This window comes from Phaeovulum sp. W22_SRMD_FR3, assembly GCF_052113705.1.
Taxonomy (GTDB): domain Bacteria; phylum Pseudomonadota; class Alphaproteobacteria; order Rhodobacterales; family Rhodobacteraceae; genus JBGQOG01.
Genome location: NZ_JBGQOG010000001.1, coordinates 278154 through 334101, shown reverse-complemented (window position 1 = coordinate 334101; position 55948 = coordinate 278154). Strand labels below are relative to the sequence as shown.

Sequence of the window (55948 nt, the reverse complement as noted above, 5' to 3'; positions counted from 1 at the left end):
GATGAGCGAAGAGAGAGCCATGGGCGGAGCTTTGCCGGGCGGATTGGTGCCGGGCCTGCATTTTCTGGCCACGCCGATCGGCGCCGCCCGCGATATCACCCTGCGCGCGCTCGACATTCTGGGCAAAGCGGATCTGATTGCCGCGGAGGACACGCGAACCCTCCGGCATTTGATGGAAATTCATGGGGTGCCGCTGAACGGCCGTGCGGTCATCCCCTATCATGACCATAACGGCGAGGCGCAGCGTCCGCGGATCCTGCGTGCGCTGGAAGAGGGCAAGAGCGTCGCCTATGCCTCCGAGGCCGGAACGCCCTTGGTGGCCGACCCCGGCTATCAACTCGGCCGAACGGCGATTGATGCCGGATTTCCGGTCTTTTCCGCGCCGGGCCCCTCGGCGGTGCTGGCGGCATTGACGGTTTCAGGGCTGCCCTCCGACCGGTTCTTGTTCGCAGGCTTCCCCCCCAGCACAGGCTCGGCACGCCGCAAATGGTTGGCCGAATTCGGCGCGGTCCCTGCAACGCTGATCTTTTATGAATCCCCCAAGCGTCTTAAGGATTTGTTAACTGATTTGGTGAACATTCTAGGAACGGAGCGACAGGCGGCCGTGTGCCGGGAACTGACGAAGAAATTCGAAGAAGTGCAGCGCAACAGCTTGGGTGCACTGGCGGAGCATTACGCCGATCTCGCCGTGAAGGGAGAGATTGTGGTGGTGATTGACCGCCCGCGTGGCCGCGTGGCGGGACCTGAAGACATAGATGCAGAGCTTCGTGCCAGATTGGGTCGAATGACGACCAAGGATGCGGTGGCAGAAGTGGCCGATATGCTGAGCCTCCCGCGGCGCGAAATCTATCAGGCGGCGCTGAAGATCGAGCAGGAAAGCTAACCAGAGGTGGCAGGTATGTGCCACGCAGCGGAGGGCGGAAAATGGGCGGAGCGCTGGCATATCATGGCGGTCTGGCCGCCGAATCACAGGTGGCGGCGCATTATCAGCGGCAGGGGCGCAGTATTGCGGCCCGCCGCTGGCGCGGCGGGGGCGGCGAGATTGATCTGATCGCCCGGGATGGGGCGACGGTCATTTTTATCGAAGTGAAGAAAGCCAGCAGCCATGCGCGCGCCGCAGAACGATTGTCGCGCCGACAGATGGACCGCATCTATGCCTCCGCGAGCGCGTTTATCGGGGGAGAACCGGCTGGGCAGCTGACCGAGGTCCGTTTTGACGTGGCACTTGTCGATGGTTTTGGGAAGATTGAAATTCTCGAGAATGCCTTCGATCAGGGGTGAACCCGTGCTGCAGCCGCGGCCTGTGCTGCAGTGGCGGGGCGGCTGTGCACCGGCCTGCGCCCGCGGGTGATTGCATCCGTCCCTTTGCTGGGTCATCAAAGGCGGATCAATCACAGGGAGGCACGCATGGGCCTGAAAGTTGCCATCCAGATGGATCCGATCGCAGCGATCAATATTGACGCTGACAGCACCTTCCGTTTGGCGGAAGAAGCACAGGCTCGGGGGCACGAGCTGTTTTACTATACGCCGGACAAGCTTGCCTATCGCGAGGGTCATATTCTGGCCCGGGGATGGCCCTTGGTGGTGCGCCGCGCGAAGGGCGATCATTTCGCGCTGGGCGATGAGACTGAAATCGATCTGGCCGACTGGGATGTCGTCTTGCTGCGGCAGGATCCGCCGTTCGACATGGGCTATATCACCACCACGCATTTGCTCGAGCGAATTCACCCGGGCACCCTGGTGGTGAATGATCCATTCTGGGTGCGCAATTCTCCGGAAAAGCTCCTGGTGCTGAACTTTCCGGATCTGACTCCGCCGACCTTGGTCGCGCGGGATTTGGCCACCATCCGTGCCTTCAAGGCCGTACATGGCGATATCATTCTGAAACCGCTCTACGGCAATGGCGGCGCCGGGGTGTTCCGGCTGGACCCGAATGACCGCAACCTCGCCTCGCTGCATGAGCTGTTTTCGGGGATCAACCGCGAGCCTTTGATCGCGCAGAAATTCGTGCCGGATGTCTCCAAGGGTGACAAGCGCATCATTCTGGTGAACGGCGAGCCGGTGGGCGCGATCAACCGGGTGCCGGCCGCGGGTGAGACGCGCTCGAACATGCATGTCGGCGGGCGGCCTGAGAAAATCGGCCTGACGCCGCGCGATCTGGAGATTTGCGCCACCATCGGGCCGGTTCTGCGCGAGAAGGGGCAGATTTTCGTTGGCATCGATGTGATCGGCGACTGGCTGACCGAGATCAACGTGACCTCGCCCACCGGCATCCAGGAACTGGAGCGGTTTGACGGGGTGAATATTGCCGAGAAAATCTGGCAGGTGATCGAGGCCAAGCGCGGTCTCTGAAGCATGGGCTGCGCGGATCAAGCCGCGCAGTCCGTGGCCGGGTTTCATCTCGGTTCCGGGCCGTTTTGGTGGCGGCGGGACGGCGTGTTGGCGCCGCAGGCCAAAATTTGCGGCGCGGTGTTTCTGGTGGCGGTGGCGCGGGCCGGGCCTCAGCGCCCGATCTTGGCGCTGAGACGAAAACTCAGCGCCTCGGCGATATGCGGCATGCGCACGATATCCGAGGCATCAAGATCAGCAATCGTGCGCGCGACGCGCAAAATGCGGTGATAGGCGCGGGCCGAGAGGCCGAATCGCTCAGCGGCCTGCAGGAGCAGGGCGCGGCCTTCTGCATCGGGGGCCGCCACCGCTTCCAAAAGCGCGCCATCCGCATCGGCATTGACCCGGACCTGGGGCTTGTGCGCATAACGCGCCGCTTGCAGCGCCCGCGCCGCGGCAACGCGCTGGGCCACCTCGGCAGAGCGCTCGCCCGTCGGCGGACGGTCAAGGTCGGACCAGGAGACCGGGGGCACTTCGATGCGCAGATCAATCCGGTCAAGCAGCGGGCCAGAGATCTTGCCCAGATAATCCTCGCCGCAGACCGGCACCCGGGCGCAGGCGCGGGCGGGGTCCGAGAGATAGCCGCAGCGGCAGGGATTGGCCGCCGCCACCAGCAAGAACCGGCAGGGATAGCGCAGATGCGCATTCGCCCGCGCCACCATCACGGTCCCCGTCTCCAAGGGTTGCCGCAGGGTTTCCAGCACCGCGCGGTCATATTCCGGCAGCTCATCCAGAAACAGCACGCCGTTATGTGCGAGGCTTACTGCCCCCGGCTTCGCGCCGCGCCCGCCGCCGATGATGGCCACCTGCGAGGCGGTGTGATGCGGGTCGCAAAACGGGCTTTGGCGCGAAATACCCCCGGCGGGCAACAGCCCCTTCAGCGATTGGATCATCGAGGTTTCCAGCGCCTCGGATGCCGAGAGCGGTGGCAGGATCGAGGGCAGGCATTTGGCCAGCATGGATTTTCCGGAACCGGGTGGCCCCACCATCAACAGGTGATGCCGCCCGGCGGCGGCAATCTCGAGGGCCCGTTTGGCGCGCTCTTGTCCTTTGACCGCGGCCAGATCGGGCAGGTCGGCGGCGGCGTCGATCACGGTGCCGGGGGTGGCGCGGGGCAGGGGGCTGCGACCGGTGAAATGCGCAATCACTTCGGCCAGCGTGGCGGGGGCATGGACGGTGCCTGCGCCCACCCAGGCCGCCTCCGCGCCACAGGGCGCCGGACAGATCAGCGTCTTTTCCTCTGCGGCAGCCGTGACAGCGGCGGGCAGCACACCCGCCACCGCCACCAGACGCCCGTCGAGCGACAGCTCGCCCATGGCCAGACAGGTGGCAATATCCTCGCGCGGGAGGATGCCCAATTCCGCGAGAAGCGCCAGCGCAATGGGCAGGTCGAAATGCGGCCCCTCTTTCGGCAGATCGGCAGGCGAAAGGTTGACCGTCAGCTTTTTCGACGGCAGCGCGATGGCGAGCGCCCCGAGCGCCGCCCGGACCCGCTCGCGCGCCTCAGACACCGCTTTGTCGGGCAGGCCGACGATGCTGAACCCCGGCAGACCGGTGCTGCTGGCACATTGCACCTCGACCAGACGCGCATCGACCCCCTCAAACGCCACCGTATAGGCCTGCGCCACCATGCTCCGCCCCCTCCCCGAGACTCAACCGTGGCGGGAACGGTAGCATGGATTTTCGGCAATCACGCTTTTTCGGCCACCATCGCCATGAAGGCGGGCCAGACCTCGGGGTCGGCCATGGTCTTGTCACGGCAGAACGGGTTGCAAAAGCCCCAGACGCGGCCTTGCATCTCAAAGAAATCGGTCACCGGTTTGCCGGAATAGGGGCAAAGGGCATTGACCGAGGGGCCCGCGCTGACCCGTGCCGAGATGGGGGCCGGGCCGGGCCAGGGGCGCTGCGGCCAGGGGCGGGCATAGGCCGCCTGATCCACATGCTCGGCCCAGCCCATCGCCCGCCAGCGGCGGAAGGAGGGATCGGCGAGGGTGGTGGCGACATAGGCCTCCGAGACCGCACTGACGGCGAGCGCATGTCCGGCGATCCTTGCCGCCACTGGCGCAAAGAAGGCATCGGCGATGGTCCAGCTGCCAAAGAGCCAGGGGCCTGCCGCGCCAAATTCGGCCCGCGCTGCCTGCCAGATCTGATCGATCCGCGCCACATCGGCCAGCACCGCCTCGGTCGGGGCGCAGTCCGCGTAACTGAGTTTCAGGTTCATCGCGCAATGGCTGCGCAGGGCGCTGAAACCAGCGTGCATTTCCGACACCATGTAGCGGGCCTGCGCGCGGGCCTCCGGATCCTGCGGCCAAAGCCCTGCTTCGGGGTGTCGCTCGGCCAGGGTCTCGGCAATCGCCAGCGTCTCGCCCACCACCCGGCCCGAGGGCAGCCGCAGTGCCGGGACCAGCCGCGCGGGGGCGAAATCGGCCAGCACCTGCGCGAAATCCGGGGCATAGAGCCGTGCCAGATGAGTTTTCACCGGAATCGCCGGATGGTCGAACAAAAGCCAGCCGCGAAGGGACCAACTGGAATAGCTGCGGTCTCCGATGGCGAGGTGATAGTCCATGCTGACTCCTTGGTGTGTTTTGCGCAGCTTAGCGCGGGCGGCATCGCGTGGCGAATGCACAGTTGTGGGCAGAACCATCGCGATTTTTGATGAAAACTGCACTTTTGCGTGAACCAAAAGACAGGCTGCTGCGTATGTGTCACGATGGAAGCGCAGAATGCGGCTGACGGGCCTGCGGCGTGCAGGCAATACCCTGGGAGGGCACGATGGCTCTGGACGGTATGACCGACGACACCCTGCCCCGGCGCGCGATGCGGGCCGAATTGCTGGATGCCGAAACTGAGATAGCTCTGGCGCGCGCCTGGCGCGATCACCGCGATGAGGCGGCGCTTCACCGGCTGGTGACGGCCTATATGCGGCTGGCGATTTCGATGGCCTCGAAATTCCGCCGCTACGGCGCGCCAATGAACGATCTGATTCAGGAGGCGGGGCTGGGCCTGATGAAGGCCGCCGACAAGTTCGACCCCGACCGGGGCGTGCGGTTTTCGACCTATGCCGTCTGGTGGATCAAGGCGAGCATTCAGGATTTCGTCATGCGCAACTGGTCGATGGTGCGCACCGGCTCGACCTCGTCGCAAAAGGCGTTGTTTTTCAACATGCGGCGGGTGCAGGCGCAGATCGAGCGCGAGGCTTCGGCTTTGGGCGAGCATCTGGACGGGCATCAGCTGCGCGCCCGCATCGCCACCGAGGTTGGCGTGCCGCTGGCGGATGTCGAGCTGATGGAGGGGCGGCTGGCGGGCTCGGACTACTCGCTGAACGCCACGCAGGGCGCGGATGCAGAGGGGCGCGAATGGATCGAGGCGCTGGAGGATGACGGCCCGCTGACCGAAGAGCGGGTGGCCGAGGCGCACGACAGCGCGCTGTTGCATCTCTGGCTGGAGAGGGCTTTAGCGGGCCTGTCTGCGCGCGAACGGCACATCGTGACCGAGCGCAAGTTGCGTGACGACCCGCGCACGCTGGAAAGCCTCGGAGCCGAGCTGGGCCTGTCGAAAGAGCGGGTGCGGCAGCTGGAGGCGCAGGCCTTTGGCAAGATGCGCCGCCGGTTGGAGACGGAAAACCCGGAAGTGCTGCAGCTTTTGATGTGAGGCATCGGCGGTCGGGCCGCTTTGACGCATCAATGCGCCGCGCCGGCGGATGCCCGATACCGGCTTTGACCGGGGGTGGGGTTGCGCCTGCGCCCCCTTTGGCTTGCCCTGCCCCCGGCCTGCGCCTAATGATGCGGGCAACCGGGGAGGCAAAGATGCTGACAGGCAAGAAAATCCTTCTGATCATCGGCGGCGGCATCGCGGCCTATAAGGCGCTGGATCTGATCCGCCGCGCGCGGGATGCGGGCGCGGAGGTGGTGCCGGTGATGACCCGCGCGGCGGAGGAATTCGTGACACCGCTCTCGGTCTCGGCTTTGGCGGGGACCAAGGTTTACCGCGATCTTTTTGATCTGACGGATGAGGCCGAGATGGGCCATATCCAGCTGTCGCGCGCGGCGGACCTTTTGGTGGTGGTGCCCGCGACGGCGGATCTGATGGCGAAAATGGCGGGGGGGCAGGCGAATGATCTGGCCTCGACGCTGCTCTTGGCCACGGACAAGCGGGTGCTGCTGGCGCCTGCAATGAATGTGCGGATGTGGACGCATCCGGCGACGCAGCGCAATCTGGCGACCCTGCGGGGCGACGGCGTGCTGACGGTGGGGCCGGGCGATGGCGTCATGGCCTGTGGCGAGTTCGGGCCGGGCCGGATGGCGGAAGTGCCGGAGATTCTGGCCGCAATTGGCGCGGCACTGGGCGCCGGGCCTTTGGCGGGCAAACATGTGCTGGTCACCTCAGGGCCGACGCATGAACCGATTGATCCGGTGCGCTACATTGCCAACCGCTCGTCCGGGGCGCAGGGTACGGCACTGGCCGCGGCTTTGCGCGATCTCGGCGCGCGGGTGAGTTTCGTGACCGGTCCGGCCTCGGTGCCGCCGCCCGCGGGGGTGGAGGTGATCCGGGTTGAGACCGCGCGCGAGATGCAGGCGGCCGTAACGGCGGCACTGCCTGCGGATGCGGCGGTTTTTGCGGCGGCGGTGGCCGATTGGCAGGTGCTGAACGCCGGGGCGCAAAAGCTGAAAAAAGATGGCTCAGGCCGCGCGCCTGCGCTGGAATTCGGCGAAAACCCCGACATTCTGGCGGGGGTGTCGCGGATGACCACCGGGCGGCCCGCGCTGGTGGTGGGTTTTGCCGCCGAGACTGAGACGGTCGTGGAGCATGCAACGGCGAAACGTGCCCGCAAGGGCTGTGACTGGATCGTGGCGAATGACGTGAGCCCGGCGACCGGGATCATGGGCGGGGCGGAGAATGCGGTCACGCTGATCACCGGGGCCGGGGCCGAAAGCTGGCCGCGCATGGGCAAGGATGCCGTGGCGCGGCAATTGGCGGCGCGGATTGCGGCGGCGCTGAACGGCTGAACGGGCTACGGGTGGCGGGTTTAGAAGCCTCCGGCGGGGATATTTGAGATCAGGCAAAGGGGAAGCGATGCGTCCGATCCTGAAGGTTTTGCGCGAAGATTGGGCGGATGCGACGGTGGCGCTGCCCGCCTATGAGACCCAAGGGGCGGCGGGGGCGGATATCCGCGCCAATCTGCGGCCCGAGGATCGCGCTTCGGGGCTGGTGCTGGCGCCGATGGCACGGGTGATCGTGCCGACCGGGCTGCGCGTGGCGATCCCTGACGGGTTTGAGATGCAGATACGGCCCCGCTCTGGCCTCGCGCTGAAGCATGGGATCAGCCTGCCCAACACGCCCGGCACCATCGACAGCGATTACCGGGGGCCGCTGGGGGTCTTGTTGATCAACTATGGTGCCGAGCCGTTTTGCGTCGTGCATGGCGAGCGGATCGCGCAGCTGGTGATCGCGCCCGTGGTGCAGGCGGGGTTCACGCTGGTCGCGGATCTGGACGCGACCGCGCGGGGGCAGGGCGGCTTCGGCTCGACCGGGCGGGGCTGACGGATGCTGGTGATCTGGGTCCTTGTCGTGCTGGTGGGCTTTGGCTGGGCGCTGAAACTGCCCCGGCGCGGGATTGGCGCGATGGTGGCGGGGCTCTGGCTGGCGGTGGTGCTGGTGCATCTGGCGCTGCCGGTCGGGCATCCTCTGGCGGTGGCGCTGGGCGGCAGCCGGGCGGGCTGGATCGGGCTGGGTGTGGTGGCGGTGCTGGTGGCGGGGTATCGCGCGGGGTTGAAGCGGCTGCATGCACGGGCGCGGCCTGTGGCGGAGGCTGCACCGGCGCGGCCCGGCAGTTTTTCGGCGACCGAGCTTGACCGCTACGCCCGCCATATCGTTTTGCGCGAAATCGGCGGGCCGGGGCAGAAAAAACTGAAGAATGCCAAAGTGCTGGTGGTGGGTGCCGGGGGGCTTGGCGCGCCCGCGCTCTTGTATCTCGCGGCGGCGGGGGTAGGGCGGATTGGCGTGGTGGATGATGACATCGTCTCCAATTCCAACCTGCAGCGGCAGGTGATCCACACCGATGCCCGCATTGACATGCCCAAGGTCTTCTCGGCCGAGGCGCAGATGAAAGCGCTCAATCCCTTCATCGAGGTGCGCCCCTACAACCGGCGGCTGACAGCCGAGGATGCGGCGGCGCTCTTTGCCGAGTATGACGTGGTGCTGGATGGCTGCGATAATTTCGCCACCCGGCGGATGATCAATGCGGCCTGCGTCGCGGCGAAAAAGCCGCTGATTTCCGGCGCGATTGCGCAATGGGAGGGGCAGCTGTCGCTGTTTGATCCGGCGCATGGCGCGCCCTGCTACCACTGTCTTTTCCCCGAGGATCCGGCCCCCGGCCTTGCCCCGCCCTGCGCAGAGGCGGGGGTGGTCGGCGCTTTGCCGGGGGTGATCGGTTCCATGATGGCGCTCGAGGCGATCAAGCTGATCACCGGCGCGGGCGAGACGTTGCGCGGGCGGCTGATGATCTATGATGCGCTCTGGGGCGAGACGCGGCAGATCGGGCTGAAACGCCGCGAGGATTGCGCGGTGTGCGGGACGGGTCACGCCAACTGAGGGCGGCGGGCTGCGTATAATTGGCGCGCGGGGCCGCTCGGCTCTGGCACTTGCTGAAGCGGGGGCATAGATTCGGGCCAAAGGAGACCCCTGATGACCAATGCGCTTTTGACCGACTGGACCGGCCCCTTTGCTCTGCCGCCCTTTGCCGAGATCACCGATGCGGATTTCGCCCCCGCCTTTGACGCAGGCCTGAGTGTCGCGCGGGCGGCGGTGGCGGCGATTGCCGAGGACCCGGCCGCACCGACCTTCGCCAATACGATCGAGGCGATGGAGGGAGCGGAGGCGCTGCTCGACCGGGTCTCGGGGGTGTTTTACAATCTCGCGGGCGCGGACAGCACCCCCGCGCGTGAGGCATTGCAGCGCGATCTGGCGCCGAAGTTGTCGGCGTTCTCCTCTGAAATCATCATGAATGCCGCGCTGTTTGAGCGGGTTGAGACCCTCTGGCGCATGCGCGACACGCTGGGGCTGACCCCGGAACAGGCGCGGGTCCTGAAACTCTACCGGCAGATGTTCGTGCGGGCGGGGGCGGCGCTGGCGGGGCCGGACCGCGCGCGGATGTCGGCGGTGAAATCGCAGCTGGCGGTGCTCTCGACGCAGTTCAGCCAAAATGTGCTGGCCGATGAACGCGGCTGGTTCATGCCGCTGGAGGCCGCGGATCTTGAGGGCCTGCCGGATTTCGTGGTGGCAGGCGCCAAGGCCGCCGCGGAAGAGCGCGGGCAGCCGGGCCATGTGCTGACGCTGAACCGCTCGCTGATCGTGCCCTTCCTGCAATTCTCGCCGCGCCGTGATCTGCGGGCACGGGCCTATGCGGCCTGGGTCGCGCGCGGGGCGAATGGCGGCGAGACCGACAACCGCGGCGTGGCCACCGAGATTTTGAAGCTGCGGCAGGAGCGGGCGCAGCTTTTGGGCTATCCGAGCTTTGCCGCCTACAAGCTGGAACCCGAAATGGCGGGCACCCCCGACCGGGTGCGCGAATTGCTGATGCGGGTCTGGGCTCCGGCCAAGGCGCGGGCCGAGGCGGATGCGGCGATCCTGACCCGGATGATGCATGAGGACGGGGTGAATGGTGATCTCGAGCCCTGGGACTGGCGCTATTATTCCGAAAAGCGGCGGCTGGCCGAGCATGACCTCGATGAGGCGGCGCTGAAACCCTATCTCTCGCTCGAGGCGATGCTGGGGGCGATGTTCGACTGCGCCACCAGGCTGTTTGGGCTGGAGTTCAAACCGCTGGACGTGGTGGCCTATCACCCGGATGTCCGGGTCTGGGAGGTCACCCGCAACGGGCAGCATGTGGCGGTATTCCTCGGCGATTATTTCGCCCGCGCCTCCAAGCGCTCGGGCGCCTGGTGTTCGGCCTTCCGTAGCCAGAAAAAGCTGGGCGGGGCGACGGCGCCGGTGGTGGTGAATGTCTGCAACTTTGCCAAGGGCGATCCGGCGCTCTTGGGCTGGGATGATGCGCGGACCCTGTTCCATGAATTCGGCCATGCCCTGCATCAGATGCTGTCGGATGTGACCTATCAGTTCATCTCTGGTACCTCGGTCGCACGGGACTTTGTGGAACTGCCGAGCCAGCTTTACGAGCATTGGCTGGAGGTGCCCGAGGTGCTGGCCAAACACGCCCGGCATGTGGAAACCGGCGCGCCGATGCCCGCCGATTTGCAGGCGCGGCTTTTGGCGGCCTCCACCTATGATCAGGGCTTTGCCACGGTGGAATATGTCGCCTCCGCTCTTGTCGATCTGGCTTTCCATGCCGGGGCGGCGCCGGCCGATCCGATGGCGATGCAGGCGCGGGTGCTTGATGATCTGGGGATGCCGCAGGCGATCACCATGCGCCATGCCACGCCGCATTTCGCGCATATCTTCTCGGGCGACGGCTATTCCGCGGGCTATTACAGCTACATGTGGTCCGAGGTGATGGATGCCGATGCTTTCGCGGCCTTTGAAGAGGCGGGCAATCCGTTCGACCCGGCAACCGCCGCGCGGCTGGAGGAGTTCATCCTCTCGGCGGGTGGGTCGCGCCCGGCTGAAGAGCTCTACACCGCCTTCCGGGGTCGGATGCCGGGGGTGGAGGCTTTGCTGAAGGGGCGTGGGCTGCTGGACGCGGCCTGAGCGGTTCCAGGCGGGTCGCGCCTGCTGAGCGAGGATGCCTCCGGCGGGGATATTTCAGACGAAGCAATGGGGGAGGGTTGCGCCTTCCCCTTTTGACATATCCCAGCGCCTTGACTTTGCCTGATTGAAAATATCCCCCGCGGAGCGTTCCTGCGCGGCAAGGCGAGACCGGCCGGGCTGCCTCAGTCGCGCGCCACATCCTTGTGGATGATCACATCGGTCTGCGGATAGGTGGTCAGGATCTTGCGCCGGAGCGCCGCGCCGATGTCATGCGCCTCGCGCAGGGTCTGGGTGCCATCGAGCTCAATATGCAGGTTCACAAAGATCCGGCTGCCCGCCATGCGGGTCTTGAGGTCATGATAGCCATGCACGCCGGGCCAGTTGCGGGCGAGGTCGGCGATGCCGTCGATCACTTCGGGGTCGGCGGCGCGGTCCATCAGCGCGTCCCAGGCGCCTTTGCCGATCTTCCAGGCGCCGAGTGCCATGATCGCGGCGGCCACCAAGGCCACCATCGAATCGATGCGGCCAATGCCGAAGCGGGTGGAGGCCCAGAGGGCGACAATCGCCCCCATCGACGGCAGCAGGTCACCCACATAATGCAGGCTGTCCGCCGCCACCACCTTGTTGCCGGTGCGTGCCGCGACATAGCGCTGCCAGACGACCAGTGCCAGCGTCAGGACAATCGAGATCACCATGACCTGAATGCCCGTGGCCTCATCGGCGAGCGGGGCAGGCCCGTCCTGAAGCAGCCGGTCCACCGCCTGCCAGCCGACGGCGATCGCCGCGCCGGTGATGAACAGGGATTGCGCGAGGGCCGCCAGATCCTCGGCCGAGGTATGACCGAAGGCATGGTCTTCATCCGCCGGGCGGGCTGCGTAGTAGATCGCCAGCAGGCCGCCGCAGGAGACCAGAAAATCCAGTGCACTGTCGGCCAGGGATGCTGCGATGGACAGCGAGCCGGTCTGATGCAGCGCCCAGAGTTTCAGCCCGACGAGGATTGTGGCCACACAGACGGAGGCGATCCCCGCCATCAGGTTCAGTTTCATCTGCTCGTGCATCTGACGCTCCCGCGCTGGCCGCCCGTGGGGACCTGATATCATAAAACCCGGCGATGCCACAGGCCGACGCAGCCACACAAGGTGGTCGCGGTGACGAAGCTGACAATCTCAGGCTGTCGCCCGTAAGGGCCGGAGGGGCGACTTAGTCGCGCAGCTCGTCGGGATCAACCCCCCACAGCTTGGCCTTGGGCACCCAGCCTTCTTCGCTGTCGGCCGAAACTTCGCACCAGTCGCGCAGGCAATCGCCAAGCTTGGCGATGGCGCCCGCCTCGGCCAGGGCCTTCACGCCGGATTTTTCATCCGGGCGGGCGCGCAACTCGGTCATATCGTCCTGAATGATCACCGTGCGAACCCCCGAAAGCAGGGAATAATGCACCCAGCCGCCCGCGCCATCGCGGTCTTCGACGCGGCGCCAATGGCCAAATTCGGCGGTGATGCGCAGCGGCATGCCGGGGTGGCGAAACACCCAGTCGATGCGATGCGACAGCGAGGGGCCGCGCCGCGCATTGCCCTCGGAGCCTTTGAGCGAGACGAATCGCGGCAGCGGCAGGTTGGTGACCGGCCCCTTGCCCGAGCGCAGGGCGGCGGCATTGTCATCCTCGCTGGGCAGGTCTTCGCCCAGCATGCTGTCATCGGGCAGGCCGAGTTCCGCGGCCTCGGCGCCGGTCAGCGGCCCCGTGGCGGGCGCATTGCGCGGGGCTGGCGGCGGCGGCGATTCTTGCGCGGCAATCGGGCTGAGCGCGGTCAGCCCATAGCCCATGAGCAGAAGCAATGCGCCCCCCGCGGCGATGCGTCTGAGTTTGACGACCGCTGATTCCGTGTCTTTGCCCTGCACCTGATCGTTCCTGCTCTGACCCTTGCACCGCCGCGGACAGATGTCTTTGGGCGGGTGCGGTTCCTGTCCATGCCCCGAAACGGATTTCGGGTGTCTCATCTCATGTGTCGGGCCTTGTACCTCGCCCCGTTGCAGGCCACTTTGCCAAAAGGAACCGCTTCAGGGAAGAGAGGAGGCCGCGAGATGCCCGCACCACGTCTGAGTGTTGTCGTGACGCGACGGTTGCCCGAGGTCGTCGAGACCCGGATGTCCGAATTATTCGATGTTGAGCTGCGGGAGACCGACACCCGCATGACCCGCGACGAGTTGGCCGCCGCCATGCAGCGCGCTGATGTATTGGTGCCCTGCGTTACCGACCCGATTGACGCCAACATGCTGGCGCAGGCTGGGGAAAAGCTGAAGCTCATCGCCAATTACGGTGCGGGCGTGGACCATATCGACGTCAGCTCGGCGCGCCAGCGCGGGGTTCTGGTCTCGAACACCCCCGGCGTGGTCACCGATGACACCGCCGATATGACGATGGCGCTGATTCTTGCCGTCACCCGCCGGATTCCGGAGGGGATGGCGGTGATGCAGGCGGGCGAATGGCAGGGCTGGTCGCCCACCGCCTTTCTGGGCGGACGTGTCGGCGGGCGGCGTCTGGGCATCCTCGGGATGGGGCGGATCGGGCAGGCGGTGGCGCGGCGTGCCCGCGCCTTTGGCATGCAGGTGCATTACCACAACCGCAAACGCCTGCGCCCCGAGATCGAGGAAGAGCTGGAGGCGACCTATTGGGACAGCCTCGATCAGATGGTCAGCCGGATGGATGTGCTGTCGGTCAATTGCCCGCACACCCCCTCAACCTTTCATCTGCTGAACGCGCGGCGGCTCAAGCTGATGAAACCCACGAGCGTCATCGTGAACACCTCGCGCGGTGAGGTGATTGACGAGAATGCGCTGACGCGCGGCCTGCGGGCGGGCGAGCTGGCCGGGGCGGGGCTGGATGTGTTCGAGCATGGGCATGAGATCAACCCGCGCCTGCGCGAGCTGCCCAATGTCGTGCTGTTGCCGCATATGGGCTCGGCCACCGTCGAGGGGCGGATCGAGATGGGCGAGAAGGTGCTGATCAACATCAAGACCTTTGCCGATGGCCACCGGCCGCCGGATCTGGTGGTGCCGGGGCTGCTGTAACCGCAGGCGGCGCGGGCCTCACCGTGCTGTGACCTTTTGCCGGGCGGCGTCGGGGAACCCCGGGGCCGCCCTTGTCGTTCCTGTGGTGACTGCTTTCACAGCACGGCTGCACAGGAGGATACGATGTCTACCGCTGACAAACTCATTTTGGACCCGATCAAAACCGCTTTCGACCAGCTCGATGCCGTCCGGGTGGGCATGCTGGGCGTGGAGGGCGCGCATCACCACATGCAGCCGATGACGCACCATCTCGACCGCGAAGAGGGGGCGCTCTATTTCATTGCCTCGCGCGACACGGATCTGATCCGCGACGTCGGGCTGGGGGCGACGGCGCATTATTGCCTCGTTGGCAAGGAGCAGGACTTTCACGCCTGTTTCAAAGGCCCGCTGGAGCAGATCGAGGATGAGCAGCGTCTGAATAAGATCTGGTCGCCCTTCGCGGCGGTCTGGTTCGACAAGGGGCGCGAGGATCCCAAGGTCTGCCTCCTGCGGCTGATGTTGCATGATGCCGAGGTCTGGGCCTCGGATGATAATGCGGTTTCGGTGGGCTGGGAGATGGCGAAGGCGCTTCTGGGAGCCGAGGACCGGCCCGAGATCGGCGCGCATCGCACGATTGATTTCCGCACGCTCGACGCGGCTGCCTGACCGGCTGCGGCTGCGGCAATAACGGCGCGGGCGGTGAGCTGCCCGCGAATTGGGGCTGCCCGCGAATTGGGCGATTCACAAACCGGATAGGACAGCGGCAAGGCGTGGGCCTTGTCGCTGTCGTGCTGTTTCATGCCGCTGCGTTCCGGCGAATATTGCCGGATGTCGCTTTCTTCTGGAAAATGTCGGGTCGGGTGTGCCGAATGGGCTGGCGTCTGGCAGATAGGACCCACGCGTCAGGCAAGGAGTCGCCCATGAAAACCCACGTGAAAGCTTTGGTCGTTGGCGGTGGTGCCGTCGGTTGCGGTGTTGCCTATCATCTGGCGAAGGCCGGGTGGGAAACCATGCTGATCGAGCGGGACGAGCTGACCTCGGGCTCGACCTGGCACGCGGCGGGCCTCTTGCCGCTGTTCAACATGGGCTATGCCACCACGCATATTCACAAATATTCGGTCGATTTCTACAAATCGCTCGAAGCGGAAACCGGGCTGAACGCGGGCTTTGCCGTCGTCGGCAACCTGCGCATGGCGCAGACGCAAGAGCGGATGGACGAATACATGCTCTATTCGAGCGTGGCCGAAACTGCGGATGTCTATCACGAATTCCTGACGCCCGCGCAGATGAAAGAGCGCTGGCCGCTCTTGAACACCGAAGATCTGCGCGGCGCCTTGTTCCACCCGCAGGATGGCTACATCAACCCCGCCGATGTGACGCAGGCGATGGCCAAGGGTGCCCGTCAGCGCGGCGTCGACATCGTCCGCCGCCTGCAGGTGAACGGCTATAAATGGACCGGCTCCGAATGGATCGTGACGCTGGAGAAAATGGTCGAAAAGGGCGGCAACCTCGTCGGCTCGGGCGAGCTGGTCGAGATCCGCGCCGAGCATGTGGTGACCTGCACCGGCAACCATGCGCAGCGCACCGCTCGCCTGTTGGGCATCAAGATCCCGGCGATCCCGGTCGAACACCAGTTCATCGTGACCGAGCCGGATCCGATGCTGGTCGAATACCGCAAGAACAACCCCGAACATCCGGTGCTGCGCGACGCCGATGCCAAATGGTATGTCCGCGAAGAGCGTGGCGGCTGGATTCTCGGGCCCTATGAGCGCGGCGCCCCGGCCCGCTTCCTTTATGACGTGCCGGAAACCTTCCGCGCCGACCTCTTCCCGCTCGATCTGGAGCGGATCGAAGAGGAATATATGTCGATGATCCATCGCCTGCCCTCGTCGGAAACCGTGGGTCTGAAGGACGATTTCAACGGCCCGATCTGCTACACGCCCGACGGCAACCCGCTGGTGGGTCCGGCGCCGGGTCTGCGCAACATGTGGCTGGCCGAGGGCTTCTCTTTCGGGATCACCGCCGCGGGCGGCACCGGCTATTACCTCGCGCAGATGATGGTTGAGGGCGAGGCCGAGATCGACATGTCGAGCCTTGATCCCAAGCGCTATGGCAACTGGATGACCACCGAATATGCGGTGCGCAAGAACGAGGAATGCTATGAGCATGTCTTCATTCTGCACCACCCGGATGAAGAGCGCGAAGCGGCCCGCGCCCTGCGCACCAGCCCCGCCTATGACCGCCAGAAGGCGCGCGGCGCGCAATTTGGCCAGATCAACGGCTGGGACCGCCCGAACTACTACGGCCCGGTCGATGCGCCCGCCGATTTCGACCACAACAGCCGCAGCTTCCGCCGTGGCGCCTGGGTGCCCTATGCGGTGGCCGAAGCCGAAGCCGTGCGCAACACCGCCGGTCTGATCGACGCCACCGCCTTCACCAAGCACCTCGTGCGCGGCCCGGGCGCGACCGCCTTCCTCGATTGGTTCACCACCAACAAACTGCCGAAGGTGGGCCGCATCAACCTGACCTATGCGCTGACCCCGACCGGCACCACCCGCACCGAATATACCATCGTGCGGCTGGCCGAGAATGAATACTACATCATTTCGGCGGGGGCCTGGACGGCCTATGATCAGGATTACCTGCTGAAATGCGCCGAGGATAAGGCACCGGAATTCGGCCATATCGACATCCACGACATCACCACCCAATGGGGCGTCTTCGCCATCGCCGGACCGAATGCCCGCGCGATCCTGAAAGAGATCGTCAAGGATGCCGATCCGGAAACCGTGCTGGGCAACAAGCGCTTCCCCTGGCTCTCGATGCGCAACATCGAGCTGGGCATGTGCCCGGTCCGCGCCATCCGTGTGGCCTATACCGGCGAGCTGGGCTGGGAGCTGCACCACCCGATCGAGATGCAGAACTACCTCTTTGATCTGTTGATGGAAGCGGGCGAAAAGCACGGGATGAAGCTGGTTGGCGGCCGCGCGCAAAACTGGCTGCGTCAGGAGAAATCCTACCGCGCCTTCGGCACCGAGCTCGGCCGCGATGCGACGCCGCTCGAGGCTGGTCTCGACCGCTTCGTCGATCTGGAAAAGGACTTCCAAGGCAAGCAGGCGATGCTCGACACCGGGATCCGTGCGAAATGCGTGACCTTGCTGATCGACGGTCCGGCGGATGCCGATCCCTGGGGCAAAGAGGCGCTGGTGCTGAACGGCGAGAAAATCGGGCGTCTGACCTCGGGCGGCTGGTCGGTGGGCTTTGGCAAGCAGATCGGCATGGGCTATGTGCGCCCGGATCTGGCCGAAGTGGGGACCAAACTGCAGGTGCGGATGTTCCGCGAGCTTTATGACGCGGTGGTCACCGAAGACAGCCCGTTCGATCCGACCAACGCGCGGATCCGCGTCGACGGCTGAAGCGGAACAAAGTGACTCGAAAAGGGCGGGGGAAACCCCGCCCTTTTGCGTTTGGCCCGTCCGGGTTACCTGCCCGGGCCGAAATCGGCGGCGGTGATCACCCCGTCGCTGTTGCGGTCCATCCGGGCGAACCAGTCCGCGGTGCCCGCAACGAATTCCGTCTTGGAAATCAGCCGGTCACGATCGCTGTCGAGACCGGCGAGCATGGCGCCAGCGCCCTGCGTGCCGCCCGGATTGCCCTGCGGCCCCTGACCTTCGCCCCGGCCTTTTCCGAACCCCTTGCCCATGCCGTCCATCGGCCCGTGACCTGCAGTCATGTCACCCGGCCTTCCGGCGCGCATCCCGTCGGGCATCCCCGCCATCGGCCCATGGCCATTCTCGGCCTCCGCCGCGTGATGCGCGTCGATGGCGGCCAATTCGTCCGCCGAGAAGGTGCCGTTGTCATCGGCATCAAACATCACGAAAATATCGCCGCGCCGGGCGGTTGCTTCGGCCAGGGTCACCTGACCATCGCCGTCCGCGTCCCATTGCGTCACGAATTGCGCCCCCGGCGCCCCGGTTTGCGCAACGGCCGCCCCGAGGCCCAAGAGGGACATCAGCGCCGTGCTGAGCAAGATGGTTTTCATCGGTCGTTCCTGTCATATATCGTTTTGTGAATATAATACGGAGCGGCCTCAGATTTCCGGCGGTGGAAATCTCAAAAAACGCCGGGCCTGCGCAAGAGGCTCAAAACACGCGGATTTTCAGCCAAACCGCGTGGGTGATAGGGCCGCCACAACGGCAGCATCCACCGCGGGCGCGGCACCGCTCAGCAGATCGGCCGCCAACCGGCTTGCGGCCGGGGCGGTCTGAAAGCCATAGCCGCCCTGTCCCGCCAGCCAGAAGAACGCTGGTTCGCGGCTGTCGAAGCCGATCACCGGCACCCGGTCGGGGGCAAAGCTGCGCAGCCCCGCCCAATTGGCGATCATCCGGGTCACCGGCTCGGTCACCCGCTCTTCATAGCGCGCGAGGCCCTCGGCCAGCACCATGTCATCGGCCCAGGCGTCATGCGCCTCGCAGGGGTCTTCCTCGGCGGGGGAGACGATCAGCGCCCCGGCATCGGGTTTGCAATACCAGGCCTCACCGGCGCCAAAGATCATCGGCCAGCGGCTGATGTCATGGCCCCCCGGCGCGGGGATCCGCGCCATCGAACGGCGGAGCGGCGTGATGCCCAGCGGGGTGACGCCCGCCAGCGCCGCGACCGGATCTGCCCAGGCCCCGGCGGCATTGATCAGCACCGTGCCCTCGACCTCGCCCAGCGGCGTGGTGACCGACCAGCCGCTGTCGGTGCGGCGGATGGCGGTGACGGGCGCATGGGTCAGGATGCGGGCCCCGTGCAGCCGCGCCTCGCGGGCGTAGGTCTGGATCAAGAGATCGGTGTCGATGTCCCAGGCGTGATCGGCCACCGCCACCCGCGTCACCGTCTCGGGGTTGAGGACGGGCACACGCGTGAGCGCCTCGGCAAAACGGATCTCGTGCAGGTCCATCACGGCGCTGTCCGCCTCGAAAGCGGCGTCTTCGCCGGGGCCCGCCACGATCATCATCCCGCGCGGGCTCAGCAGGTTCGGGTTGGCCCGGAAATCGTCACCCGAGGCAAGCGACAGCGCCACCACCGGCGGCAGGCCGTAATGCGGCTCATAGAGCGCGGCCGAGCGGCCCGAAGCGTGATGTGCCAGATGAGCCTCTGATTCCAGAAGCGTGACCGACCCCCGGGGCGCGAGCCGCGCCGCGAGGGAAACGCCGGCGATACCGCCGCCAATGATGATGTAATCTTGTGCCATGCGGTGACAGTGGCACGGGCCAGATGCCAAGAAAAGAGGCGTTGCAGTGCAGGCTTAACAGAATTCGTTGCTTGCGCGGCGGGGCAGGGCGACCGGGGGAAACTAACTGCCGGGCTGGCGCGTTGCTATGGTAGCGTGGACCACCACGAAGCTCCCGTTGTCCTCAATCTGATTGGAACCTCTGATGCGTATTGCTTTGTTTCTTGCCGCTTGTCTGGCTTTGTCGGCCTGCGGCAACGGGATTCCGCTGATCCCCTTCATCTGATTGCAAAGGGGCGCCCGTGGCGCCCCTTTATCATCTCACGAACCCGGCGGCGCTGCTCAGTCCTGCAGCGGGCGCACGTCCATTTCGCCCTCGGTGCGCGATTTCATCGCGGCCACAGCGGCGATGGAGGCGGCTGCCGTGGTGAAATACGGGATCTTGTCATAGAGCGCCACGGCGCGGATGTCGCGGCTGTCCGAGACGGCCTGCGCGCCTTCGGTCGTGTTCAGCACCAGCGAGATATCGCTGTTTTTCAGCCGGTCCACGATGTTCGGGCGGCCCTCATAGACCTTGTTCACCACTTCGGCGGCGATGCCGTTCTCTTTCAGCCAGCCCTCGGTGCCGCGGGTGGCGACGAGGGTAAAGCCCATGCCGATGAGATCGCGCGCGGCGGCGGCCAGCTCATCCGTCTTGTCCATATCCTTGACCGAGAGGAAGACACGGCCCTCTTCCGGCAACACGGTGCCCGCACCCAGCTGCGCCTTGAGGAAGGCGCGCGGGAAGTTGCGGTCCCAGCCCATGACTTCGCCGGTTGAGCGCATTTCAGGGCCCAGCAGCGTGTCAACGCCCGGGAAGCGGGCGAAGGGCAGCACCGCCTCTTTCACCGAATACCAGGGGGTGTTCGGATCGGCGAGGGTCAGCGGATCGGCAAAGGGCAGCACGGTCTCGGGCCGCACATCCGCCGGATAGGGCGCGCGCATCGGGAAGTTTGCCATCGGCTCGCCCGCCATCAGACGCGCCGCGATGGAGGCAATCGCCGAGTCGGTGGCCTTGGCGACGAAGGGCACCGTGCGGCTGGCGCGCGGGTTCACTTCGAGCACATAGATCACGCCATCCTTGATCGCGAATTGCACGTTCATCAGGCCGACCACGCCGAGGGCAAGCGCCATCTTCTCGGTCTGCACCTTCAGCTCGGCGATGATCTCGGCGCTGAGCGAATAGGGCGGCAGCGAGCAGGCGGAATCGCCCGAATGGACGCCCGCTTCCTCGATATGCTGCATGATGCCCGCGACATGCACGGTCTTGCCGTCGGAGAGCGCGTCGACATCCACCTCGATCGCATTCGACAGATAGCTGTCGAGCAGCACCGGGCTGTCGCCCGAGACGGTGACGGCGCTGGTGATGTAGCGGCGCAGCTGATCCATGTCGCGCACGATTTCCATCGCGCGGCCGCCCAGCACGTAAGACGGGCGGATCACCAGCGGGAAGCCCACACGTTCGGCGATTTCCAGCGCCTGCGCATCCGAGGAGGCAATGCCGTTGACCGGTTGCTTCAGGTCGAGCTTCATCAGCAGCTGCTGGAACCGCTCGCGGTCTTCGGCAAGGTCGATGGCGTCCGGCGTGGTGCCGAGGATCGGGATACCCTCTTCCTCCAGCGCATTGGCCAGTTTCAGCGGCGTCTGGCCGCCGAACTGCACGATCACGCCGTGCAGGGTGCCGTTTTCCTGCTCAACCCGCAGGATTTCCAGCACATGTTCCAGCGTCAGCGGCTCAAAATACAACCGGTCCGAGGTGTCATAATCGGTCGAGACCGTCTCGGGGTTGCAGTTGACCATGATGGTTTCATAGCCGGCATCGGTCAGCGCGAAACAGGCGTGGCAGCAGCAATAGTCGAACTCGATCCCTTGGCCGATCCGGTTCGGACCGCCGCCCAGAATGACCACTTTCTTGCGGTCCGAGGGGCGGGCTTCGCATTCCACATCGCCCATCGCGGGGGATTCGTAGGTGGAATACATATAGGGGGTCTGCGCCTCGAACTCGGCGGCGCAGGTGTCGATGCGTTTGAAGACGGCGGTGACGCCCAGATTGCGGCGGGCGCGGCGCACCTGCGCCTCTTCGCGGCCGGTCAGCTTGGCCAGACGGGCATCGGTAAAGCCCATCATCTTCAGCTTGCGCAGGCCCTTTTCGGTCACCGGCAGCCCTTCGGCGCGCACTTCGGCCTCAACCTCGATGATTTCGCGGATGCGGGCCAGGAACCAGGGATCAAAAGAGGTGGCGGCGATGATCTCGTCATCGCTCAGCCCATGGCGCATCGCCTGCGCGATCAGCCGCAGACGGTCGGGGGTCTGGGTCGAGATGGCCTTGATCACCGCCGATTTTTCCGGCGCGCCTTCGATGGCGATCTCGTCAAAGCCCGAAAGGCCGGTTTCGAGGCTCGCCAGCGCCTTTTGCACCGATTCGTGGAAGGTGCGGCCAATCGCCATCGCTTCGCCGACCGATTTCATCGCGGTGGTCAGCTCGGCCTTGGAGCCTGCGAATTTCTCAAAGGCAAAGCGCGGGATCTTGGTCACGACATAATCGATGGTCGGCTCAAAGCTGGCCGGGGTCACCTTGGTGATGTCGTTGTCCAGCTCGTCCAGCGTGTAGCCGATGGCGAGTTTCGCGGCGATCTTGGCAATCGGGAAGCCGGTGGCCTTGGAGGCCAGCGCCGAGGAGCGCGACACCCGCGGGTTCATCTCGATCACGACCATGCGGCCGTCTTTCGGGTTGATCGCCCATTGCACGTTCGAGCCGCCGGTCTCCACCCCGATCTCGCGCAGCACGGCGATCGAGCCGTTGCGCATGATCTGATATTCTTTATCGGTCAGGGTCAGCGCCGGGGCAACGGTGATCGAATCGCCCGTGTGCACGCCCATCGGGTCGATGTTCTCGATGGCGCAGACGATGATGGCATTATCCGCTTTGTCGCGGACCACTTCCATCTCGTATTCTTTCCAGCCCAGCAGCGATTCATCGACCAGGATCTGCGCCATCGGCGAGGCATCGAGGCCGGAGCGGCAGATCCGCTCATAATCATCGCGGTTATAGGCGACGCCGCCGCCGGTGCCGCCGAGGGTAAAGGCGGGGCGGATGATCGCGGGCAGACCGACATATTCGATGGCCGCCAGCGCCTCGGCAACACCGGCGTTGATGTCGTATTTGCCGTTCGGCAATTTCGGCGCGGCGATGATCGTGGCCTTGGGGTTCTCGATCCCGAGACGGTCCATCGCCTCGCGGAAGAGTTTGCGATCTTCGGCCATTTCAATGGCTTCGCGCTTGGCACCGATCATCTCGACGCCGAATTTCTCCAGCACGCCCATATCGGCAAGCGCCAGCGAGGTGTTCAGGCCAGTTTGCCCGCCCATCGTCGGCAACAGCGCATCGGGGCGCTCTTTCTCGATGATCTTGGCGACGACTTCGGGGGTGATCGGCTCGATATAGGTGGCATCGGCCAGACCCGGATCGGTCATGATGGTGGCGGGGTTCGAGTTGACCAGAATGACCCGGTAGCCTTCCTCGCGCAGGGCCTTGCAGGCCTGAGCGCCGGAATAGTCGAACTCGCAGGCCTGTCCGATGACGATGGGACCCGCACCGATAATGAGAATGGATTTGATGTCGTTTCTCTTCGGCATGGTATTTCCTTTTTCGGCATGGCGGCTGCGCAAATTGGTGGGGTTATAGCCGGGCAAAGCCCGCGCGCAACCCCGCAAATGGGGGCAGGCGCGGGTTCGTTCATGTCCGAGGGGCAGTGCCGGGCCGCAGGGCGATCCAGATCAGGCAGGCAGCGAGGAGCATCATGCTCAGCGTGCCAGTGACTTGGCCGAGGACGAGGCTTGGCAGAGCGTCGAAGTTCACGAGGCTGAGATGCGGCTCGGTCGGCAGCAGGATGAGCACGAGCAGGGCGAGGCCGCGCCGCCCGTAACGGGCTGGCAACAGGGCCGCAAAGCTCAGCGGGGCGAGATAGTGATAGGCCCATGAGAGCGGGCTGGTGAGCGACAGGATCACCATCGCAGCCCCCCAGAACGCGGCCGGATCGGCCTCGGGCCGCCGCGACAGGCGCCGCCCGAGCCAGAACAACGCGGCCAGCGCCATGAGTTGCAGCAGCCGGGATGTGAGGGCGAACGAGGCGGGTTTTGCCATGATGAGCCATCCGCGCAGGCCATCCGAGGATTGTTCAAAAACCACTGTCAGCGCATGCGCCCAGAAGCTCTGGGCCAAAAGACCGTCGGTTGTGTAGTTGACGCTGGTGATCAGAACCGAATCGGTGATCATGCGGATCAGTTCCAGAAACCGCTGATGCAGCGGCCATCCGGCCACCGCGACCGACAGGGCCCCCAATGCGCCGCCAAGGATCACAAAGGCCACGAAGGGCCGGTACTGCCGCCGCGCGAGCCACAAGATCGCCAAAAGCACGGGGTAGAGTTTCAGCGCCGCCGCCAGCGCCAGCAGTGCCCCGCCGAGGATGGGGGCGCCATTCTGGGCCCGTTCCAGCGCCAGCAGCGTCAGAAAGGCAACGAGGATCTGCGGCTGGTTCTGGTAGAGACCCAGAAAGCCCGCATTGGTCCCGAAATAGGCAAGCAGCCCCACCATAAGCCAGAGCGCGAGGGGCGGCGGCTGCCGGCACAGGCGCCGCGCGATCAGCAGGCTGGCAAAGAGCAGGGCCGCGTTGACCCCATGCGCCAGCACGGCCAGCGTTTCCGGCGCCATCAGCCGCGCGACGGGGGCCATGACCCAGGCCCAGAGCGGGGGATAGATATAGGGGAATATTTCGCCCGCGTAGCCCAGTTCCCGCGTTCGGGCGATCCATTCCACGGGCGGCTGCATCGTAAAGACGGTGTCATCCGCAGGATAGATCAACGCCGGATGCCCCTGCGCCACCGCATCCCCCGCAAGCCAGGCCGCCAGCAGATCCGCCGAGCCGGTCTTGCCCAGCGAGAGCATGCTGAACGCGGCGATCAGCGCCGCGAGCGCCACGAGTACAAGCGTCGTCACGGTTTTGTGGCGGCGCGACGCGGCATCCTGCTGTCCACTTGCCGCGCTGGCGATGGCCCCCTGTGGATCAGCCGGTGCCGCATGGGGCGCAGCCCGCGCCGGTGCTGCCGCAGGTTCTGGAGAGGATGGGGTCATGGTCGGTCCTGAAGCGGGGGGAACATGCGGCCCGCGAAACAAACGGCACAGCCCCGAATTCCGGGCTGCGCGGTGACACTAGGGATTCGCGCCGTATTTTAAAAGCGGCCCGTGGGTCAAACGCAGCCCGGAGCGGCAGCGGCGGCTTGACTTCGCGCGGGCGTCGCGGTTCAAGGCGGTGGATTGATTGAGCCTCGGGAAGGGGATGAAGATGCACGCCTATCGCAGCCACACTTGCGCCGATCTGAACAAAGCCAATGCGGGGCAGGATGTGCGCCTGTCGGGATGGGTCCACCGGGTCCGTGACCACGGCGGCGTGTTGTTCCTCGACCTGCGCGACCATTACGGCATCACGCAGGTGATCTGCGATGGCGACAGCGCGGCCTTTGCGGGCCTTGAAAAAGTCCGCTCGGAATGGGTGATCCGCATCGACGGCACCGTCAAGCTGCGCGACGAAAGCCTGATCAACGCCAAGATCCCGACTGGCGAGATCGAAGTCTATGCCCGCGGCATCGAAGTGCTGGGCGCCTCGGAAGAGCTGCCCTTGCCGGTGTTTGGCGAACAGGATTACCCGGAAGAGACCCGGCTGACCTACCGCTTCCTCGATCTGCGCCGCGACGGGCTGCACAACAAGATGATGTTGCGCTCGAACGTGGTGCGCTCGATGCGCAACCGGATGTGGGATCAGGGCTTCAACGAGTTCCAGACGCCGATCATCACCGCCTCCTCGCCCGAGGGTGCGCGCGACTTCCTCGTGCCGTCGCGGCTGCATCCGGGCAAGTTTTACGCGCTGCCGCAGGCTCCGCAGCAGTTCAAACAGATGATCATGGTGGCGGGCTTTGACCGCTATTTCCAGATCGCGCCCTGTTTCCGCGACGAAGATCCCCGCGCCGACCGCTCGCCGACCGATTTCTACCAGCTCGACCTCGAGATGTCCTTTGTGACGCAAGAGGATGTGTTCGCCGCCGTGCAACCGGTGGTGCAGGGCATTTTTGAAGAATTCGGCAATGGCAACAAGGTCTATTCCGACTGGACGCATATCGCCTATGCCGATGCGCTGAAATGGTATGGTTCGGACAAGCCGGACCTGCGCAACCCGATCAAGATGCAGGATGTCTCCGAGCATTTCCGCGGCTCGGGCTTTGCGATCTTCGCGAAACTCTTGGAAAACGAAGGCACCGAAGTGCGCGCGATTCCGGCGCCGACCGGCGGCAGCCGAAAATTCTGCGACCGGATGAACGCTTTCGCGCAGAAAGAGGGTCTGCCGGGCATGGGCTATATCTTCTGGCGCAAGGCCGAAGACGGCTCGGGCATGGAAGCCGCAGGGCCCTTGGCGAAAAACATCGGGCCGGAGCGGACCGAGGCGATCCGGCTGCAGCTGGGCCTGGGCGAGGGCGATGCCGCCTTCTTCCTCGGCGGCAAGGCAGAGCAGTTCGAGGCAGTGGCGGGGCGTGCGCGCAACGAGATCGGCCGCGAGCTGAAGCTGACAGAAGAGAATTGCTTCAAATTCGCCTGGATCATCGACTTCCCGATGTATGAAAAGACCGATGAGGGCAAGATCGACTTCAGCCACAACCCGTTCTCGATGCCGCAGGGCGGGATGGAGGCGCTGAACGGCGATCCGCTGAAGGTGCTCGGCTATCAATATGACCTCGCCTGCAACGGCTATGAGCTGATCTCGGGCGCGATCCGCAACCACAAGCCCGAGATCATGTTCAAGGCGTTTGAACTGGCGGGCTATCCGGCCTCCGAGGTCGAAAAACGCTTCGGCGGCATGGTCAAGGCGTTCAAATACGGCGCGCCGCCGCACGGCGGTTGTGCCGCGGGCATCGACCGTATCGTCATGCTGCTGGCCGATGAGCAGAACATCCGCGAAGTCATCATGTTCCCGATGAACCAGCGCGCGGAAGATCTGATGATGAACGCCCCCTCGGAACCCCTGAACGAGCAGCTGCGCGAATTGCGGTTGCGCGTCCTGCCGAAAGAGGCGTGATGCCCGCGCTGTATACCGCCTCGGTTCCGGTCTTCCTGCATTACTTCGAGCGTATCGAAGGGCTGGTGGCACGGACCGCGGGGGATGCGGCGCTGTTGCGGGGGCAGCTGGCCCCCGACATGTTCACCGCCGGTCAGCAGATGGCGACGGCGGTGAATTTCGCTCTGCGCGTGGCCTATCCGCTGGCCGGACGCGCGGTGCCGGTGGCGGGCGATTACGGCCCCGACGCGCCGGGCATCATGGCGCGGCTGCGCGCGGCGGAAACTGCGTTGAAAGCCCTTGATCCGGTGGAGTTCGAGGGGGCCGAGACCCGGCTGATCCGCCACCGCGCGGGCTTTGCCGAGCTGGAGCAGACCGGCGCCGATTTCCTGCATCTGTTCGGCATGCCGAATTTCCTGTTTCACACCTGCATGGCCTTTGCGGTGCTGCGGTCGGGCGGGCTTGAGATCGGCAAGGCCGATTTCGATGGCCAGCACGATTATCCGCACGGCTTTCGCTTCTAAGTCCCGCCACTATTTCGGCAATTCTTCGCGCGGGGCCGCCGCATCACGGCTCTGTGCCTTTCTTTTTGCGGGGGAATCGGGCGCAGTGGGCGCAACCGCGGCTGGCTCCGTGACCGGGTGAGGATGACGATGGACTATGCGCAGATTGCCGCGATCCGCTTTGGCTACGGGCCTTCGCCCCGGCAGGCGTCGCCCGGCTCGGCAGCCGATATTCTGGCGGTGCTGACCGGCAAGGACCGGCTGGGCCAGAGGTATCCGATCATTTCCGGCCCCGCCGCGCAGAAGATGGTCAAAGACTATCTTGATCTGCGCCGCGCCTATGTGAAGGGCGGCGGACCCAAGGCGCTGGAAGCGTTCCGGCACCACCGGCAAGAGGTGAACCGGCAGATCGACCTCGGCCTGCAAATGCGGATGGCCCGCGCGGTTGACGACGCCGCCGGCTTTCGCGAGCGGCTGCATCAGTTCTGGACAGATCACTTCACTGTCGTCGGCAAAAAGGTGCAAAACTATGTGCTGACGCTGGCGCATGGCGAAGAAGCGGTGCGCCCGCATCTTGCAGGCCGGTTCTCCGGGATGCTGCGCGCGGCCACCACCCATGCCGCGATGATCCAATATCTCGATCAATCCACCTCAATCGGTCCCGACTCGCCCCTGGCGCGGCGGCGGCCGGACCGGCACATGGGGCTGAACGAAAATCTGGCGCGCGAACTGATGGAGCTGCACACGCTGGGCGTCAACGGCAGCTACAGTCAGGATGACGTGCGACAGCTGGCCGAGTTGCTGACCGGGCTGAGCTACTCCAGCGCCAAAGGCGCGGGCTTTCGGCCCGAAATCGCCGAAGAGGGGGCCGAGACCGTGCTTGGTCAGAGCTATGGTGGCGATGGCCCGGCGCGGCTGGGCGATATCTATGCCGTGCTCGATGATCTGGCCCGGCATCCTGATACCGCCCAGCATCTGGCGCATAAGCTCGCGGTTCATTTCGTCTCTGATGATCCGCCTGCAGACCTGGTGGCGGCGATGGCGAACGCCTATCAGGCGCATGATACCGCGTTGCTGCCGGTGTATGAGGTGCTTTTGACCCATCCCGCAGCGCTGGCGGCGCTGGGGGAAAAGGTGCGCCAGCCGTTGGTGTACATCCCCTCCGGGCTGCGTGCCCTCGGCTTTGATGGCCGCACGGTGGCGGCATGGGAGCCGGGGGTGCACCGCAAACTGGTGACTACCCCGCTGCGCGGCATGGGGCAGTTCTGGCTGAAGCCCGGCGGGCCGGATGGTTGGCCCGAGGCCGCCGAGGCCTGGATCACGCCGCAAAGCCTGTCGGAGCGGCTGAACTGGGCCATGTCGGGCCCCAAACAGGTGCTCGACACGCTGCCCGACCCGGTGGAATTTGCGCATACCGCTTTGGGCGCGCGCGCCACGCCCGCGCTGCTGACCGCCGTGCCACGCGCCGAGAGCCGGGCCGAGGCGGTGGGCCTTGTGCTGGCGGCACCCGAATTCAACAGATGCTGAGCCTGTGGGGCGGGGGCTGCGCGCCCGGCCGCCACGGCACAAGGAGGCCAAGATGCTGAACCGTCGGTTTTTCCTGCAAGGATCTGCGCTGCTGGCCTGCTCGGCGGCGGCGCATCCCTTCATGAATTCGGTCACGCTGGCGGCAACGCCGGGCGACTCGCGTCTCGTGGTGATCATCCTGCGCGGGGCGATGGACGGGCTGGATGTGGTTCAGCCCTATGGCGACAAGAATCTGGCGGGGTTGCGGCAGAACATCTCGCAGGGCCCGGCGGCGGGGGCGCTGGATCTTGACGGATTTTATGCCGCGCATGCCAGTCTGGCGCCATTGATGCCGCTCTGGGCGGCGGGCGAGCTGGGTTTTGCCCATGCCGTCTCCACCCCCTACCGCGACAAACGCAGCCATTTCGACGGGCAGGATCTGCTGGAGGCGGGGACGGGGATGGATGTGCCCGCCGAATTGCGCCGCGACGGCTGGCTGAACCGCCTCTTGCAACAGCTGCCCGATGCGCGCGCGGAAACCGCATTCTCGGTGGGGGAAAAGGAACTCTTGGTGCTGGCAGGGGCGGCACCGGCGCTCAGCTGGTCGCCCAAGGCCACGCTCAAGGTCTCGGGGCAGGGGCAGCGCCTGCTGGAGGCGGTCTATCACGATGATCCGCTGTTCCGCGAGGCGATGGCGGCGGCGGGCGAGGTGAGTGGCGGCGCGATGGGCGCGCCGGTGCAGATCGACAAAGGCGCAACCGGCGCGGCGCGGGCGCTGGCGCAATTCGCGGCCGAGCGGATGAACGAAGAGACCCGGATCGCGGCCTTTTCGCTGAACGGCTGGGACACGCACCGCAGCCAGTCGGGGTTGCTGAAAGGGCCGCTGGAGCGTCTGGCCGAAATGATTCTGACGCTGAAAGCCGGGCTGGGCAGCAATTGGGGGCAGACAACCGTGCTGGCCATGACCGAATTTGGCCGCACCGCGCGGGAGAATGGCACCGGGGGCACCGACCACGGGACCGGCGGCGCGATGTTTATGGCGGGAGGGGCCATCCGGGGCGGCCGGGTCTATGGCAGCTGGCCCGGCCTTGGCGAAAGCGATCTTTACGCCGGGCGCGACCTGAACCCCACCGCCGATGTGCGCAGCTATGCCGCCTGGGCGATGCGGGGCATGTTCGGCCTTGAGACCGGCGCGCTGGAGCGTGTGGTGTTTCCGGGGCTGGATCTGGGACGCGATCCGGGCATGTTGCTGTAACAAGCGCCGCCCGGCCATCTTGCCGGACAGGCGCGGACAGGCGCGGACAGCGCGGCTTTCAGGCCCCGAGCACTTTCAGCGCCGTTGCCGCCAGCGAGACCGAGAGGCAGCAGGCCCCCAGACCGAACACCAGCCAATGGGTGATGCGGGTCAGTTTTTCATTGGTAACGAGGTTCTGCACGACTTCGGTCATCTGTGGTCCTTTCGGGCGGTTCGGGCCTCAGGGTGCACAGAGATTGGGGCAAGAATTTGATCGCCAAGGGTTGGTTTTGCGGCGCGGCAGCGGCCGCACGGCGCGGCAGCCGGGGTGCCCGGAATTCGCATGCGTGCCGCAACTCTCCGTTGCTCCGCCGCGTTCTCCCGCTAGGATGCTGAAAAGCTGGGGAGACACGGGTGATGCAAAAGCGTTTTGGGGCGGTCTTGCCCGAGTGGGTGCCGCCGCCACTGCCGGGACCGGAAGAGATGGCGGGCGCCTATGTGCAGCTGGAGCGGCTGGACGCGGATGCGCATGCGCATGGCCTGTTCCGCGCCAATGCGGCCGATGAGGCGATCTGGGACTACTTGCCCTATGGCCCCTTTGCCTCGGAGCCGGGCTATATCCGCTGGGTGCGCGAGATGGCGGCCAAGGATGACCCGATGTTCTACGCCCTGCGCGACCGCGACAGCGGCCAGCTGGGCGGGGTGATGTCCTATCTGCGGATCACGCCCGAGATGGGCTCGATCGAGCTGGGGCATATCAACCTTGCGCCGCGTTTGCAAAAAACAGCGGCGGCGACCGAGGCGATGGTGCTGATGATCGACTGGGCGTTCGAAGCAGGCTATCGCCGCTTTGAGTGGAAATGCGATGCGCTGAACCTGCCCTCGCGCCGGGCGGCCCAGCGGCTGGGGCTGAGCTATGAGGGCACGTTCCGGCAGGCGGCGGTGGTCAAGGGGCGCAACCGCGACACGGCGTGGTTTGCCGCGACCGATGGCGATTGGCCGGGGCTGCGATCGGCCTATGAGGCCTGGCTCGCGCCCAGCAATTTTGATGAGAACGGACGCCAGATCGAGCGTTTGGGCGATCTGACACGGCTGGTGCGCGTGGCGTCGGATCCGGCGCAGCAGGGCTGATTTTGGCGGATGAGGGCCCGGACCGGGGAGGATGCCGGACCCCCACCGCGACCTGCCATGCCCAGGGGCGGCAGGATGGCGGAAAGGCTCAGAAAGGTTGGCCGGCGGCCAGACGTTCCTGCATCATGCCCGACAGATGCGCGACATCGGGTTTCGGCATCGAGGAGGTGTCGCGCAGCGCCAACGCGGCCTTTTCCAGCGCGGGATCATGCGAGGAGCGCGCCACACCCACCACGAAGCGGGCGATATAGTCGATGTCACCGGCATCCGGGCTTTCGGCCAGCTTCTCGGTGGCATGCGCCAGATCGTCCTGCAAGGCCAAGGGGTCTGGCGTCACGCGGTCATCGGCCAGCGCCCGCAGGCCCATCGGGGCACCGTTTTCCGGCATGGATTGCAAGATCGCCTGCTGGAAGGCCGCGAGGCTTTCGATCGGTTTCGGCAAAAAGCCATCGGCCCCTGCCGCGAGGGCGGCCGCTTCGCCCGAAGGATCGCCCGAGGTGGCCAGCAGCACCGGCACCCGCGGCGTCATCGCCGCCACGTCGCGGATCAGATCGAGCCCCGAGCCATCCGGCAGGCCCAGATCGACGATCAGCACGCCGGGGCGATAGGTCGACAAATGCCGCTGCGCCGAGCGCAGGCAATCGGCGCGGCGGATGCGGGCACCCGAGCGCAGGCACAAGAGGCGCATCGCCTCACAGGCGAAGCGGCTGTCTTCCACCACCAGAACGGTGAGCCCGAGAAGCGGGCGGCTTGCGGTGGCCATACGGCCGGCCGCGAATGCGGTAAGGTCTTTGTCCATCGTAGCCTCCAGATTCGTTGGACTCACTAAACCGCAGAATCGGCTAACGGATGGTAAAGACGCTTTGCCGCGTCTTGCAGGCCTTGGCGGCGGGGCACCTTGGCGCTAAACCCCATGGGGGGCGACAAGAGGGAGAGGCAGATGATCGGACGATTGAACCATGTGGCAATTGCCGTGCCGGATCTGGTGGCAGCATCGGCGCAATATGCGGGCACGCTCGGCGCCAAGGTCGGTGCGCCGCAGGACGAGCCGGACCATGGGGTGACCGTGGTCTTTATCGAGCTGCCCAATACCAAGATCGAACTCCTCTATCCCTTGGGCGAGAATTCCCCGATCCAGGGCTTTCTGGACAAGAACCCCTCGGGCGGCATCCATCACATGTGCTTTGAGGTCGAGGATATTCTGACCGCGCGCGACAAGCTGAAGGCCGAAGGCGCGCGGGTTCTGGGCACGGGCGAGCCGAAGATCGGCGCGCATGGCAAGCCGGTGTTGTTTCTGCATCCGAAAGATTTCAACGGCTGCCTGATCGAACTGGAGCAAATCTGATGAGCATCACCGGCGCCATCGTCATGTTCGCCATCATCTGGTTCATGGTGTTCTTCATCGTGCTGCCCGTGCGCTTTCAAAGTCAGGGCGATGTGGGGGTAATCGTGCCCGGCACGCATTCCTCGGCACCCGCCGACGCGCAGATCAAGCGCAAGGCCAAGATCACCACGCTGATCACCGTGGTGCTCTGGGCGATCTTTGCCGCCATCATTCTGAGCGGCGTGATCACCATCCGCGACATCGACTGGTTCCACCGCCTCGACTGAGGCGGGACGCGAGCCGGAGGCCGGGCGGATCATGGGCAGTGACCGGATCATCACGTGCCCCGCGGGCGCGGGCCGCGATATGTGTCGGCATCAGCCTGCGCAACAAGGGCCAAGAGGCGGGCCGAGAGGGCCGCGCGGACACATGTACCGGGGAGAGCAGGGGTGAGACAGCGTTGGGCGCAGGGATGGGCGCGCGGCTTTGGCCCCGCGATGGCGCGTCCGGCGCTGCGCGAGGGGCTGCGCTCGGGCGGCGGCGCGGCGTTGGCGCTGGCGCTCTGTGGGCTGACGGTGTTCGGCCTGCGGGCCGATCCTTTGCATGGTCTTTTTCTGATCGCGCCGCTCGGGGCTTCGGCGGTCCTGCTCTTTGCGGTGCCGAACAGCCCCTTGGCGCAGCCCTGGTCGGTCTTCATGGGCAATGTCCTGTCGGCCACCGCTGCTGTGCTCGTGCTGATGCTGCCCTTGCCGCAGGCGGTGCTGGCGGGGCTGGCGGTGGGGGCGGCCATCCTTGCGATGGGGCTGGGCCGGGCGCTGCATCCGCCGGGCGGGGCGGTGGCGCTGATCGCCGCGCTCAGCCCGGATCTGATCCATCAGATGGGGCCGCGCTTTATCCTGGCGCCGGTGGCAGCGGGGACGGGCGCACTCGTCCTGCTGGCGATCCTGTGGAACCGGCTGAGCGGGCGCGCCTATCCGCAGCTGCCCGCCCATGCCGCGCCGGAGCCTGAGGCGGTGCTGGGCCTTGGCGCCGAGGCGCTGGCGGGGATTCTGGCGGCGCAGCAGCAATCGGCCAACCTCGGGGTTGAGGATCTGGGGCGGCTGATCGGCGCGGTCGAGCAGGTGGCGGCGGGGCGGCGGCTGGGCGATCTGACCTGCGCCGACCTCATGTCGCGCCAGCTGGTGACGGTGCTGCCGGAGACCCCGCTCTCGGATGTGGCGGCGCTGTTTCGCCAGCACGGCTTTGCCTCGCTGCCGGTGGTGGCGGCGAACGGGCGGTTTCTGGGGGTCATCTATCAGATCCATCTGATCCGCCGGGCTGAGGCCGATGGCCTGCGCCTGCACCGGGGCTTTGCCGCCGCCATGCGCCGCCTGTCCGCGCGGCGCGAAGAGCCGGTGACGGCGGATCAGATCATGGCGGTGGCGGTGTCCCGGGTGACGCCCAAGACGCCGGTGGCGGCCTTGCTGCCGCTGCTCGCGGGCAGCGCCGAGGCGGTGCCGGTGGTGGTGGGCCATGAGATCGTGGGCATCGTCACCCGCAGCGATCTGATCGCCGGCCTCGCGCATGTGGCCGCAAGTTCCGTGACGGGCTGAACCCGCGCGCGGGCCTCAGCGCCAGGTATCCGCCGTGCCGCGCAAGCGGTGGAAAAGATGGGTGAAGGTCGCCGCCCCCAGCACCGGCACGAAGAGGTTCACCACCGGGATCGACAAGGGCACCGCCATCAGCGCCCCTGCCAGCCAGACCGTGCCGCTGTTCAGCCGCCGGAACTCTTTCGCGGCGGGCCGGTCCATCCAGCGCAGGGCCACCAGCTGCATATATTCCCGCCCCAGCAGATAGCCGTTCACCGCGTAAAACACGAGCGGCGCAAAGGGCCCGGCAAAGGGATAGAGAAAGAGCAGCGCCCCGAGGTTGACGATGATCAGCAGCACCAGAAAGTTCAGCGTATCGACCAGCATCTCCGGCAGCGGCTGATGCCGGGGGGCAGGCAGATGCGGGTAATGCCGCCGCTCGACCCGCCCGGCCACCACATCGAGGAAGAACCCGATGAAGGCCGAGGCCACCGGCACCATCAAAAAGAACGACAGCACCAGCATGAAGCCGAGCGAGGCCCAGCTGACCAGCTCATGCACAATGCTGACCGGGCCAAACCACGGCAGGGTCAGATTGTCCGGTGTGAACATGTCGATGACATGCACCAACCCCGCGTAGAAAAGGCCGAGGAGCGCCACCGAAAAGGCCACGCTGATGAGGACAAGCCCCAGCGCGCCGGGGCGGAGCATGTCCAAAAAGCCCTTGAAGGCGCTGACAAAGATCATGCGTCGACCCAGCGCACGACGCTCTCGGTCACCGGGCGGGGCCGCTCGGGCGGGGCGGATTTCTCGGTGCCGATATGCACGATCCCCGCCACCCATTCGCCGGGCGCGAGGTCAAAGGCCGGACCGGCAAAGCCCCGGTCATGCGCCACCCAGCCGGTGAGCCAGGCCGCGCCCCAGCCGGAGGCCAGCGCTGCATTGACGAGGCCGAGGCAGAGCGCCCCTGCCGAGAGCACCTGCTCGATCTCGGGGACCTTGTCGGTCGCGCGCGGCACATGCACGGCCACCACCGCCAGCGGGCTGTCGGCAAACTGGCCGATGCCCTTTGCGGCAATCTCGGGGGCAATGCCCTGCGCCTCGGCATAGGCACGGGCCTCATCCGCCAGCCGCTCCAGCGCGGGTCGGGTCAGCACGATCAGCCGCCAGGGCTCGAGCTTGCCATGATCGGGCACCCGCAGCGCGGCGGTCAGAATGGGCTCCAGTGCTGCACGGTCCGGGGCGGGGGTGATCAGGGTTTTCGCGGGGCGCGAGCGGCGCGAGAGCAGGAATTCCATCGCCCCTTCGTTGTAAACGGCCGGGTTGGGCTGCACTTCGGTCGGGCTGGTGGCTTGCGACATGTCATTCTCCGTCTGGTTGCCGTTATATCGGCGCGGGGCATGAAAAATTCAATGCCAGAAGGGGATAGGCGTCATCAGGGCGCCACCTGAGGGCATGCCGGACCTGCGGTCAGAGGAAATAGGCCGCCAGCCCGTCGATATGCGCCGAAACCGCCTCTTGCCAGGGAATGCCGGGCTGACGCGCCTTCAGCGTCGCGGCCAACGGGTCGGCGGCATAGATCGGGCTGGCGGCCAAGGTCTGCAGCACTGCATGGCCGCAAAACGGCACATGCACCTCGGAATAGCCGCCCTCATGCACCATCACCAGCCGCCCGTGGCAGAGCTGCCGCGCCGCCATCATCATCTGCCGGGTCATCATGGCAAAGGTTTCGGAGGTGGCGAGCATCCGCCCCAAAGGATCAACCCCCGAGGCATCATAGCCACAGGCGACGATGATCAGCTCTGGCTGAAAGCGGTGCAGCGCGGGCAGCACCAGCTTTTCCATCGCTTCAATGTAATTGGCATGACCGGTGCCGGGCGGCAGCGGGATGTTGATGTTGAACCCATGCCCGCGCCCGGTGCCGCGGTCTTCTGCCGCCCCGGTATCCAAGGGGTAATTATGCTCCTGATGCAGCGAAATCGTCAGCACTTCGGGGTCGTCGTAGAACACCGCCTCGGTGCCATTGCCGTGGTGCACGTCCCAATCCACCACCGCGATGCGCCGGGCAAGGCCTGCCGCCTGCGCCGCGCGGATCGCCACGGCGATGTTGTTGATGAGACAGAATCCGTTCGGAAAATCGGGCAAAGCATGGTGCCCCGGCGGGCGGCTGAGCGCATAGGCATTGTCGGCCCGCCCCTCCAGCACCGCAAACACCGCCGCCCGCGCGAGGCCCGCCGACAACGCCGTGATCTCATAGCCGCCCGCACCGAAGGGGGTGCGCAGACCCAACTCGCCACCGCCGCTGTCCGAGGCCGCCTTGAAGGCATCAAGATAGGGCGCGGGATGCACGCGCAACAGGTCTTCGCGGCTGGCTTCGGGGGCAGATTGCACGGCCAGTTCACGCCAGAGCCCGGTGACCTCGAGCAGGTTTTTCAGACGCCGCTTGGTCTCAGGGCTTTCGGGCAGGCCACCGCCCGGCTGCACCAGCCCACCCACCGGCAGGGTAAAGGCGTAATTGCCGCCGCCGTGCCAAAGGCAGCGCTCGTCATGGAAAAAGGCAGTGGTCATCGGCATCTCCCGCACCAAAGGGCTAGGCCCGAGCCTAGCGGCGGGCTATGCCGGGGGAAAGTCAAAACGGGGGAGCGGGATATGGCGGCGGCGGAACTGGCGCATCTGGCGGTCTCCGGCGCTGAAATCGCGGTGCGGGTGACGCCCAAGGCCTCGCGCAATCTGGTGGTGCAGGCCGAGGACGGGCTGCGGGTCTATGTGACCGTGGTGCCGGAGGATGGCAAAGCCAATGCGGCGGTGGCCAAACTTCTGGCCAAGGCGCTGGGTGTGGCCAAGGGGCGGCTGGTGTTGATCCGCGGTGCCACATCGCGCGACAAGGTTTTCCGGCTGGACTGAGAGTTCCGGCTGGGGTGCGGGGGGCGATCATTCGCGCTCTGCGGCTGCCCGGCCAGACAAGCCCGGTGCGTCAGCGGCGGTTATTTTCCCTCGGCAACATTCAAACGGTACACGCCTTCGGGCAGGTTCAGCGCCGCCGCCAATTCACGCAGTTGCGCATGCGACAGGGTGATTTTTTGCACCACATCGGTGTGCTCATCCATCTGCTCGACGGTGACGCAGTCCTCAAAGGCCTGAATGGTCACGTCTTCTTGCAGATAATCATCCGGGTCATCGCCCTCATCGACAAGGGTGATCACGGTGGCGTCAAAGTCGTGCTCGATGCTGAACATGGGATCAGGCTAGCGCGCAGCCGAGGAGCGCGCAATCGAATTTCGCGGCGCAGTAGCGGGGCCGCGCGGATCATGGCGCCAGCGCCTGCCCGCGGGCCTGCCTGAGAGCTTGCTCCAGCGCATGCCCGGGCGCGCGGGAGCGTGGCGGGGTGCGTGGCGGGGCAGGCGCTGGGGCGCGGCGTCATCACATCCCGGTGTCGTGCGGCCTTGCACAGGAGAGCGGGCTTGCGCCCCGGTCTGCGCGGTGTAGCCTCTTTTCGTTGCCGATCCGCCGCGCTACCTACAGGCGAGATGACCGGAGCTTTCGATGCTGTTGATGCGCCCCTTCCGTTCGGGCTGGATGCTGGCCCTGCTGCTGCCGCTTCTTGCGGCCTGCGCTGCACCCGGTGCGGGGCCGCAGGTCCGGCCCGAGAGCGAAATCGGCTATCCGGAATATGAGCCGGGGGCCGAAGGCACCGCCGACCAGCCGCTGAGCGCACGCGAGGCGGCCCGTAACTTTGTGGCGGTGGTGCGGGTGATGGAGCCGCAAATCGAGGCCGAATGCCGGGCCCGCACCGTCGGGCGCAATTGCGATTTCCAGATTGGCTACGGCGTGATGGGCGGGGCCTCGCCCAACGCCGCGCAGAGCCTTGGCCCCAATGGCGAGCCGATCATCGAATTCAACCTCGCGTTGATCGCCGAGGCGCGCAACCGGGATGAACTGGCCTTCGTCATGGGCCATGAGGCGGCGCATCACATCGCGGGGCACCTGCCACGGCAGCAAAATCAGGCGATGACCGGGGCGATGATTCTGGGGGCGCTGACCGCCGCCACCGGGGCGGATGATGCCACGGTGCGCGAGGCGCAGAACTGGGGCGCCACGGTCGCCAGCCGCGCCTATTCCAAGGAATACGAGCTTGAGGCCGATCAGCTGGGCGCCATCCTCAGCTGGAACGCCGGGTTTGACCCCGAACGCGGCGCGCTGTTCTTCACCCGTCTGCCCGATCCGGGGGATACTTTCCTCGGCTCGCATCCCGCCAATGCGCAGCGCATCGCCGTGGTTCACCGCACGGTTGAGGCGTTGAAACGGCAGGCGTCGCTGTCGGGCCTGCCTGCGGGCAGGCTTGCAGCCTACTGACCATTCGGCATCTTCGCGGCCCGGGCGCATGCCGTCCCGCATGCGGCGCGGAAGCGATAAGTCCCGGCAATCCATGTCTTTGCGCTACGGGAACCCGGAGAACCTCTGTATCGTTGCCCTCTCAGGCTGGCCGGGCTGTGGCTGTTCGGGCTGTGGCTGGCCGGGTTGCGGCAAGCGGGCCGGAGGCAGGCAGACCTGTGGCAAGCGGGCCTGAGGCAGGCGGGGGGAGGCGAAACCGATGATGTCAAAATGGCGCTGGTTGCTGAAGCGGTTCTTGCGCCATATCTGGGTGCGGGTTCTGGCCTTTGGCCTGTTGGGCGTGGCCACCGCGCTGGCCGCGATCTGGCTGGCGCCGCTGGTGCCGGATGATCTGTCGACCAAGCTGGGTGCGGATGCCGTCGGCTCGCTGCTGAACATCATGGCCACCTCGATGCTGGCCGTGAGCACGTTTTCGCTCTCGATCATGGTGCAGGCCTTTGCCTCGGCGGCGAATGGCGGCACCCCGCGTGCGACGGCACTGCTGCAAGGTGACAGCACCAGTCAAAGCGTTCTGGCGACCTTTATCGGGGCCTTCATCTATAGTCTCGTCGGGCTGATCGCGCTGAAAATGGGCGTCTACGGCAATGAGGGCCGCCTGATCCTCTATGCGGTGACCATCGTGGTGCTGGGCCTGATCGTGCTGGCGCTGCTGCGCTGGATCGCGCATCTGACCGGGTTTGGTCTGCTCGCCGATACGTTGGCGCGGGTGGAGGCGGCGGCCGCCACCGCGCATGCCACGCGGGCGGCCGATCCCTATCTGGGCGGAAACCCTGCGTTCGAGGGGCCGCCTGCCCGTGCCGAGGCGGTCTGCGCCGCCGAGGTCGGCTATGTGCAGCATCTCGATCTGGAAACTCTCTCCGCGCTTGCCGAAGAGAGTGGCGGGCGGCTCTTCCTTGCGGCGCTGCCGGGCAGTTTCGTGCATCCCGCCCGCGCATTGGCCTATGTCGAGCCGCTGCCCGCAGATCCGGCTCAGCGGCAGGCGTTCACCGACCGGCTGCGGGCCTGTCATGTGATCGGGCCGGCGCGCAGCTTTGATCAGGATCCGCGTTTCGGACTGATCGTGCTGGCCGAGATTGGCGCGCGGGCGCTGTCGCCGGCGGTGAACGATCCGGGCACGGGTATTGACGTCATCGGGCGGCTGCTGCGCGTGCTGTTGCTGTGGGAGAAGGCGGGGGCCCCCGAGGTGCGGTTTCCCCGTCTCTGGGTGCCGCCGGTTCTTGTGGAGGATATGCTGGCTGATGGCTTCGCGCCGATTGCCCGCGATGGTGCGGCGATGGCCGAGGTGCAGGTGCGGCTGCAAAAGGCGCTGCTGGCGCTGGTGCAGATCGACCCGGCACGTTTTGGCCCGGCTGCGGTGAAGCAATCGGCGGCGGCAGCGGCGCAGGCGGAGGCCGGTCTGTCCCTGCCGCAGGATCGCGCATGGGTTGCCTCGCTCGCGCAGGAGGTGGCTGAGGCCGCCGCCGGGGCCGCCGAGGCCCGTCCGGCCCCGGTCATCGCGTTCTGAACCTCGCCGGTGCCATGGGTTCCGGCGGCGGCCGCGAGACAGGGACGCTCAATCTGGCCCCCACATGCTGCTTGATCTGAATCAAGGTATCGCGCTGGGGAAGGGCAGAATGTGGTCCTCAGGTTCAGCCCTTGTCGGAAGTTCAGTCATGCCCGCTGCCCGTGTCCTCAACCGTCACGCCGCCTTGGTCAATCACATGGCCGAGGTGGCTGGGGTGGACATGACGGCGGCGCTGGGGGAGGCGCGGCTGACCCGCGAGGGCTGGGCCACGGCGGTGATGGCCTGTGTGGGCTGCGCCCGGCCGGATGCCTGTGACCAATGGCTAGCCGATCAGCGCGGGCCGGAGGGGCTGCCGGAGAGGCTGCCGGTGGCACAACTGCCGTCATATTGCCGGAATGCGGGGCTGATTGCCGGGCTGGCACAGCGCGAGGGAGAGCGTGACAATGGGCGTGATGATGCGTGACGATACTTTGCCCCAACGGCTGACGCGGGGATTGGCCTGGCGGATGGGCGTCGATCTGGCCGAAGCTGTGCAGGATAATTTCCTGACGCTGCAGGATGTCAGCACGATGGTGCTGCAATGCCGGGCCTGCGGCGACTGCGAGGCCTGCGCCGCCGCGCTGACGAGGGCCGAGGGGCCGGTGGCCGCGGCCCCGGCGGGCTGTCCGAACGGCCCCGTTCTGGGCGCACTGGCCGAGCTGCGCTGACCCATCGGCGTGGCGATGCCCGCCCCGGGTGCACCCAGGGTGCGCCCCGTTTCCGTGCAGTTTCCGGCGCGTCGCCCGCAGCGGTTTCGCCCATGGCGGTGCTCTGGGTGGATGTGGGCGGGATGATGTCAGCGGCAGATCCGGGGCTGTCCGAGGTCTTCCCGGCGATTTAGTCCGCCGCTTTAGCCTGGCGATTTGGCCCGTTGCTTCGGTCTGTCGTTTTGGCGCGCCGCGCGGTGCCCGAGCGCTTCATCTTCCCGCCCGCATTGCGCCTGCCCTTCCTGCGCCCGCCGTCTTGCCACGGGCGGCGGGTTTTGGCATGTCTGGGGGATGAAAATCATCGACAATGTGCTGAGCGACCGCGGCTCGAAATATGCGGTGTCGGGCGGCGCGGCGGCCAGCCGGGCCGAAGCGCAGGCCCTCGTCAGCACCTTGAAGCGCAGCAAACGCTTTGCCAAGGCCACCCATAACAGCTGGGCGGTGCTTCTGTCGGAGGGGCCCGAACCGATCAAGGCAGATGATGGCGAAGCCGGGGCCGGGGCGGTGATCCTGCGGATGCTTGAACGCGAGGGGCTCTATGATCATGTGATCGTGGTCACCCGATGGTTTGGAGGCACGCATCTCGGCGGCGACCGCTTTCGGCATGTGCAAACCGCGGTGCGCGCCTATCTCGAGACGCCTGACGCCTGACGCCTGACGCCTGACGCCTGACGCCTGAGTGCCCGATGCCTGAGCGTCACCGGGCGAGGCCGCGCTTGGAATCCCGCTGAGGTGGCACATGACGCGACGCTTGGCCCGCGTCCCGCGATTGGGCTGCCGCAGGCTTGCCGTCCGGCAGGGGCGTTGCCCGGTCTGATGGGTGCAGCGGGCTCGGGGCGATTCTGTCACAGGACGGGATCCGGTTTCCCTCAGTTCCCAAGGGCAATCCGCATCTTGCGCCGCAGGGACGCGGCGGCCACGTACCCCATGTCTCGTGCGGCGCAGGTGGAAGCGGACCGCGAAACGCGCAGAATACAAACCTGTAATGGCTGCAGCAGCTGGGTATTTCGGTGGGGGGGGTGTTTTCACATCCGGGAGTGTATTTGCTGCACTTCAGGAGGAAAGTGGCAGCCCGTAGGGGAGTCGAACCCCTCTTACCAGGTTGAAAACCTGGTGTCCTAACCGATAGACGAACGGGCCGCTGTTGCCTCGGTGACGTTCTTTTCAGTCCGTACCGCGCTTGGCGTGAGGGGGGTTTTAGGGTAGGACGCGGGGGGGCGCAAGAGGATTTTTGCGGTTTTTTGAATTTTTTCTGACGCCCCGCGTTTTTCCCTTATATTTAAGGTTATCAGGCGGTTGCAGCGTCCTCCAACCGCAGTTGCACCTTGTTGCGCCCGCCCCAGCTGTTGATTTCCAGCCGCCCGGCCAGATGGAATCTCGCCGCCCCGGGGTTGGACAGCATCGGCCCGAGCGGCCCGTCAAAGGCCCCGAATGCGATAGCGTCGATCTTGGGGCCGAAGCCGTCCGAGAAGCTGAAGCGCAGATGGCTCTCGCCGACCTGACGCATGCCCGAGACCGCCATTGCCGCAAAGGCAAAGCGCGGGGCAGGGGCGCCCTGACCAAAGGGGCCCGCCTTTTCGATTTCTTCGATCAGCGCCGGGGTGACGGCGCCGGGCATCAGCAACCCGTCCAGGCGCAGGTCGCGCGGACCGCCGCTTCCGGCCCCCTGCCGCGCAAGGAGGTCGGCCAGCCGCGCCATCGCGGCCTCCAGCTTGCCCTCTTCCACCGTCAGGCCCGCCGCCATCTTGTGGCCGCCGCCTTTGACAAACAGCCCCTCGGCCGCCACCCGCTGCACGGCGGCGCCCAGATCGACGCCGTTCACCGAGCGGGCCGAGCCCTTGCCGATGCCGCCATCCAGACCGATGACCACGGCGGGGCGGTTGGTCGCCTCTTTCAGGCGGGCGGCAACGATGCCGACCACGCCAGGGTGCCAGCCCGCCCCCGCCGCCCAGACCAGCGGCCCTTCCAGCCCGCGCGCCTCGGCCTGCGCCAGCGCGGCGTCGCGCACGCGGTTCTCGATCTCGCGCCGCTCGGTGTTCAGCGCATCCAGCCGCTCGGCCAGGGCCTCGGCCTCGTGCTTGTCCTCGGTGGCCAGAAGGCGCGCGCCGAGATCGGCCGCCCCGATCCGCCCGCCCGCATTCACCCGTGGCCCGAGAAGAAAGCCCAAATGATAGGTATTGGGCGCCTGATCCATCCGCGAAATATCGGCCAAAGCCACCAGACCGGGCCGGTCGCGCCGCGCCATGATTTTCAGCCCCTGCCGTACGAGGGCGCGGTTCACCCCCACCAGCGGCGCCACATCGGCCACGGTGGCCAGCGCCACCAGATCAAGCATCGCGATCAGGTCCGGGCCTTTGACGCCCTCGGCGCGCAGTTGGCGGTTCGCCTCGACCAGCATCAGAAACACCACGCCCGCGGCGCAGAGATGGCCCAGATCGCCGTCCTCATCCTGCCGGTTCGGGTTCACCACGGCCAAGGCATCGGGCAGCGTCTCGCCGCCCAGATGGTGGTCGAGCACCACGACATCGGCCTTGGCCGCCGCCGCAATCGGCCCGTGGCTGAGCGTGCCGCAATCAACGCAGACGATCAGGCTGTGGCTCTCGGCCAGTTCGGCCATGGCCGCTTCGTTCGGCCCGTAGCCCTCGTCAATCCGGTCGGGGATATAGAGCGTCGCCTGCCGCCCCATCGCCCGCAGCCAGACCAGCAAGAGCGCCGCCGAAGCCCCGCCATCGACGTCATAATCGGCGAAGACTGCGATTTTCTCCCGGTCCTTCACTGCCTTGAGAAAGCGCGCGGCGGCCTTTTCCATGTCTTTCAGCTTGTGCGGATCGGGCAACAGCTCGCTGATTTTCGGCTCCAGAAACCCCGGCGCTTCCGCTGCCGTCACCCCGCGCGACACCAAAATCCGCGCGAGGGGCAGCGGCAGATGCGTCTCCTGCGCCAGTGCCTCGGCCAGACGATCCGCCTCGATCCCGGGGCCGATCCAGCGGCGGCCGGTGGCTGAGGCTTCGACATCAAGAAAGGCGGTCATGGCGGCTCCGGGGTCTGGGGCAGCGGGGGGCTGCAAATGCAAAAGGGCCGGCGCCGGAGGTTGCTCCGGGCCGGCCCCTTGCCGAGAGGTTTAGATCACTTGATCGGGTTGCGGTAGATCATCCGCCGCACCGAACCGGTTTTCGAGCGCATCAGGATCGTCTCGGTGGTCAGATGACCCGGCTCGCGCTTGATCCCTGCCACGATCGAGCCGTCGGTGACGCCGGTCGCGGCAAAGATCACATCCGAGGTGACCAGATCGTCGCGCGCATAGATGCGGTCGAGATCGGTGATCCCGGCCTTGCGGGCGCGGCCGCGCTCGTCATCGTTGCGGAACAGGAGGCGGCCCCACATCTGGCCCCCCATGCATTTCAGCGCCGAGGCGGCCAGCACACCCTCCGGCGCGCCGCCCGAGCCCATGTACATGTCGATGCCGGTGATCTCGGCTTCGGCGCAGTGGATGACGCCCGCCACATCGCCATCGGTGATCAGGCGGATTGCGGCACCGGTCTGGCGCAGCTCATCGATCAGGTCTTCGTGGCGCGGACGCTCGAGCACGCAGACGGTGATGTCGGTCATCGCGCAGCCGCGCGCATCGGCCAGTGCCTTGACGCGCTCGGAGGGGGTCATGTCGAGGCTGACCACGTCTTTCGGATAGCCCGGGCCGACGGCCAGCTTGTCCATGTAAACGTCGGGGGCGTGCAGCAGGGTGCCGCGCGGCGCCATGGCGATCACGGTCAGCGCGTTCGGCATGTCTTTCGCGGTCAGCGTGGTGCCTTCCAGCGGGTCGAGCGCAATGTCCACTTCCGGCCCATTGCCGGTGCCGACCTCCTCACCGATGAACAGCATCGGCGCCTCGTCACGCTCGCCCTCACCGATCACCACGACACCTTTGATGTCGAGCATGTTCAGCTGTTCGCGCATCGCGTTGACGGCGGCCTGATCGGCGGCTTTCTCGTCACCCCGGCCAATCCAGAGCGCCGAAGCATGGGCGGCGGCCTCGGAGACACGGGCGAGGCCCAGCGAAAGCATGCGGTCGTTAAAGTCGATAGGGGTGCTCATATTCATTCCTGTTTGCGGTTTCGCAGGGGCTGGCCGCATCTAGGACGAAGCCTGTAACAGCCACAAGTGTGAGAGCGCTAACATACGATTAAGTCACCGCAGTTGCGATATTATGGCGGGGATTTCGGCCTGAAACCGCGCAAGCTGATGGTGAAACCGGCATCTGTTGTCCGACCGGCTGCCGCAAGGGCAGGCAGGGCGTGCCACCGATCTGAGGCGCAGGCCGGTGACGGGGCTCAGGCCGGGTCGTGGCAGACGAGGCAGAGCTTGTTGCCATCCGGATCGCGCAGATAAGCGCCGTAGTAATCGGGGTGGTAATCCGGGCGCAGACCGGGTTCGCCCGCGTCGCTGCCGCCCAGACGCAACGCCTGTGCATAGAGCTGATCGACGGTGGCGCGGTTGGGTGCCAACAGCGCCAGCATGGTGCCATTGCCGACGCTGGCGGGCTGGCCATCCTCCGGGGTCATGATGACGAACAACGGCCGCCCGCCGCCCGCCGGTTCCCACGCCGCCCAGGGGCGCGCGGGCGTGTGAAAGCGCAGGCGGTGCCCGAGGCCGGTCAGGAGCGGGTCGTAAAAGGCAAAGGCGCGGCTAAAATCCTGCACGCCAAGGGTGGTGTGGCTGAACATGGCGACGTGCTCCCGGTCCGTTGCACCCGGCTTGCGGGGATAGGGGGCGGGCGCCCGGTGCGGGCGCCGCGCGGTCAGACTTCCTCGATGCGGATCGCGACCGGATCGCCGTCGACCACGCCGGTGGCGGGCAGGCGGGCAATCGCATGGTCAATCGCGTCGCGGGTGGTTTTATGGGTGACGATCAGCACCGGCGCGGTGGTGTCCTCATGGCCATATTGCCGCATCCGGCTGATCGAAACCCCGGCATCGCCGAGCACGGTGGCGACTTTCGCCAGAGCGCCGGGTTTGTCGAAAAGCTCCAGCCGCAGATAGAAGGGGGCGGGCGCATTGGCGCGGGCGGCGGTGGGGGCTGCAAGCTGCGTGGCGGGGGTGCCAAAGGTGGGCAGGCGGGTGCCGCGTGCAATGTCCATCACATCGCCCATCACGGCGCTGGCGGTCGGGCCTTCGCCCGCGCCCGCGCCGCGCAGCACGATCTGGCCGACGCTGTCGCCCTCGAGCACCACCATATTGGTGCCGCCCTGCAGCTGGCCCAGCGGGCTTTCGGCGGGCACGAGGCAGGGGGTCATCCGCTGCTCCAGCCCGCGACCGGTCATCTGCGCCACGCCCAACAGCTTGATCTTATAACCCATATCGCCCGCACGGCGGATATCGTCGATCGAGATGCGACCGATCCCCTCCAGCTCGACCGTGTCAAAGCTGACCTGAGTGCCGAAGGCGATGGAAGCCAGCAGGCTGAGTTTATGCGCCGCATCAATGCCGCCCACATCGAGATTGGGATCGGCCTCGAGATAGCCCAGAGCGCGGGCCTCTTCAAAGACGGTTTCATAGGAAAGGCCCGCGCTTTCCATCCGGGTCAGGATGTAGTTGCAGCTGCCGTTCATCACGCCCATCACCCGGCGCAGCGCATTCCCCGCCAGCCCTTCGGTCAGGGTTTTGATGACGGGAATGCCCCCGGCCACGGCGGCCTCAAAGCGGATCACCCGGCCCGCTTCCTCGGCCGCGAGCGCCAGCGCCTGCCCGTGATGCGCCAGCAGCGCCTTGTTGGCGGTGACCACATCCTTGCCACTGGCAATCGCGGCCTCCAGCGCGTTTTTGGCAGCACCTTCATGGCCGCCCATCAGCTCGACGAAAACGTCGACGTCATCGCGGCGGGCGAGGGCCACGGCATCTTCTTCCCAGGCATAGCCCGACAGATCCGCATCACGGTTCTTGCTGCGGTCGCGGGCGCAGACGGCGGTGATTTCAATCGGGCGGCCCGAACGGGCGGCCAGCAGGTCGGCATGGCGCTGCACGATCTTGACGACGCCAATGCCCACCGTGCCCAGACCGGCAATGCCGAGGCGCACGGGCGTCTGCCGCATGGTCCCGAGACGCGTGGACCCAAGAGCTGAAGGGGCGTGCGGCGCGGGCGTGGTCGGCATGGGAAACTCCTGATCCGGTTCTCTGCGATGTCTGTTAGCGGCTTCGCGGCGGGCATGCAACGCAACGATCCACCCGCCACCTGTCACAGGCCCCGCGCAGGCACAGAATGCGCCCGGGGGGGCGGTGCGGGCCTATTGATTGCGCAATCTTGTCGCGCGGGCCTGCAGGGCGGCTGCCCGGGCTGTCAGCGCGCGGGCCTCTTCTGCGGCGGTGGTCTCCGGGTTCACCCCGGGCGGCGTCCCGCTGCCCGCAGGCATTGCCAGAATGACATCGGTCGGCAAAAGCGTTGGCCAGTCGGCGTCAGACATGCTGGTGCAGGCGGTCAACAGGACCGGCAGAGCCAGACAGATCAGCAGGGGCGGCAGGCGGCGGGGACGTTGGGGCATGAAACCTCGGGCAGAGACGGGCCGCGGGGGCGCTCCCAGAGGCTGCGCGAGAATAGGCGGGCAAGGGGGCAAAGGGCAAGCCATCAGCGGCGCCGATCTGCGCCCCGGCACCAAGGCCCGGATGGTAAGGCCCCGGCAAGAACGCTCCGGGGCTATTGCCGCGGGCCTGCCGCTCCGGGCCTCCCGATCTCCGGGCCCGGGGCCGCGGCACCTCCGGCATTCACGCAAAACCTGCGCGGCGGCCGCGGTCGGCGCTTACTTGGTGTCGTTCCAGACAATCTTGGTGCCGCGCGGCCGTGTCACCACGAAATTCGAGAATTTGATGCCCGACCCCAGACCGACGCGGGTGAAGATATTCTGTCCGGTCGTGTCCTGGTTGAGCGAGAGGGCCTTGTCCCCGATGCTGAAGATCGGGTCATATTCCATCTGCGTCTCGATGATGATGGCGGTGTCGCCCTCGGCCAGAACCGGAATCCGGTTGGTTTGGGTCAACAGCGTTGAGTTCGTCTGCAGGCTTTTGTTGTCGGTCGCATAGGATTTGTCCACCCGATAGGCCTTGGCGTTGGCATCCCAATGGATCAGCGTGACACGGATCCAGCTGTCGATCTTGGAATCCGCCACGAAATCATAGACTTTCGCCAAGCCAGCGACGTATTTCGGGCCAATGGACTGCGTCTCCCGCGAGACGAGATCGGCCACGGTATGCGCGGCGCGGGTGGCCAGCCCTTTGTGCCGGAAAGATTCGAAAAACTGGTAGGAGATCATGAACCAGCCCAGCAAAAGAACCGAGCCGAACAACCCCTCGATCGGCATCGCCCCGCGCGTGTCGTGCCAGAAACCCTGACCCAGACGCCGCCCAAGCTGGCGCAGAGACCGCAAGACAGACATCCTATTCTCCTCCCTTCGAGCGGGGCTCGTTGACGAAGGCAGTGTTGGCGACCAGCGCGATGCGGCCGGTGGCAGGGTCGCCGATGGCTGCACCCAGACCAGAGGTTGGCATCATCAGTTTCGACAGCAGGCAGACCCGCATCAGCACCAGTTGGTTTTCCGCGCCGCGGTCCAGCGTCGGGGTCGGCTGCGTCGCCAGACTTTTGTCAATGCAGTTGGGGGTGCTCGTGGAGCTGGTCGTGGCCCAGGTGGTCTTGTCCACCTCAAACAGCTGAACGCGCAGGTTGGTGGTGCAATCCGAGATGAAGGCGATATTCTTGCAGATCGACGACTTCAGCTGCGCCTCGGTCGGAAAGTCGGCAATGCCGAGTTGCAGGATCCGCGCGGTCAGGCTGACCCCGCGCTCCAGCAAGACCTGCTTGAGCATCATCACCGACATTTCGACGGATGAGAAAAAGATCATCAGAAAGAACGGCAGGAACAGCATGGCGGGCAGGGTCGAGGCCCCGTCTTCGCGCCGGGTCCAGCCGACAGCCCGCAGCCGCAGACGCCAGGATGAAACAGGTGCCAGCATCAGTTGGTCAGCCGCAACGAGTTGATGTTGGCCGCGATCTCGCTGAAGGCCTGGTCCAACTGTGAGCTGTCGACGTTGTAATAGGTGCCTTCCGAGGTGGCGCAATCCTTCAGCACATTGGCCCCGGCAGTGGGCGCATCGACGGCAATCGTAAAGATCAGCACGCCCCGCGTTTTGTCTTTGGCCAGATCACAGATGGCTTCCAGGTTGCCGTCTTTGTCGGTGAACTCGGACTGCACGGCCATGGTGTTATAAAGCGCGGTGGCGTTGTTGTAGGGTTTGCCCAGCCAGGTCTCGATCACATATTGCAGCGAATAACTTGCCCACAGGTCTTCGTATTGCCACTCGGTCTTGCCATAGGTCGTGGTGGTATAGGTCGTTTTGCCCGTGTACCTGTTGTAGCTGGATGTCGTCTTGCAGTAGCAGGGCTCGGTCTGCCAGCCGCCGGAGGAGGAGAGGTTGTACCATTTGTACGAGCCGCTTTTGTTCGGGTCGTAATAGTACATCTTGTTGTCAGATTTATCGGTGATCAGCCCGGAAAAGCCGGTGCGATAGGCGGGTTTCGTCGAGTAGGAACGGGTGTTCTGACCATCCGTCATCAGCACCATCACCTTCATCGTATCCTTGTCGTCATAGGCAAAGGGGCGGCCTGCGAGATCGCCGCTGATCTTGAGCTTGCCGATCAGCGATGTCACCACGCCCTGCGCGGCGGGGTCGAGCAGGGCGAGGCCCCATTTGGCGCCCACATCAATCGCGGTATCACCCCCGGCCACCAGATTGTTGATCTTGGTGGTGATGGTGGATTGCGTGCTTTCAAAGGCCAGCACCGAGGCAAAGCCGTCATTCGGGCAGTTCAGGATGTTGGAGGGCGAGCTTTGCACGGACCATGTGCCCTGACCCAGGGCATATTGCCCCTTATAGTCAAAGCTGTTGCCATACATCGTGCGTTGCAGCGGCGTGGTGTTGTAGATGGCCATTGCCGAAAAATCGGCGCTGGTGAAATCGGCGCAGGTATTCTTGGTGTGATCGGTCGACAAAGCGAATTCGCCGCCCAGGGTCGTGCCCAGCGTCACCTGTTGGTTATAGGGCACCACCGAAATCGCCAGCTTGCCCGGCTTTGAATTGGGCGGCTGCACCATGGTGAACATCTTGGTGACGAATTTGTTGGCGGCCGCTTGCAGCTTGGAAATCCGCGTGCCGCCGCTCACGGTATCGTTCATCGAGCCGGAAATATCGAGCACCATCGAAATCTCGACATTGCCGATGCTTTCAATGGCTTTCGACTGCGCTGGCGTGTTCAGCGTTTTGATGTTGAACGCCTGATCCAGGAAGGTGGTCTGCATCTTGTCGGTGGCCTTCACCTCGACCGAGCGCCATTCGCTGTAATTGCCCTTTTTGACATCGGTCGTGTAGGTCAGCCCGGCCATGCCTGCCTTGGTCAGGTAGTCATCCACCACCGCTTTCGGATCGAGGTTCTGGCTGAGATCTGCGGCGGCAAGCGAGGCGCGGTCGAGCGTGGATTGCATCGCGACGCGGCGTTCTTCCTGCCGGGCAAAGTCGATGGCCATCCCGGTGATCAGTAGCATGGTCACCATCAGAAACAGGCTGAGGATCAGCAGGCCGCCGTCTTCGGCACGGCGGAAATCGCGGCGGTCGGGCGCGCTGGGGCCTGCGGCGGACAGGAGGGGGGCTGAGGCATCACCCGCTCCGGCGGCGGTGCCCCGCGGGGGCATGCCGTCGAGCGGGGCTGACAGATCCAGATCCTGAGTTTCATACCGCATCATATCTATCCTCATGCCGCGTGCTTTGCCGAAAGCCCGGGACGTCCTTCTGGACGCAATGGCCTCTTGATCCGGCATCATTGCCGAGCGCTGGGGCGAAATTGAGGCATGGGACATTGGTGCGCTGCGGCATTGGTGCGGGCTTGTGAACAATGGCGGGGCGGCTCGCGGACTGTTGCGGCGGGCGCGCCTTCCGCCGCAATCGGGCCACAATCGGTTAAGAGTTTCTGCGGGGTTTCACGTGTCTGATGGCCGATGGCCCGCTGCGGTCCGGGCGGCGATTCGCAGGCGCGGCGATCGGTTCGGGTGCTGGTTCGGGCGCTGGTTCTGGGCGCTGCGTGGGGGGGGCGGCACGGGCTGCGGCCCCAGGGTCGCGCTGCGTTCCGGATTGGTCCCTGACATCGCGGGCAGACCCGGGGGCGGCGAGAGAGATGGGGAAAGCCGGGCCGGGCCGATGCACATTCCGGTATCGCCGTGCGAGGGCATGGACTCTTGCCCGCCCCGGCCCAATATAGACGGCATGAGTCTGCCACCCGGTTTCCTCGATGAATTGCGCAACCGCGTCTCCATCTCTCAGGTGGTGGGGCGCAAAGTGCTGTGGGATCCGCGCAAGTCCAATCAGGGCAAGGGCGACATGTGGGCGCCGTGCCCCTTCCATCAGGAAAAATCGGCCTCGTTCCATGTGGATGACCGCAATGGCTATTACTATTGCTTTGGCTGCCACGCCAAAGGCGACGCGCTGAAGTTCATTCAGGAGACCGAGAATGTCGGTTTCATGGAGGCGGTCGAGATTCTGGCGCGCGAAGCGGGGATGCCGATGCCCGCCCGCGATCCGCAGGCGGCGCAAAAGGCGGACCGGCGCAGTGAGCTGGCGGCGGTGATGGAAGAGGCGGTGCGCTGGTTCCGGCTGCAATTGCAGACGGGGGCCGGGCAGGCCGCGCGCGACTATCTGGCCGGGCGCAAGCTGGGGCAGGCCGCACAGGACCGTTTTGAGCTGGGTTATTCGCCCGATAACCGTCAGGCGCTGTTTCACGCGCTGACGGGCAAGGGCATTGCGCCCGATCTCATCGTGGATGCCGGGCTTTGTGCCCGCCCCGAGGGCGGCGGCGAGCCCTATGACCGCTTTCGCGGCCGCATCATCTATCCGATCCGCGATGCGCGCGGGCGCTGCATCAGTCTGGGTGGCCGGGCGATGGACCCGAATGCGCGGGCGAAATACCTCAACGGTCCCGAGACGGAATTGTTCGACAAGGGCCGCAGCCTCTACAACCATGGCCCGGCGCGCGAGGCCTGTGGCAAGGGGCAGCCGCTGATCGTCTGCGAAGGCTATATGGATGTGATCGCGCTGGTTGAGGCGGGCTTTGGCGGCGCGGTGGCGCCGCTGGGTACCGCGGTGACCGAGGATCAGCTGCGCATGATGTGGCGGGTGCATCCCGAGCCGGTGATCGCGCTGGATGGCGATACGGCGGGCACGCGGGCGGCGCTGCGGGTGATCGACCTGGCGCTGCCGCTGCTGGAGGCGGGGCAGGGGCTGCGTTTCGCCGTGCTGCCCGCGGGGCAGGACCCAGATGATTTGCTGAAATCCGGTGGCGCTGCCGCGATGACCAAGGTGATCGAGGGCGCGCGGCCGATGGTTGACCTGCTCTGGCAGCGCGAAACCGAAGGCAAGGTGTTTGACAGCCCCGAACGCAAGGCCGGGCTGGACAAGAGCCTGCGCGCGGCGATCAAACGGATCGCCGACCCTTCGATCCGGTCGCATTATGGCGATGAGATCAAGCGCCTGCGCGAAGCCCTCTTTGGCACCGCGCCGCGGGGCGGCGACGGGTTTCGGAGCGATGGATTCCGCACCGAGGGATTTCGCAGCGAAGGTTTTCGGGGAGAGGGCTTTGGCAAATCCGGCGGCAAGGCCCCCCGCGCCGCCAATACCACCGGGGCCGCGCGCAAACCGCAGGGCAAGCCCTGGCAACAGGTGCAGGTCCTGCCGCAGGCCAGCACACGTCTTTCCGCCCTAGCGGGCTCGGAAGAGGGGGTGACCGAATATCTGGGCGAGGCGATGGTGCTGGCGATTTTCGTGGCGCAGCCTGCGCTGGTGATGACCTTTGAAAGCCAGCTGGAAACCCTGCATCTGACCCACCGCGATCATCAGGATCTGCGGCAGCTCTTGCTGCGTCTGGCGCATCAGCCCGGGCGCCTCAACCGCGAAGAAATTGAGGAAGCGGCCCCCGAAGAGGTTGAAACCCTGATGTCGCTGCCCCATGTGCGCATAGCGCCCGCCGTGCGCCTCGCCGAGGATCCGGAAACGGGGCGTCTTGGGCTGGCCGAAGCTATGGCCAAACTCGACGCCTACCGAATCGCCCGGTCCGAGATCGAACATGCCATGCGCGACATGGAAGCGCTGGTGGATGAAGGGGTGACTTGGCGCCTGAGCCAGGCCGCACGCGCTATCGAGCGGGCCCATAAAGGCCCCGAGGCCGAAAGCCGCCAGTCGGTGAAAGCCTCGAACGGTCTGGAGTTGGATAAGGAAGAGCTTGATTTATCTCGGGAATTATTCTCGAAGATCGACTTTTCGCGCGGGGGCAAGCCCCGTAAATAGGCCGCATCCACTGTCCGTTTCGCGGGCGGTCGCGGCATTAACCCCGTTGAAAAACGGCGCTGAAACAAGGATGGGGCCTGCATGTTTTCGACCTCTGTGATTCGCCCGAATGATTCGATAGAACGGTGGATATGATTCGATCCGTTTCCCGCGGAGCTGCGAACCCAACCCGACCTGAAGCCCGACCAGACCTGAAGACTGTGTAGACCTGAAGACTGAGCCCGCCCAGTTCTGAAGACCGAGGAGCCCCCATGGCCGCAAAAGACAACGACGACGCCAAGCCCGAAGAGCAGGACGTTGAGCCCTCTCTTGATATGAGCCAGGCGGCGGTCAAACGGATGATCGCCGAAGCGCGCGAGCGCGGCTATATCACCTATGACCAGCTGAACGCCGTTCTGCCGCCGGAACAGGTGTCCTCCGAGCAGATCGAAGACGTGATGTCGATGCTGTCGGAAATGGGCATCAACGTCATCGAGAACGACGAAGCGGAAGAGGGCGAGAGCGGCGGTGAGCTGGTCGAGGTCAATTCCGGCACGCGCGATGTGGCGGTGTCGAGCAGCACCACGGAAACGCTGGACCGCACCGATGACCCGGTGCGGATGTATCTGCGCGAGATGGGCTCGGTGGAACTGCTGAGCCGCGAGGGCGAGATTGCCATCGCCAAGCGGATCGAGGCCGGTCGCAACACGATGATTGCTGGTCTGTGCGAAAGCCCGCTGACCTTTCAGGCGATCACCATCTGGCGCGACGAGCTTCTGAACGAAGACATTTTGCTGCGCGACGTCATCGATCTGGAGGCGACCTTCGGCCGCTCGCTCGATGAAGAGGGCGAAGTGGACGAGCCTGTGGTCGCCGGTCTTGACGTGTCGGCGGCGCCGAAGCGTCCGGCCAGCGATGAGCCGGAGCTGGATGCCGATGGCAACCCGCTGGGCCGCAGCGATGACGACGATGACGACGATGAGGGCACCAACATGTCCCTCGCCGCGATGGAAGCGGCGCTGAAGCCCAAGGTTCTGGAAACCCTGGAAATCATCGCGCGCGACTATGCCGGTCTGGCTGAAATGCAGGACATGCGGATGTCGGCCACGCTGAACGAGGATGACAGCTTCTCGGGCACCGATGAGGCGGCCTATCAAAAGCTGCGCTCGGAAATCGTTTTGCTGGTGAACGAGTTGCACCTGCACAACAACCGGATCGAAGCGCTGATCGACCAGCTTTACGGCATCAACCGCAAGATCATGTCGATCGACTCCGGCATGGTGAAACTGGCCGATGCCGCGCGGATCAACCGCCGCGAATTCATCGACGAATACCGTGGCTATGAGCTGGACCCGAACTGGCTGGACCGTATGGCCGCGAAATCGGGCCGGGGCTGGCAGGCGCTGATCGAGAAAAGCCGCGACAAGGTGGAGGAGCTGCGCTTTGAAATGGCGCAGGTCGGCCAGTATGTCGGCGTCGACATTCAGGAATATCGCCGCATCGTGAACCAAGTGCAGAAGGGCGAGAAAGAAGCCCGGCAGGCCAAGAAGGAAATGGTCGAGGCCAACCTGCGTCTGGTGATCTCGATTGCCAAGAAATACACCAACCGCGGCCTGCAGTTCCTCGATCTTATTCAGGAAGGCAACATCGGCCTGATGAAGGCCGTGGATAAATTCGAGTACCGCCGCGGCTATAAATTCTCGACCTATGCCACCTGGTGGATCCGTCAGGCGATCACCCGCTCGATCGCCGATCAGGCGCGCACCATCCGGATTCCGGTGCATATGATCGAGACGATCAACAAGCTGGTCCGCACCGGCCGCCAGATGCTGCATGAAATCGGCCGCGAACCGACGCCGGAAGAGCTGGCCGAAAAGCTGCAGATGCCGTTGGAAAAGGTCCGCAAGGTGATGAAAATCGCCAAGGAACCGATCAGCTTGGAGACACCGATCGGGGACGAAGAAGACAGCCAGCTGGGCGACTTCATCGAGGACAAGAATGCGGTTCTGCCGCTGGACAGCGCCATTCAGGAAAACCTGAAGGAGACGACGACCCGGGTTCTGGCCAGCCTTACCCCGCGCGAAGAACGGGTTCTGCGGATGCGGTTCGGCATCGGCATGAACACCGATCACACGCTGGAAGAGGTGGGGCAGCAGTTCAGCGTGACGCGCGAACGGATCCGGCAGATCGAGGCCAAGGCCTTGCGCAAGCTGAAACATCCGAGCCGCTCGCGCAAATTGCGCAGCTTCCTCGATCAATAAGATCACGGCATTCAGATCAGGCGCCCCCCGGGGCGCCTTTTCATTTCGGAGGTAGGATGCACAGCCGCTTTACTCTGCAAACCCACGGCGCCGGCCTCTATGAGTTCACCCGGCAGGTGCAGCGCTGGGTTGAAAGCGCGGCGGTGGAGGAAGCGCTGCTGACGCTGTTTGTCCGTCACACCTCGGCCAGCCTGCTGATACAAGAGAATGCCGATCCCGAGGTGCAGACCGATCTCGCGGCCTATTTCCACCGGCTGGTGCCGCCCAGCAGTGACCCGTCGATGGCCTATCTGACCCATACCTATGAGGGGCCGGATGACATGCCCGCGCATATCAAGGCGGCATTGCTCCCGGTCAGCTTGCAGATTCCTGTGATTTCCGGACGCATGGTGCTGGGTACATGGCAGGGAATTTACCTTTTCGAACATCGTACCCGGCCGCACCGGCGCGAGGTGGTGGCGCTGCTGCGCTGAGTCTTGGCGGCCACAGGCGACAGTCTGTATCTTGTGGCTGAAAAAACCGTCTACCCAACGAATCGGCTCGCCCCTATAGTGTTGCGATAACGGGGGGGCACACCCTCGACATGAGGCGGTAACAACAGCAAAAAGGGGGACGCCATGCGATGCCCGTTCTGTGGCAATGTCGATACCCAGGTGAAGGATTCTCGCCCGGCAGAAGACCACGTCGCCATCCGGCGGCGGCGCTTCTGTCCGGCCTGCGGCGGTCGCTTCACCACCTATGAGCGCGTGCAGCTGCGCGACCTCGTGGTGGTCAAGACCTCTGGCAAACGCGAAGATTTTGACCGCGGCAAGCTGGAGCGCTCGATCCGCATCGCCATGCAGAAACGCCCGATTGAGCCGGAGCGCATCGATCAGATGATTTCCGGCATCGTGCGGCGGCTGGAGAGCCTGGGCGATACCGACATCCCGTCGCGCTCGATCG

Annotated in this window: 51 protein-coding genes and 1 tRNA gene (1 of these 52 running past the window's edge); 29 read left to right on the top strand and 23 right to left on the bottom strand. The window is 65.5% G+C overall.

The genetic code is table 11. The annotated features are described in order from the left end of the window. Position 1: 1 nt before the first annotated feature. From rsmI to gshB, 3 genes are all read left to right on the top strand, one after another. Positions 2-883, top strand: coding sequence for a 16S rRNA (cytidine(1402)-2'-O)-methyltransferase (gene rsmI / locus ACEN2S_RS01570; RefSeq protein ID WP_441861836.1), 882 nt, complete (start codon positions 2-4; stop codon positions 881-883). A gap of 41 nt (positions 884-924) precedes the next feature. Continuing rightward, positions 925-1281 (top strand): YraN family protein, encoded by a 357-nt coding sequence (locus ACEN2S_RS01565; RefSeq protein WP_441861446.1) that lies wholly within the window; start codon positions 925-927, stop codon positions 1279-1281. A gap of 126 nt (positions 1282-1407) precedes the next feature. After that, a complete protein-coding gene (gshB, locus tag ACEN2S_RS01560) occupies positions 1408-2352 on the top strand; it encodes a glutathione synthase (protein WP_441861443.1) in 945 nt (314 codons plus the stop codon). Between the two features lie 149 nt (positions 2353-2501). On the opposite strand, the gene ACEN2S_RS01555 is transcribed toward gshB, so the two are convergent. After that, positions 2502-4019, bottom strand: coding sequence for a YifB family Mg chelatase-like AAA ATPase (locus ACEN2S_RS01555; RefSeq protein ID WP_441861440.1), 1518 nt, complete (start codon positions 4017-4019; stop codon positions 2502-2504). 59 nt (positions 4020-4078) lie between these two features. Next, positions 4079-4954, bottom strand: coding sequence for a glutathione S-transferase N-terminal domain-containing protein (locus ACEN2S_RS01550; RefSeq protein ID WP_441861437.1), 876 nt, complete (start codon positions 4952-4954; stop codon positions 4079-4081). A gap of 206 nt (positions 4955-5160) precedes the next feature. Between ACEN2S_RS01550 and ACEN2S_RS01545 the strand changes: the two genes are divergently transcribed. The 5 genes from ACEN2S_RS01545 (at position 5161) to ACEN2S_RS01525 (ending at position 11091) form a co-directional block, all read left to right on the top strand. Beyond that, positions 5161-6039, top strand: a complete 879-nt coding sequence (locus tag ACEN2S_RS01545; RefSeq protein WP_441861434.1) for an RNA polymerase factor sigma-32 — start codon at positions 5161-5163, stop codon at positions 6037-6039. Positions 6040-6194: 155 nt separating this feature from the next. Continuing rightward, the gene (gene coaBC / locus ACEN2S_RS01540; RefSeq protein ID WP_441861431.1) at positions 6195-7394 is read left to right on the top strand and encodes a bifunctional phosphopantothenoylcysteine decarboxylase/phosphopantothenate--cysteine ligase CoaBC; all 1200 of its coding nucleotides are present in this window, start codon (positions 6195-6197) and stop codon (positions 7392-7394) included. Positions 7395-7461: 67 nt separating this feature from the next. Next, a complete protein-coding gene (gene dut / locus ACEN2S_RS01535) occupies positions 7462-7929 on the top strand; it encodes a dUTP diphosphatase (protein WP_441861428.1) in 468 nt (155 codons plus the stop codon). A gap of 3 nt (positions 7930-7932) precedes the next feature. After that, the gene (locus ACEN2S_RS01530; protein WP_441861425.1) at positions 7933-8979 is read left to right on the top strand and encodes a HesA/MoeB/ThiF family protein; all 1047 of its coding nucleotides are present in this window, start codon (positions 7933-7935) and stop codon (positions 8977-8979) included. 93 nt (positions 8980-9072) lie between these two features. Continuing rightward, a complete protein-coding gene (locus ACEN2S_RS01525; protein ID WP_441861422.1) occupies positions 9073-11091 on the top strand; it encodes a M3 family metallopeptidase in 2019 nt (672 codons plus the stop codon). A 182-nt stretch (positions 11092-11273) separates the two neighbouring features. On the opposite strand, the gene ACEN2S_RS01520 is transcribed toward ACEN2S_RS01525, so the two are convergent. Next, the gene (locus ACEN2S_RS01520; RefSeq protein ID WP_441861419.1) at positions 11274-12149 is read right to left on the bottom strand and encodes a cation diffusion facilitator family transporter; all 876 of its coding nucleotides are present in this window, start codon (positions 12147-12149) and stop codon (positions 11274-11276) included. A 142-nt stretch (positions 12150-12291) separates the two neighbouring features. Continuing rightward, the gene (locus ACEN2S_RS01515) at positions 12292-12774 is read right to left on the bottom strand and encodes an SH3 domain-containing protein (RefSeq protein WP_441861834.1); all 483 of its coding nucleotides are present in this window, start codon (positions 12772-12774) and stop codon (positions 12292-12294) included. A 393-nt stretch (positions 12775-13167) separates the two neighbouring features. On the opposite strand from ACEN2S_RS01515, the gene ACEN2S_RS01510 reads away from it, so the two are divergent. The 3 genes from ACEN2S_RS01510 to ACEN2S_RS01500 all read left to right on the top strand — a co-directional run bounded on the left by ACEN2S_RS01510 (position 13168) and on the right by ACEN2S_RS01500 (position 17549). Beyond that, positions 13168-14154 (top strand): 2-hydroxyacid dehydrogenase, encoded by a 987-nt coding sequence (locus ACEN2S_RS01510; RefSeq protein ID WP_441861416.1) that lies wholly within the window; start codon positions 13168-13170, stop codon positions 14152-14154. 123 nt (positions 14155-14277) lie between these two features. Further along, positions 14278-14799, top strand: coding sequence for a pyridoxamine 5'-phosphate oxidase family protein (locus ACEN2S_RS01505; protein WP_441861413.1), 522 nt, complete (start codon positions 14278-14280; stop codon positions 14797-14799). Between the two features lie 254 nt (positions 14800-15053). Next, complete coding sequence (locus tag ACEN2S_RS01500; protein ID WP_441861410.1) at positions 15054-17549, top strand: GcvT family protein; 2496 nt, start codon at positions 15054-15056, stop codon at positions 17547-17549. 65 nt (positions 17550-17614) lie between these two features. Here ACEN2S_RS01500 and ACEN2S_RS01495 read toward each other — a convergent pair whose 3' ends face one another. The 4 genes from ACEN2S_RS01495 to ACEN2S_RS01480 all read right to left on the bottom strand — a co-directional run bounded on the left by ACEN2S_RS01495 (position 17615) and on the right by ACEN2S_RS01480 (position 24518). Further along, positions 17615-18175, bottom strand: a complete 561-nt coding sequence (locus ACEN2S_RS01495) for an EF-hand domain-containing protein (protein ID WP_441861407.1) — start codon at positions 18173-18175, stop codon at positions 17615-17617. 117 nt (positions 18176-18292) lie between these two features. Further along, complete coding sequence (locus ACEN2S_RS01490; protein WP_441861404.1) at positions 18293-19369, bottom strand: NAD(P)/FAD-dependent oxidoreductase; 1077 nt, start codon at positions 19367-19369, stop codon at positions 18293-18295. Between the two features lie 321 nt (positions 19370-19690). Then, entirely contained in the window at positions 19691-23023 is a 3333-nt protein-coding gene (gene carB / locus ACEN2S_RS01485) for a carbamoyl-phosphate synthase large subunit (RefSeq protein ID WP_441861401.1), read from the bottom strand. Positions 23024-23123: 100 nt separating this feature from the next. Beyond that, on the bottom strand, positions 23124-24518 hold the full coding sequence (locus tag ACEN2S_RS01480) for a glycosyltransferase family 87 protein (protein WP_441861398.1): 1395 nt from the start codon (positions 24516-24518) through the stop codon (positions 23124-23126). Between the two features lie 211 nt (positions 24519-24729). On the opposite strand from ACEN2S_RS01480, the gene aspS reads away from it, so the two are divergent. The 4 genes from aspS to ACEN2S_RS01460 all read left to right on the top strand — a co-directional run bounded on the left by aspS (position 24730) and on the right by ACEN2S_RS01460 (position 29754). Next, entirely contained in the window at positions 24730-26511 is a 1782-nt protein-coding gene (gene aspS, locus ACEN2S_RS01475; RefSeq protein ID WP_441861395.1) for an aspartate--tRNA ligase, read from the top strand. Next, complete coding sequence (locus tag ACEN2S_RS01470; protein ID WP_441861392.1) at positions 26511-27014, top strand: DUF1993 family protein; 504 nt, start codon at positions 26511-26513, stop codon at positions 27012-27014. Before aspS ends, ACEN2S_RS01470 begins: the two co-directional genes overlap by 1 nt. A gap of 129 nt (positions 27015-27143) precedes the next feature. Then, a complete protein-coding gene (locus tag ACEN2S_RS01465) occupies positions 27144-28520 on the top strand; it encodes a DUF1800 domain-containing protein (RefSeq protein WP_441861389.1) in 1377 nt (458 codons plus the stop codon). Positions 28521-28572: 52 nt separating this feature from the next. Continuing rightward, positions 28573-29754, top strand: a complete 1182-nt coding sequence (locus tag ACEN2S_RS01460; protein WP_441861386.1) for a DUF1501 domain-containing protein — start codon at positions 28573-28575, stop codon at positions 29752-29754. A gap of 58 nt (positions 29755-29812) precedes the next feature. On the opposite strand, the gene ACEN2S_RS01455 is transcribed toward ACEN2S_RS01460, so the two are convergent. After that, positions 29813-29947, bottom strand: a complete 135-nt coding sequence (locus ACEN2S_RS01455; RefSeq protein ID WP_441861383.1) for a hypothetical protein — start codon at positions 29945-29947, stop codon at positions 29813-29815. 203 nt (positions 29948-30150) lie between these two features. Between ACEN2S_RS01455 and ACEN2S_RS01450 the strand changes: the two genes are divergently transcribed. Beyond that, positions 30151-30864 carry a GNAT family N-acetyltransferase gene (locus ACEN2S_RS01450; RefSeq protein ID WP_441861380.1) on the top strand — a complete coding sequence of 238 codons (714 nt, stop codon included), beginning with the start codon at positions 30151-30153 and terminating at the stop codon, positions 30862-30864. An 88-nt stretch (positions 30865-30952) separates the two neighbouring features. Here the strand turns inward: ACEN2S_RS01450 and ACEN2S_RS01445 are convergent, their stop codons facing one another. Continuing rightward, positions 30953-31663 (bottom strand): response regulator, encoded by a 711-nt coding sequence (locus tag ACEN2S_RS01445; protein WP_441861377.1) that lies wholly within the window; start codon positions 31661-31663, stop codon positions 30953-30955. 141 nt (positions 31664-31804) lie between these two features. Between ACEN2S_RS01445 and mce the strand changes: the two genes are divergently transcribed. The 3 genes from mce (at position 31805) to ACEN2S_RS01430 (ending at position 33780) form a co-directional block, all read left to right on the top strand. After that, entirely contained in the window at positions 31805-32209 is a 405-nt protein-coding gene (mce, locus tag ACEN2S_RS01440; RefSeq protein WP_441861374.1) for a methylmalonyl-CoA epimerase, read from the top strand. Then, entirely contained in the window at positions 32209-32475 is a 267-nt protein-coding gene (locus tag ACEN2S_RS01435; protein ID WP_441861372.1) for a DUF1467 family protein, read from the top strand. The genes mce and ACEN2S_RS01435 overlap by 1 nt, the downstream gene beginning before the upstream one ends. A 210-nt stretch (positions 32476-32685) precedes the next feature. Next, entirely contained in the window at positions 32686-33780 is a 1095-nt protein-coding gene (locus tag ACEN2S_RS01430) for an HPP family protein (RefSeq protein ID WP_441861832.1), read from the top strand. A 15-nt stretch (positions 33781-33795) separates the two neighbouring features. Here ACEN2S_RS01430 and ACEN2S_RS01425 read toward each other — a convergent pair whose 3' ends face one another. The 3 genes from ACEN2S_RS01425 to ACEN2S_RS01415 form a co-directional block, all read right to left on the bottom strand. After that, entirely contained in the window at positions 33796-34503 is a 708-nt protein-coding gene (locus tag ACEN2S_RS01425; RefSeq protein WP_441861369.1) for an EI24 domain-containing protein, read from the bottom strand. Further along, positions 34500-35054 carry a nitroreductase family protein gene (locus ACEN2S_RS01420; RefSeq protein WP_441861829.1) on the bottom strand — a complete coding sequence of 185 codons (555 nt, stop codon included), beginning with the start codon at positions 35052-35054 and terminating at the stop codon, positions 34500-34502. Before ACEN2S_RS01420 ends, ACEN2S_RS01425 begins: the two co-directional genes overlap by 4 nt. 172 nt (positions 35055-35226) lie before the next feature. Beyond that, the gene (locus tag ACEN2S_RS01415; RefSeq protein ID WP_441861366.1) at positions 35227-36324 is read right to left on the bottom strand and encodes a class II histone deacetylase; all 1098 of its coding nucleotides are present in this window, start codon (positions 36322-36324) and stop codon (positions 35227-35229) included. Between the two features lie 81 nt (positions 36325-36405). On the opposite strand from ACEN2S_RS01415, the gene ACEN2S_RS01410 reads away from it, so the two are divergent. After that, entirely contained in the window at positions 36406-36660 is a 255-nt protein-coding gene (locus ACEN2S_RS01410; protein ID WP_441861363.1) for a DUF167 domain-containing protein, read from the top strand. An 80-nt stretch (positions 36661-36740) separates the two neighbouring features. Here ACEN2S_RS01410 and ACEN2S_RS01405 read toward each other — a convergent pair whose 3' ends face one another. After that, a complete protein-coding gene (locus tag ACEN2S_RS01405; RefSeq protein ID WP_441861361.1) occupies positions 36741-36992 on the bottom strand; it encodes a hypothetical protein in 252 nt (83 codons plus the stop codon). 307 nt (positions 36993-37299) lie between these two features. Between ACEN2S_RS01405 and ACEN2S_RS01400 the strand changes: the two genes are divergently transcribed. The 5 genes from ACEN2S_RS01400 (at position 37300) to ACEN2S_RS01380 (ending at position 41049) form a co-directional block, all read left to right on the top strand. After that, positions 37300-38109, top strand: coding sequence for a M48 family metalloprotease (locus tag ACEN2S_RS01400; protein WP_441861359.1), 810 nt, complete (start codon positions 37300-37302; stop codon positions 38107-38109). 238 nt (positions 38110-38347) lie between these two features. Next, complete coding sequence (locus ACEN2S_RS01395) at positions 38348-39652, top strand: DUF2254 domain-containing protein (RefSeq protein WP_441861357.1); 1305 nt, start codon at positions 38348-38350, stop codon at positions 39650-39652. A 148-nt stretch (positions 39653-39800) separates the two neighbouring features. Then, the gene (locus ACEN2S_RS01390; protein WP_441861355.1) at positions 39801-40115 is read left to right on the top strand and encodes a DUF6455 family protein; all 315 of its coding nucleotides are present in this window, start codon (positions 39801-39803) and stop codon (positions 40113-40115) included. Then, positions 40096-40359 (top strand): DUF6455 family protein, encoded by a 264-nt coding sequence (locus ACEN2S_RS01385; protein ID WP_441861353.1) that lies wholly within the window; start codon positions 40096-40098, stop codon positions 40357-40359. The genes ACEN2S_RS01390 and ACEN2S_RS01385 overlap by 20 nt, the downstream gene beginning before the upstream one ends. A 330-nt stretch (positions 40360-40689) precedes the next feature. Next, positions 40690-41049, top strand: coding sequence for a YigZ family protein (locus ACEN2S_RS01380; RefSeq protein WP_441861351.1), 360 nt, complete (start codon positions 40690-40692; stop codon positions 41047-41049). A 414-nt stretch (positions 41050-41463) separates the two neighbouring features. Here the strand turns inward: ACEN2S_RS01380 and ACEN2S_RS01375 are convergent. The 9 genes from ACEN2S_RS01375 to ACEN2S_RS01335 form a co-directional block, all read right to left on the bottom strand. After that, positions 41464-41538 (bottom strand) — tRNA-Glu (locus ACEN2S_RS01375). A gap of 148 nt (positions 41539-41686) precedes the next feature. Further along, positions 41687-43429 carry a single-stranded-DNA-specific exonuclease RecJ gene (gene recJ, locus ACEN2S_RS01370; RefSeq protein ID WP_441861349.1) on the bottom strand — a complete coding sequence of 581 codons (1743 nt, stop codon included), beginning with the start codon at positions 43427-43429 and terminating at the stop codon, positions 41687-41689. Positions 43430-43524: 95 nt separating this feature from the next. Then, positions 43525-44490, bottom strand: coding sequence for a class II fructose-bisphosphatase (gene glpX, locus ACEN2S_RS01365; protein ID WP_441861346.1), 966 nt, complete (start codon positions 44488-44490; stop codon positions 43525-43527). Positions 44491-44726: 236 nt separating this feature from the next. Further along, complete coding sequence (locus ACEN2S_RS01360) at positions 44727-45119, bottom strand: VOC family protein (RefSeq protein WP_441861344.1); 393 nt, start codon at positions 45117-45119, stop codon at positions 44727-44729. Positions 45120-45193: 74 nt separating this feature from the next. After that, positions 45194-46483: a homoserine dehydrogenase gene (locus ACEN2S_RS01355; protein WP_441861342.1), complete on the bottom strand. Its 1290-nt coding sequence runs from the start codon at positions 46481-46483 to the stop codon at positions 45194-45196. Positions 46484-46675: 192 nt separating this feature from the next. Continuing rightward, positions 46676-46930, bottom strand: coding sequence for a hypothetical protein (locus ACEN2S_RS01350; protein ID WP_441861340.1), 255 nt, complete (start codon positions 46928-46930; stop codon positions 46676-46678). 255 nt (positions 46931-47185) lie between these two features. After that, complete coding sequence (locus ACEN2S_RS01345; RefSeq protein WP_441861338.1) at positions 47186-47818, bottom strand: TadE/TadG family type IV pilus assembly protein; 633 nt, start codon at positions 47816-47818, stop codon at positions 47186-47188. Position 47819: 1 nt separating this feature from the next. Then, positions 47820-48392: a TadE/TadG family type IV pilus assembly protein gene (locus tag ACEN2S_RS01340; RefSeq protein ID WP_441861336.1), complete on the bottom strand. Its 573-nt coding sequence runs from the start codon at positions 48390-48392 to the stop codon at positions 47820-47822. Continuing rightward, positions 48392-50173, bottom strand: coding sequence for a TadE/TadG family type IV pilus assembly protein (locus tag ACEN2S_RS01335; protein WP_441861334.1), 1782 nt, complete (start codon positions 50171-50173; stop codon positions 48392-48394). The genes ACEN2S_RS01340 and ACEN2S_RS01335 overlap by 1 nt, the downstream gene beginning before the upstream one ends. 520 nt (positions 50174-50693) lie before the next feature. On the opposite strand from ACEN2S_RS01335, the gene dnaG reads away from it, so the two are divergent. The 4 genes from dnaG to nrdR all read left to right on the top strand — a co-directional run. Further along, positions 50694-52766: a DNA primase gene (dnaG, locus tag ACEN2S_RS01330; RefSeq protein ID WP_441861332.1), complete on the top strand. Its 2073-nt coding sequence runs from the start codon at positions 50694-50696 to the stop codon at positions 52764-52766. Between the two features lie 251 nt (positions 52767-53017). Next, positions 53018-55006, top strand: coding sequence for an RNA polymerase sigma factor RpoD (rpoD, locus tag ACEN2S_RS01325; protein WP_441861330.1), 1989 nt, complete (start codon positions 53018-53020; stop codon positions 55004-55006). 56 nt (positions 55007-55062) lie between these two features. Next, complete coding sequence (locus tag ACEN2S_RS01320; protein ID WP_441861328.1) at positions 55063-55479, top strand: secondary thiamine-phosphate synthase enzyme YjbQ; 417 nt, start codon at positions 55063-55065, stop codon at positions 55477-55479. Positions 55480-55623: 144 nt separating this feature from the next. Further along, on the top strand, positions 55624-55948 hold the 5' portion of the coding sequence (gene nrdR, locus ACEN2S_RS01315; protein ID WP_441861326.1) for a transcriptional regulator NrdR. Its footprint extends 143 nt past the window's final position; the window shows 325 of its 468 coding nt (coding positions 1-325); it begins with the start codon at positions 55624-55626; its stop codon lies off the right edge, out of view.

Coding starts and splice junctions, on each gene's coding strand:
- ACEN2S_RS01360 (WP_441861344.1), bottom strand. CDS start 45,119: ATGTTCAGCCACACCACCCTTGGCGTGCAGGATTTTAGCCGCGCCTTT.
- ACEN2S_RS01435 (WP_441861372.1), top strand. CDS start 32,209: ATGAGCATCACCGGCGCCATCGTCATGTTCGCCATCATCTGGTTCATG.
- gshB (WP_441861443.1), top strand. CDS start 1,408: ATGGGCCTGAAAGTTGCCATCCAGATGGATCCGATCGCAGCGATCAAT.
- ACEN2S_RS01550 (WP_441861437.1), bottom strand. CDS start 4,954: ATGGACTATCACCTCGCCATCGGAGACCGCAGCTATTCCAGTTGGTCC.
- aspS (WP_441861395.1), top strand. CDS start 24,730: ATGCACGCCTATCGCAGCCACACTTGCGCCGATCTGAACAAAGCCAAT.
- ACEN2S_RS01335 (WP_441861334.1), bottom strand. CDS start 50,173: ATGCGGTATGAAACTCAGGATCTGGATCTGTCAGCCCCGCTCGACGGC.
- ACEN2S_RS01405 (WP_441861361.1), bottom strand. CDS start 36,992: ATGTTCAGCATCGAGCACGACTTTGACGCCACCGTGATCACCCTTGTC.
- ACEN2S_RS01425 (WP_441861369.1), bottom strand. CDS start 34,503: ATGATCTTTGTCAGCGCCTTCAAGGGCTTTTTGGACATGCTCCGCCCC.
- ACEN2S_RS01530 (WP_441861425.1), top strand. CDS start 7,933: ATGCTGGTGATCTGGGTCCTTGTCGTGCTGGTGGGCTTTGGCTGGGCG.
- ACEN2S_RS01480 (WP_441861398.1), bottom strand. CDS start 24,518: ATGACCCCATCCTCTCCAGAACCTGCGGCAGCACCGGCGCGGGCTGCG.
- ACEN2S_RS01490 (WP_441861404.1), bottom strand. CDS start 19,369: ATGGCACAAGATTACATCATCATTGGCGGCGGTATCGCCGGCGTTTCC.
- ACEN2S_RS01450 (WP_441861380.1), top strand. CDS start 30,151: ATGCAAAAGCGTTTTGGGGCGGTCTTGCCCGAGTGGGTGCCGCCGCCA.
- recJ (WP_441861349.1), bottom strand. CDS start 43,429: ATGACCGCCTTTCTTGATGTCGAAGCCTCAGCCACCGGCCGCCGCTGG.
- ACEN2S_RS01355 (WP_441861342.1), bottom strand. CDS start 46,483: ATGCGGCAGACGCCCGTGCGCCTCGGCATTGCCGGTCTGGGCACGGTG.
- ACEN2S_RS01430 (WP_441861832.1), top strand. CDS start 32,686: ATGGCGCGTCCGGCGCTGCGCGAGGGGCTGCGCTCGGGCGGCGGCGCG.
- ACEN2S_RS01420 (WP_441861829.1), bottom strand. CDS start 35,054: ATGGAATTCCTGCTCTCGCGCCGCTCGCGCCCCGCGAAAACCCTGATC.
- dut (WP_441861428.1), top strand. CDS start 7,462: ATGCGTCCGATCCTGAAGGTTTTGCGCGAAGATTGGGCGGATGCGACG.
- ACEN2S_RS01465 (WP_441861389.1), top strand. CDS start 27,144: ATGGACTATGCGCAGATTGCCGCGATCCGCTTTGGCTACGGGCCTTCG.
- ACEN2S_RS01410 (WP_441861363.1), top strand. CDS start 36,406: ATGGCGGCGGCGGAACTGGCGCATCTGGCGGTCTCCGGCGCTGAAATC.
- ACEN2S_RS01320 (WP_441861328.1), top strand. CDS start 55,063: ATGCACAGCCGCTTTACTCTGCAAACCCACGGCGCCGGCCTCTATGAG.
- ACEN2S_RS01500 (WP_441861410.1), top strand. CDS start 15,054: ATGAAAACCCACGTGAAAGCTTTGGTCGTTGGCGGTGGTGCCGTCGGT.
- rsmI (WP_441861836.1), top strand. CDS start 2: ATGAGCGAAGAGAGAGCCATGGGCGGAGCTTTGCCGGGCGGATTGGTG.
- ACEN2S_RS01470 (WP_441861392.1), top strand. CDS start 26,511: ATGCCCGCGCTGTATACCGCCTCGGTTCCGGTCTTCCTGCATTACTTC.
- ACEN2S_RS01565 (WP_441861446.1), top strand. CDS start 925: ATGGGCGGAGCGCTGGCATATCATGGCGGTCTGGCCGCCGAATCACAG.
- ACEN2S_RS01545 (WP_441861434.1), top strand. CDS start 5,161: ATGGCTCTGGACGGTATGACCGACGACACCCTGCCCCGGCGCGCGATG.
- glpX (WP_441861346.1), bottom strand. CDS start 44,490: ATGAGCACCCCTATCGACTTTAACGACCGCATGCTTTCGCTGGGCCTC.
- ACEN2S_RS01390 (WP_441861355.1), top strand. CDS start 39,801: ATGCCCGCTGCCCGTGTCCTCAACCGTCACGCCGCCTTGGTCAATCAC.
- coaBC (WP_441861431.1), top strand. CDS start 6,195: ATGCTGACAGGCAAGAAAATCCTTCTGATCATCGGCGGCGGCATCGCG.
- rpoD (WP_441861330.1), top strand. CDS start 53,018: ATGGCCGCAAAAGACAACGACGACGCCAAGCCCGAAGAGCAGGACGTT.
- ACEN2S_RS01505 (WP_441861413.1), top strand. CDS start 14,278: ATGTCTACCGCTGACAAACTCATTTTGGACCCGATCAAAACCGCTTTC.
- carB (WP_441861401.1), bottom strand. CDS start 23,023: ATGCCGAAGAGAAACGACATCAAATCCATTCTCATTATCGGTGCGGGT.
- ACEN2S_RS01455 (WP_441861383.1), bottom strand. CDS start 29,947: ATGACCGAAGTCGTGCAGAACCTCGTTACCAATGAAAAACTGACCCGC.
- ACEN2S_RS01515 (WP_441861834.1), bottom strand. CDS start 12,774: ATGCTGGGCGAAGACCTGCCCAGCGAGGATGACAATGCCGCCGCCCTG.
- ACEN2S_RS01395 (WP_441861357.1), top strand. CDS start 38,348: ATGATGTCAAAATGGCGCTGGTTGCTGAAGCGGTTCTTGCGCCATATC.
- ACEN2S_RS01340 (WP_441861336.1), bottom strand. CDS start 48,392: ATGCTGGCACCTGTTTCATCCTGGCGTCTGCGGCTGCGGGCTGTCGGC.
- dnaG (WP_441861332.1), top strand. CDS start 50,694: ATGAGTCTGCCACCCGGTTTCCTCGATGAATTGCGCAACCGCGTCTCC.
- mce (WP_441861374.1), top strand. CDS start 31,805: ATGATCGGACGATTGAACCATGTGGCAATTGCCGTGCCGGATCTGGTG.
- ACEN2S_RS01415 (WP_441861366.1), bottom strand. CDS start 36,324: ATGACCACTGCCTTTTTCCATGACGAGCGCTGCCTTTGGCACGGCGGC.
- ACEN2S_RS01510 (WP_441861416.1), top strand. CDS start 13,168: ATGCCCGCACCACGTCTGAGTGTTGTCGTGACGCGACGGTTGCCCGAG.
- ACEN2S_RS01400 (WP_441861359.1), top strand. CDS start 37,300: ATGCTGTTGATGCGCCCCTTCCGTTCGGGCTGGATGCTGGCCCTGCTG.
- ACEN2S_RS01380 (WP_441861351.1), top strand. CDS start 40,690: ATGAAAATCATCGACAATGTGCTGAGCGACCGCGGCTCGAAATATGCG.
- ACEN2S_RS01460 (WP_441861386.1), top strand. CDS start 28,573: ATGCTGAACCGTCGGTTTTTCCTGCAAGGATCTGCGCTGCTGGCCTGC.
- ACEN2S_RS01495 (WP_441861407.1), bottom strand. CDS start 18,175: ATGAAAACCATCTTGCTCAGCACGGCGCTGATGTCCCTCTTGGGCCTC.
- ACEN2S_RS01525 (WP_441861422.1), top strand. CDS start 9,073: ATGACCAATGCGCTTTTGACCGACTGGACCGGCCCCTTTGCTCTGCCG.
- ACEN2S_RS01445 (WP_441861377.1), bottom strand. CDS start 31,663: ATGGACAAAGACCTTACCGCATTCGCGGCCGGCCGTATGGCCACCGCA.
- ACEN2S_RS01555 (WP_441861440.1), bottom strand. CDS start 4,019: ATGGTGGCGCAGGCCTATACGGTGGCGTTTGAGGGGGTCGATGCGCGT.
- ACEN2S_RS01520 (WP_441861419.1), bottom strand. CDS start 12,149: ATGCACGAGCAGATGAAACTGAACCTGATGGCGGGGATCGCCTCCGTC.
- ACEN2S_RS01345 (WP_441861338.1), bottom strand. CDS start 47,818: ATGTCTGTCTTGCGGTCTCTGCGCCAGCTTGGGCGGCGTCTGGGTCAG.
- ACEN2S_RS01385 (WP_441861353.1), top strand. CDS start 40,096: ATGGGCGTGATGATGCGTGACGATACTTTGCCCCAACGGCTGACGCGG.
- ACEN2S_RS01350 (WP_441861340.1), bottom strand. CDS start 46,930: ATGCCCCAACGTCCCCGCCGCCTGCCGCCCCTGCTGATCTGTCTGGCT.